Raw genomic sequence first — 57,671 nt, forward strand, 5'->3', positions numbered from 1 at the left:
GAGGCGATGACACGCGCATTCGGCGACACCTCGTACCGGCAATATTTCGCCGTGAAGGCGTTGCCGAACCTGAATATCCTGGCATTGCTGCGCGCCGCCGGAAGTGGTTTCGACTGCTCGTCGGCGGTGGAAGTGCGGCTGGCCGGGACGGTCGGCGCCCAGGCCGGTGACATCGTGTTCACCTCCAACAACACCACGCTGTCCGAATATCGCGCGGCCCGCGCCGCCGGAGCACTGATAACGTTCGACGACAGGTCGTTCGCGGAAAAAGTCGGTGAACTTCCCGATACCGTCGCCTTCCGCATCTCCCCCACCGGGCTGGCCGCCGGTTGCGCGCTCATGGGCGACGCGGCGCACAGCAAGTTCGGCGTGCCCGTGCGGGAGCTCGCCGGCGCGTACGCCGACGCCGTCGCCCGTGGCGCGCGGCGGTTCGGCATCCACGGCATGACGTGCGCCAACGAGCTCGACACCGGCCGCGCCGCGCGGGCGGCCGCCGACGTCATCCGGCACGGCGCGCGGGTCGCCGAGGCCGTCGGGATCGAGCTCGAGTACGTGAACGTCGGCGGCGGGCTCGGCATCCCCTACCACGAGGACGACAAACCCATCGACTTCACCGCGTACGCGGACGAGATCCTCGCGGCCCGGGAGGAGTTCTTCGGCCCCGGCGGGCCGCGCATCCTCACCGAGATCGGCCGGTACGTCACCGGCCCGCACGGCGTCCTCGTCACCCGCGTCATCAACCGCTGCCGCAAGGGCCACGAGATCGTCGGCCTGGACGCCTCGATGTCGTCGCTGATGCGGCCCGCCATGTACGGCGCGTACCACCACATCTCCCTGCCTTTCGCCGAGGGCAGGGAGCTCGGCCGATTCGACGTCGTCGGCGCGCTCTGCGAGAACCTGGACAAGTTCGCCATCGACCGCGAGCTGCCCGAGCCCCGCGACGGCGACATCGCGCTCATCCACGACACCGGAGCCCACGGCCACGCCATGGGCTTCACCTACAACGGCCGCCTGCGCCCCGCCGAGCTGATGCTCACCGACGGCGGCGACGTGGTGGAGATCCGGCGGGCCGAAACCTACGACGACTACATCGCGACCGTCCGCTGGGGAGTGTGACCTTGAACAGGAGCCTGGTCGAGAGCGCCTTCGAGCGGCGGGAGTCGTTGTCCGGGGAGGAGCTGGCGGCCCTCGCGCCGCACGTCACCGCCGGGCTCGCGGCCCTCGACCGCGGAGAGCTGCGCGCGGCGCGGCCGCAGGGGCCGGAGTGGGTGGTCGACACGTTCGTGAAGAAGCTCATCCTGCTGTCGTTCCTGATCGGCCGGAACGAGGTCGGGTCCGGCGGCCCGCGGCAGCCGAAGAGCTTCGACAAGATCGCGCTCAAGTTCGAGACCTGGGACGAGGCCGTCTTCGGCGACGCGCGCCTGCGCGTGGTCCCCGGCGGGGTCGTCCGCCACGGCGCGTACGTGGCGCCCGGGGCGGTGCTGATGCCGTGTTTCGTCAACGTGGGCGCCTACATCGGCCCGGGAACGATGATCGACACCTGGGCCACCGTCGGCTCCTGCGCGCAGATCGGCGCACGCTGCCACATCTCCGGCGGAGCCGGCATCGGCGGCGTCCTCGAACCCCTCGGTGAGCAGCCCGTCATCGTCGAGGACGACGTCTTCGTGGGCGCGCGCTCGGAGATCGCCGAGGGCGTGGTCGTGCGGCGGGGCGCCGTGATCGGCATGGGGGTCTTCCTCGGGAGATCCACGCCCATCGTCGACCGCGCCACGGGAAAGGTCACGTACGGGGAGGTCCCCGAGAACGCGGTCGTCGTCCCGGGCTCCCGCATCGACGCCAGCAATCCCGATATATCGGTTTATGCGGCGATCATCGTCAAGCACGCCGACGACCGCACCCGCGGCAAGACGGCCCTCAACGACCTCGTCCGCGACTGAGCCCCTCCGTCGATGCCATCACCGACCCCATCACCGACTTCGACGCCGAGCGCCTTCGACCGGCTGCGCGCGCTCCTGGCGGGGATCCCGGCACCCGCCGGCGTCACCCCGATCCCCCTCCACCTCGGCGAGGCCCGCCTCGTCACGCCGCCGGTGGACGGCCGTCTCCTGGGTGACGTGACCGGCTGGACGCGATATCCCCCGCTCGGCGGCACCCCCGAACTCCGCGCCGCCTACACCGGCTGGCTCGAACGCCGCTTCGGCGCCCACCTCGGCGCCGCCGTACGCGGGGGATCGCTCGCGATCGAGCCGTCCCCCGGCACGAAACAGGCCGTCGCGGCCGCCATCGCCCTCGCCGTCTCAGCCGGCGGCCGGGTGTCCGCTCCGGCGGTCGTCCTGCCCAATCCGTTCTATCCCACGTACCACGCGGCGGTGCGGGCGGCCGGCGGCCGGGCGATCTTCTACGGCCACGCGCCGGAGGCCGCCGCCGCCGTGGCCGCCCGGCGGGACGTCGCGGCGGTCGTCGTCTGCTCACCGGGCAATCCGCGCGGCGAGACGCATGCCCCCGGCACGGTACGCGCGATCGGCGCGGCGGCGCGGGCGGCCGGCGCGCTGCTCATCGTCGACGAGTGCTACATCGACCTCGTCCACGGCTCGTCCACAGGCGGTTTCCTGACCTCCGGCCTGGCGGGCGGAGCGGGACGCTTCCTGGTGCTCCACAGCCTGTCCAAGCGGTCCGGGATGCCGGGCCTGCGGTCCGGGTTCGTGATCGGGGATCCGGGGAGCGTGGCGGCGTACGCGGACCACAACCGCACCTGCGGGGTCTCGCTCGCGGCGCCGGTGTGCGCGGTGGCGGCGCGGTTGTGGGCGGATGACGCGCACGTCGCGCGCCTGCGGTCGGCCGTGAGCGCGAACTGGGACATCGCGGACGAACTGCTCGGCAATCTCGCCGGTTATCAGCGGGCCGAGGCGGGATTCTTCCTCTGGTTCCCCGTACGGGACGACGAGGAGGCCGCACGCCGGCTGTGGCGGGCGGAGGCGGTGACGGCGATGCCGGGACGCTACCTCGGCGCGGCCACCGGCCGCGGGCCCAACCCCGGCGCGGGCCACCTGCGCATCGCGCTCGTCCACGAGCCGGACCGCACCCGCGAGGCGCTGACCCGAGTGCGGCGGGTGCTCACGGAGCTGGACCAACTGACTACTGCAGGGGAGCTGACCGGATGAGCGGCGGTCTCATCGGATGGATCGATTTCGAACGCGACCTCACGCGACGGGCGGACGTCGTGCGCGCCATGACGGACACGATGTGCGACCGCGGGCCCGAGGGAGGCGCGGTCCACGTCACCCGGCACGCGGCGCTGGGCCATCGCCGCCGCACGATCCCGAGTCCTGGCGAAGGCCGCCAACCGGCGCTGTTCGCGACGGGCCGCGGCCCCGCGCCGGAGGACGGGACCGTCGTGCTCGTGTACGACGGCGCGATCTACAACCTGGCCGCTCTCCGCCGGTCCCTCGGCCTGCCCCCCGTGGCCACCGACATCGATGTGCTGCTCCACGCCTACCTGAGGCACGGCGCGGACCTCGTCGGCCGCCTCGTCGGCGCGTTCGCGATGGCGATCTGGGACGGGCGGGACCGGCGGCTGCTGCTGGCGCGCGACCACCTGGGCCTGAAGCCGCTCTACTACCACCCCTACCCGGGCGGGATCCTGTTCGCCTCCCTCCCCAGGGGCATCATGGCGAATCCGCTGTTCACGCCGCGTCTCGACCGGTCGCTGATGGCGATCGCGCTGCAGCCGCGCCTCACGCTCGCCGGTGAGACGCCGCTCGCCGGCGTGCACGAGGTCAAACCCGCGCACGTCATCACGTACACGGCCGAGCACGGGCCGGTTTCGCGGGCGTACTGGCGGCTGACGAGCGAGCCGCACCACCACACGCCCGCCGAGACCGCCGAGCGCGTGCGGGAGCTGCTCCATGACGCCGTGGCGGGCCAGTTGCCCGCGTCGGGACCGTGCGGCGCGATGCTCTCCGGCGGCGTGGACTCGACCTCGGTGGCGGCGCTGGCGGCGCGGCTGCTGCCGCACGCGCTCGACACGTACTGCGTCGAGTTCGACAGCGACAAGGCGCACTTCGCGCCGACCGAGCTGCGCCCGGACGTGGACGCGCCGTACGCCGCGGCGGCGGCGGAGCACATGGGGAGCAGGCACACCACGCTCACCGCGACGATGCCGGACCTGCTCGCCGCGATCCCGGCCACGCGCCGCGCGCGCGACCTGCCCGGGTGGGGGCAGTTCGACGCGTCGATGTACCTGCTGTTCCGGCGGATGCGGCGGGACACGACGGTGGCGCTGTCCGGCGAGGCGGCGGACGAGTTCTTCGGCGGCTATCCGTACCTCTTCAAGCCCGAGCTGATCCGGCGCGACACCTTCCCCTGGCTCGGGGACGGGCCGAAACTCGCCGACTTCCTCGTGCCGGAGCTGGCGCGGGACGGCGACGAGCGGGCGCGCTACGCGCAACTCCTCGGCGAGGTGCCGCGCCTGCCGGGTGAGACCGGGCTGGACGCGCGGATGCGGGAGGTGCTGTATCTCGGGATGGCGGGGCCGCTCGCCGTCGTGCTCGACCGCAAGGAGCGGATGAGCGCGGCGCAGGGGCTGCACGTGCGGCTGCCGTTCTGCGACCACCGGCTCGTCCAGTACGTCTGGAACGTCCCCTGGTCGATGAAGTGCGCGGGCGGGTTGAAGAGCCTGCTCAAGGACGCGATGGCCGACCTCCTCCCGCCGTCGACGCTGACCCGGGAGAAGAGCGCGTACCCGCACGTCCAGAACCCGGCTCACGATCAGGCGCTGGTGCGCGAGGCGACGTGGATCGTGAACGCGAGCGAGTCGCCGCTGCGCGCCATGTTCGACGCGCCGCGACTCAACGACCTGCTGAAACAGATCGGCGCCAACGAGCTGCGCGCGCAGCTTCCGGGCGGGGCGAGCGCCGCCCAGCTGCTGGTGCAGCTCGTCGAGCTGAACGCGTGGGTGCGTGAATACCGCGTGTCCGTGTCGTGAGAGCCCACAGGGTCACCCGCCAGAGCGCCTCGAAGAGGACACCGCCGCTCATCTTGCTCGCCCCGCTCGTACGGTCGACGAAGGTGATCGGCACCTCCGCCACCGCGCATCCGTGACGTACTGCTCGCAGCGTGAGGTCCACCTGGAAGCAGTAACCGCGCGACTCCACGCCTTCCAGGAGGATCTTCTCGAGCGCGGCGGCCCGGTAGACGCGGAACCCGCCGGTGGCGTCGGCGACAGGGAGCCGGAGCGCCGCCCGTACATAACGGTTCGCGAGTCGTGAGAGCAGCTCCCGTCTCCGCGGCCAGTTCGCCACGCGGCCGCCGGGCACCCAGCGGGAGCCGATGACGAGGTCGGCCCGCTCGGCCGCGTCCAGCAGGGCGGGGAGCCGCTCGGGAGGGTGCGAGCCGTCGGCGTCGATCTCCACCAGCGCGTCGAAGCCCCGCGCGAGTCCCCAGCGGAAGCCCGCCACGTACGCGGCGCCCAGCCCTTCCTTGCGCTGCCGGTGCAGGACGTGCACGCCGTCGAGCTCGGCCGCGAGCTCGTCCGCGACCAGGCCCGTCCCGTCGGGGCTGTTGTCGTCGACGACGAGGATGTGGGCGGCGGGTACGACCGCGCGGATCCTGCCGACGATGCCGGGCAGGGTGTCTCGTTCGTTGTAGGTCGGCGTGACGACCAGGACGGTGTTCATGATCGCTCCTCAGCTCGCGTGCTTGAAGTCGGGCCAGGCGGTCTGCCACGAGGCGCGCGGTCCTGAGCAGACCGTGACGGGCAGGCCCTGCTCCTCGTTCGTGACTCCGGTGCCGTGGTCGATGACGCCGGCGGATTCGCAGCGCTCGAAGCGCAGCCGCAACCGCTCCGGCGGCAGCCCCACGGCGACCACCGTCCGCGCCGTCTCCGGCGGCGGCCCCTGGTACCACAGCTCGTTGTGGCCGCTGTAGACGGGAATGTCCGGCGCGAACCGGTCCAGTGCGCCGGCCTCGCCGTAGTTGGCGGTGAGCACGACCGTCCCGGACGGCTGCGTTCGATACACCCCGGCCACCTGGGCGGCGAAGCGCGGCCAGCCCACCGACTCCCTGGACACCTCGTTGGGCGAGTCGCTGAGCGCCGCAAGCGGGAGCAGCGGCAGCGCCACGACGATCCCGATGACCGAGGTGCCGAGCAGCCCCCACCAGACCGCGCGACGCCGGGCGACGCGGCTGTCCATCCACGCGGCGGCGGGCACGCAGCCGGCCACGAAGGCGAAGAGCAGGCTCCCGGCGACATAGTCGGCCCTTCCTCCCGACGCCCAGCCGAGCAGGATCGTCACCAGGGACGCGATGGCCAGGGGCCGGGTCTCCGGCCGCCCGCGCAGCCAGAGCCACCCGACGACGGCGATCGCGAAGGCTCCGATGCTGAGCAGCACCACCAGCATGGGCACGAACATGATCCGGTTCACGGGTTCGCTGAGCGTGGCGGCCATGGTGAGCTGCGGCCAGCCGTTGGTGACCTGGTAGAGAAGGTTCGGAGAGGCGATGACCGCCGCCACTGACGCCCCCGACCAGAACCACCTGTCGCTGAAGACGGCACGCGGCCCCTTCACCGCCATGCCGACGGTGATGAGCAGGCCGGTGGCCAGGCCCGTGATCAGCAGGACGATGAGGTGCTTGTTGAACGTGGCGGCTCCGGCGACGGCGCCGGCCGCCACCCACCATCGCCCGTCGCCGCGTAGCAGGGCTCGCAGCACGCACAGGATGCAGGCCGTCCAGAAGACGAAGTCGGCCGACTGGGTCAGCAGGGTGTGCCCCGCGAGCAGGGGGAACATGCCGGTGCCGAGGCCGGCGGCGGCGAGCGTCTGCGCGTTCGCTCGACCGCCGAGCTCCCGCGTGATCGCGGCGCCGAGGAGGATCAGCAGTCCCGTGCACAGCGCGGGGACGACCCGCAGCCCGACGATGGTGTCCCCGAACAGTCCCGTGGACAGCCGGGCGAGGAGCGGGGTCAGCGGCGGCTGGTCGAAGTACCCCCAGGCGGGGGTCTGGCCGAGCATGCGGAAGTAGAGCTCGTCGCGGTGGTAGCCGTACCACGGGCTCATCATCAGCAGGGTGACCACGACGACGCCCGCGATGGGACCGATGGTCCGCCAGGCGATCGCCGGGAGCGAGGGAGCGGTGTCGCGGGGGCTGGGGGCTTGGAGAAGCATGCCTCCACGGTTTCCGATGGCCCGCCGCCTGTCGTCTGGCCGGGAACAGAACCCGGAGTCAGACCCCAGGCATAGGCGGCGGCTCCCCGGGGTGGACCACGCCGTGGTCGAACGCGAAGACGACCGCGGCGGCCCGGTCGCGCACCGCCAGCTTCGTGAAGATCCGGCCGACGTGGGTCTTGATCGTGCCCTCGCCGATCACGAGCTGCCGGGCGATCTCGGCGTTCGTGAGCCCCCGGCCGATGAGCTTGAGCACGTCGAGCTCGCGGGCGGTGAGGTCACCGAGCCGCCGCACCGCGTCGGGGTCGGTCACCGGATCGGCGCGGTAACGCCGCAGGACCCGCCCGCAGACGGCGGGATCCAGCCAGCCGTCGCCGGCCGCCACCGCCCGTACGGCACGCTGGATGTCCTCGGCCGGGGCGTCCTTGAGGCAGAATCCCGACGCGCCGGCCCGCAGCGCGGCCGCGAGCACGTTGTCCTCGCCGAACGTGGTCAGCACCAGGATGCGGGACGCCGGATCCGCGGCCAGCAGCGCACGCGTGGCCTCGACCCCGTCCATCCGCGGCATGCGGATGTCCATGACGACGGCGTCGGGCCGGACGCGCGCGACCTCCGCCAGCGCGGCCTGGCCGTCGGCCGCCTCGCCGACCACGTCGAACCCGTACGGCTGGCGCAGGATCGTCCGCAGTCCCGCCCTGGCCAGCTCCTGGTCGTCGACGAGCACCACCGAGATCATGCCGGCAGCTCCGTCCGCACGACCCACCGGTCGTCCTCGATGCCGGCGGTGACGTGGCCGCCGACCATGCGCACCCTGTCGGCCATCGCGCGAAGTCCCATGCCGCCATTGTGCCGAGGCGGGCTGTCCGGCAAGGAATTGGTGACCGTGGCCCGCACGACGCCGTCCTCCGAGACGCGCACCCGTACCTCGACCGAACTCCGCGGAGCGTGGCGGCTCGCGTTGGCCAGTGCCTCCTGCATCAGTCGGTAGAGCACCATCCCGGTCGTCGGGCTCACCGCCGCCAGCTCGCCGTCGACGCTCGACTCCAGCTCCAGGCCCGCCGTCCGGTACTCCTCGAAGAGCTCGGGCAGCCGGGACGCGGTGGGCTGGGGGGCGACCACGGCCGGGTCGGAGCCTTCCTCGGCGAGAACGCGGACCGCCTTCCGCAGCTCCGCCATGCTCTGCCGGGCGAGGCGTTCGGCCTCGGCGATCCCCGCCGCCGCCTCCCCGGGATCGTGCTCGAGCGCCAGCCGCGCACCCCCCAGATGCAGCACCGTCACGGCGAGCGTGTGCGCGACGATGTCGTGCAGGTCGGCGGCCAGCCGCTGCCGCTCGGCCAGGGCCTCGGCGGCGGTGGCGGCGCTCTCCGCGCGGTGCAGCCGCTCGCCCACCTCGATGCGGTAACGCGCGGCCCAGCCGCTCCAGAAGACCAGCGTCACGGCGGCCAGCCAGTTGGGCCACCCGGGGTCCGGCGTGGTGAACGCCGCGGCGACCACCACGGAGAGCGAGGCGAGCCACATGGCGATGCCCGGCCAGAGCCGCAGGTTGAGCGCGACGAAGGCGATGTAGACCACGAGGACGAACCAGCCGATGCTGTTGACCGCGAGCCCCGTGAGCGCCGCTATGGCCGCGGGAGCCAGGAGCCCGGCCACCTCGGCGAGCCGGCCCGGCGCCGCACGCACGATGACGAGACAGAGCACGATGAAGGCGCCCCCTCCGGCGAACGGGCCCGCGCAGCCGCAGCCACGCGTGATCGTCTGCGCCCACGAGAGCCCGACCACCAGCATCAGCAGCCCGAGACCGGCCGGTAACAGCCAGCGAGGAGTCACCACCACCCGCCCATCGTAGGAACCGGCGGTTCCCCAGACATCCACCCGGAGTGGTACCCGCCATCTGCCCACGGTCAGAGTGGTGTCCTTGTCAAAGGCGTTCGAGCTCTTCGGCGCGGCGCAGGTCCTTGGGGCGTCCCAGGGCCCGGCGCATCAGGATGAGGTCGTCCCGGCGCAGGTAGCGCACCCGCAGACCGTCCGTGTCGACGGCGGTCAGTGCCCGGTCGAGCAAGGGGCGCACCGGCAGCGTTCCCCATGGCAGGTCGGGGGTGCAGCAGTCGCCGCTCACCTGGGGGGAGTCGAACTGCGCCTTGGGACGCAGGAACGCCTGCGGCCCGGGCGGGATGGGGCGATGTTCGTCGTCCAGCACCGTGCAGCCGGCGGCGGCGAAGGCGCGTGCCAGGGTGCCGGCCTGCTCCGGCGCTCCGTCCCACAGCAGGTCGAGGTCCCCCGTCAGCTCCGTCGATCCGTGCAGGATCCCGGCGACCTGGCCGATCACCACGGCCCGCGCTCCGGCCGCGTCCAGAGCCCGCAGCAGCGGGAAGGGGTCGAAGCGCCGGGCGCTGTCGGTCGCGAGGCTGCCGGCGACGGGATCGGCGTCATCGTGGGTACGGCCGGTGGCGGGGCGGTCGCGGGTCAGCGCCCTGGTGCGGTCGACGGCCTCGTGCAGCAACTCCAGTGGTCCACGGTTCACCGCTTCATCCAACACCACGCGTGATCAGAAGGGGTTCCAGTAGGGCGTGGGCAGGCCGCGCACGCCGACCTTGGCGGTGAACAGGCGGCCGTCGCCGGGGCCGGCGGCGGGGAGGTCGAGGGTGGAGGTGGTGATGACCAGGGTGTCGAGGTCGGGGCCGGCGAAGGCGGCGCTGGAGGTGTGCGGGGCGCCGGTCTCCACGGTGGCCAGCAACTCGCCGGCCGGGGTGCGGCACTCGACCCGGCCGAGGCCCCAGTTGGCGATCCACAGATTGCCGTCGGCGTCGGCGCACATGCCGTCGGGCATGCCGTCGCCGATCGTGAACGCCTCGCGGCGCGGCCCGGTCTTGCCGGTGGCGGTGTCGTAGTCGCGTACCCAGACGATGCCCGGCAGGGTGTCCACGCTGTAGAGCAGATCGCCCTCGGGGCTCCAGGCCAGGCCGTTGGACAGCACCAGATCGGTGTCGAGGTAGGTCAGCCCGCTCTCGTCCAGGCGGGCCAGGACCTCCTGGCCGTGACGGCCGTCCAGGGCGAGGCTGCCGATCAGGAACCGGCCGGCCGGGTCCACGGCCCCGTCGTTCAGCCTGCTGTGGACGCCGGGCGCCAGCACCCGGGCCAGCTCCGTGCGGCGCCCGTCGAGATCCACGCGGGTCAGCGTCTGCTGCTCGGCCACGAGCAGCCGGCCGTCCTCGGAGACGGCGACCGCTCCCACCATGCCGTCGAAGACCTGCCGGCCGGTGACGGTGATCAGGCCGTCGTCGAGCAGACCCTCATGTACGGCGCCGGCGACGATGTCCACCCACAGCAGGCGCTCGCGGGCGGCGTCCCAGACGGGGCCCTCGCCGAGGGCGTAGACGTCGGCCGAGGCCGGGGTCGCGGTGATCTTCATATTTCCGGATGTTAGACCATCGTTCCCATTAGCGGAAGAGAGGGATCGGTGTGGCGCAGGGCGGCCAGCGAGGCCGCCCCCGGCTCGATCGTCGCCCGGACCTCGGCCAGGTCGCGCAGGACCTCCAGGGAAACCTGGCGAAGATCGCCGGCTACCGTTCCCGCAGCCGGGACTCCCGCCGCAACCCCTGAACACCACGCCGGCACATTCCCCGCTATCTTTGGTTGAAATAAAGGGTTAAAGGGGGATCTGCATGCCTCTGTCCTCGCGGCCGCTGCGGAAACTGGGCTTCTTGACGATCGGGTTGTTCGACGCGGCCGACCCGCGGCGGGGCCACGAGTCGACGCTCGAGATCATCGAGCTGGGCGAGCGGCTGGGGTTCGACAGCGCGTGGGTGCGCCACCGCCACCTGCAGTACGGCATCTCCTCCCCGGTCGCCGTCCTGGCGGCGGCCTCACAGCGCACCAGCCGCATCGAGCTGGGCACGGCGGTCATCCCCCTGGGCTGGGAGAACCCGCTGCGGCTCGCCGAGGACCTGGCCACGGTGGACGTCCTGTCCGGGGGCCGCCTCAATCCGGGCGTCAGCGTCGGCCCGCCGTTCCACTACGACCAGGTCAAGGACGCCCTCTATCCCGGCACGGCCGAGGCCGAGGACTTCAGCCACGAACGCGTGCGCCGGCTCCTGGGCTTCGTCCGCGGCGAGCCGGCCACCGGCTTCCAGGGGATCGAGGGGTTCGAGGTCTTCTCCGACCGCGTCCAGCCGCACTCCCCCGGGCTCGGCAGCCGCATGTGGTACGGCGGCGGGAGCCTGCGCTCGGCCCGGTGGGCGGGCGAGAACGCCATGAACTTCCTGACCAGCAGCGTCGTGAAGGCGGAGGAGTCGGAGGAGTTCGCCGAGATCCAGCTCTCCCACGTACGGGAGTTCCGCGCCCACCACCCCGACGGCGACCGTGCCCGGGTCTCCCAGGGCCTGGTCGTCATCCCCACCGACTCGGCCTCGGCCGGGCAGCGGGCCAAGTACAAGGAGTACGCCGACCAGCGCACGCCCCGGACCACCACGCCTCAGGGACCGGCGCGGATGATGTTCGCGCCCGACCTCGTCGGCAGCTCCGCCGAGATCGCCGAACGGCTCCACGACCACGCCGTCTTCCGGGAGATCGACGAGGTCGCGTTCGCGCTGCCGTTCACCTTCGAGCACGAGGACTACGTGCAGATCCTCACCGACATCGCCACCAGGCTGGGCCCCGAGCTCGGCTGGCGGCCCCGGCCCTAGAGGGCCGCCGGTCAGACCAGCCGTGCGCCGGCTCGGGTCCGGACCACCGTTCCGCTGACCGGCTGCGGGTTGCGGATCAGGTTGAGTATGGGGCAGACCCGCTCGACCTCGGCGTGCAGGTGCGCCAGCTCCTCGTCCGAGGCGGGCGAGTCGATCAGCACCTCGTAGGTGAAGTTGTGCGGGTAGACGGGAATGTCGCCGTCGCCCGGCTGCTGGGCTCTGGGGTCGTATTCGGCTTGGACGTCCACTTCCAGCGCGTCGATGGGCACCGCCAGCTCGGCCGCCTTGATCAGGAAGATGTGCGTGACGCAGCTGCCCAGCACGCCGGCCTGCAGCTCGGGCGAGGTGGGGCCGAGGTCGTAGCCGGCGAAGTCGGAACCGCTGTCGCTGATGATCTGGAAGTCCCTGATCCTGATGCGCCGGATCCCGCTGCGGCCTTCGGCGGTGACGTGGGCGTGCAACGGGACCGGCCCGGAGGCAGGCGCCTCCCGGCGGGCCAGCAGGGCGGAGCGTTTGTGTGACAGATACTCGCGTAGGGTGCTCATGGTCTTTCTCGTCTGATCAGCGCAGGTCACGGGGTCGGGCGGGGTGTCGATCGATGAGGGCGCCAGGGCGGCCAGGTCGCGCCGCAGCGCGTCATGGCGGCGAGGTCGCGGCAGGGCGCGTCCGGGCGGCCCGCTGTCATCGGTCCCGCCCGTGCGGCGAGTCCCAGGCGGCGGGCAGCCCCTCGGTCGTCTCCCTGAAGGCCGGCCGCTGGTAGAGGTCGCGGGCGTACGGCCACAGGTGCTCGAAGTCGGCCAGCGTCCGCTCGCTGATAAGGTCGCCGCGGTTGTACTCGGAGTCGAACCTGGCCAGCGTCACCCACAGCCGCACGTCCGCCTCGGTGATCGTCTCGCCGGCCAGGAACCGCTGCCCGGCCAGGCGCTCGTCCAGCCGTTCCAGGGCCGCGACGACGCGGTGGCGCTCGTTCTCGCGGTCGTCCTCGGTGGCGGCGCGGGCCACGCGGGAGACGCCGGCGTTGATGTCGTAGTAGATCCAGCCGTTGAGTTTGTTGATCTCCGGGCGGAGGGCGTCCGGGTAGAGGTCGACGGAGGTGTCGGCCCACTGCTCGAACTGGGTGGCCAGGTCGATGGTGATGTCGGGGAAGTTGTTGCTGACGATCCGGCCCGTCCGCCGGTCCCAGAGCACGGGGACCGAGATGTGGCCGCCGTACCCGTGCTCGGTGGCTTCGTAGGCCTGCTCCAGCAGGGTGAAGCCGTTGACCGGGTCGGGGCCGCGGCGCTCCCGGAACGCCCAGCCGCGGCCGTCGCGCGCGTCGTCGACGTACGACAGCGAGACCACGTCCTCCAGGCCCTTGAGCCTGCGGACGATGGCGGCGCGCTGGGCGTACGGGCAGACCCAGGCGACGTAGAGGTGGTAGCGGCCGGGCTCGGCGCGGAACCCGCTGGAGCCGTCGGCGGTGACGCGGCCCTGGAAGGGGTAGATCGGGCGGTTCCAGTCGGGCGAGAGGTGCAGACGGCCGGGGCCGTAATGACCGTACGCGGTGTGGTCGACGGGGCTTGCGTAGACCGGCGTCTGGGTGATGGACACGGGTTCTCCGGGTTTCGGGAGTCGGGATCATTTCCTACTCGGTTCATAGGGTACTTGATATCCCATACTTCTGGTAGGAAAATAGGGCTACCTTGACGAGCGCCAGGAGGAACACGGTGTCCCTGCCTGATTTCCTGATCGCCGGTGTGCCCAAGGCGGGGACGACGGCCCTGCACAGCGCGCTGCAGCAGCATCCCGAGCTCTATCTGTCCACCGTCAAGGAGCCGAAGTTCTTCCTGACCGACGGCCCGCCGCCCACCAGGGGCGGTCCCGGCGACGCCGCGACCTACCAGGAGCACGTCTGGCGGCGCGCGGACTACGAGGCGCTGTTCGCGCAGGCGCCCCCGGGCGCCCTGACCGGCGAGTCCACGCCCTTCTACCTCTACGACCTGGCCGCCCAGCGGCGCATCCACGCCGCCGTCCCCGGCGTCAGGCTCATCGTGACGCTGCGCGACCCGGTCGAGCGGGCCCACTCCAACTGGACGCATCTGTGGTCGGCCGGGCTGGAGCCGATCGGTGACCTGGTGCGCGCGTGCGAGGCCGAGCAGCGGCGGATCGCCGACGGGTGGGCGCACTTCTGGCACTATGTCGGGCTCGGCCGGTACGGCGAACAGCTGGAGCACCTGTTCGACCTCTTCCCCCGCGACCAGGTGCTGATCTTCCGCTACCGGGACCTCGTCGACCGGCCCGCCGCCACGCTGGATCGGATCTGCGCCTTCCTCGGCGTACGCCAGGGGGTGCTCACCGAGGTCCCCCGGGAGAACGTGACGGCGCACCCGGCCGCCGGGGCCCGGCACCTCATGCTGTCCACGCTGCGCCGGTGCCTGCCCGCTGCCCTGACCGAGCCGGTCGAGGCCCTGCTCCAGCGCCGCGGCGCGGCCCGGCGGCCCCTGTCCTGGGAGCAGCGCCAGCGGCTCATCCCCTACTTCGCCGACGACATCCGGCTGCTGCAGCGCGTCACCGGCGAGGACTTCAGCGACTGGCTCCGCCCCCGCGAGCGCTCCGGCGGCCTGGTCGGCGCCCGGCCCCCCGGCCAGCGGCAGTCACGTAACGGCCGCCGGTCCTGATCTCACCGCAGCTCGGTACGCAGCTCGTGGGCGCCGTCCGGGCGGGTGAACTCGTAGTACAGCCGGACCCCGCCACCCGGCAGGTCCACGAACTCCAGGTAGCGCAGGCCCCGGCCGCGATGCGGCGACTCGGCCGCGGGCGCCTCGCCCACCGCGGTCAGCACGGCCGGGTCCGTGCCGGCGGCGACGCCGGTGCGCTCCTCGTAGTTCTCCGCCGCGCTCGCCCGCCCGTCGTAGAACGCCACCACGCGCTCGCCGTCGAAGCGCACCGCGCTGACCCGCACGCCGCGCGCGTCCCACAGCCCGGGCCGGCCGCTCAGCGCCGTGCCGTGCCAGGTCCACTCCAGGCCGTCGGCGCTGGTGGCGTAGTCCGTGACCATCTGGTCGGCCTCGTCGGGGTCGGCGAGCGGGTGGCAGGAGGCCCACAGGTGCCAGACGCCGTCGCGCCGTACGATCACCGTGTCCTTCACCCCGGTCTTCGGGTCGCCCGGCAGGACGGTGACGCGCGAGCGCGCGTCGAAGGCCGCCGGGTCGGCCGCCTCCAGCACCTCCACCCGCCAGTGCTTGGTGCCGGCGGTGGCGCAGCTCAGGTAGAGCCGCCAGCGCCCGTCCGGCAGGCGTACCAGCGCGGGCCGTTCCAGGGATTCGGCGTCCATCTGTTCACGGGTGACGGTGGTCAGCGTCTCGAAGCACTCGCCGTCGGCCGAGCGGGCGACCACGACGGCGTACCCGCGCCCCTCCCCGACCGGGCGGCGCAGCCGGTAGGCGAGGTAGATCAGCCCGTCCGCGGCCACCGCGCTGGGCGCGCCCGCCCAGTGCCCCTCCCCCGCGGCCGGCGGCTCGATCGCGACCACGGCGCGATCGAGGTCGGGGAGCAGGGCGGCGTTCTCGTCGATCGACATGTTCGCGAGACTAGGCGACGGGTCGGGGCTGGGCACGGACGATGACCTTCCTTTGAACGTTTCCGTCACGCCTCGGCGGCGTCAGTGAGCGCCGGGGTCGCCGACCGGCGCCACCAGGGCCACCGCGACGCGGAGGGCCGCTCCTCCAGCTCGAGCTCGGCCTCGTCGTCCGGGAGGTCGTACCAGTGCAGGTCCCCCGGGAGGTCCGTGCGGACGGCCACGTCGCGGTCCTCGTTCATGCCGGTAATGTACGGCCGCACGCCGCGGATAGTCAATTTTTCCTACTTACTTTACCGGAAATTACTCGACGAACGCGAGCGGGGCGGTGAGCCCGCTCACGACTCCTGCCGCGGCAGGCCCGGCGGGTTGATCTGCGACTTGGGGATCGCCTCGTTGCCCAGACCCCACCGGTCGAGCACCTCCTTGTACCTGCCGTTCCCGATCACGGTGTTGAGCGCCTCGTTGAGCGGCTTGACCAGGCCGTTGTCCTTCTTGGTCATCGCCGCGATGAGTCCCTGCAGGTCCGGCCCCGCGCCGGAGAAGGTGCCGACGATCCTGGAACCGCCGCTGACGGCGATGTTGTAGGCGATGGTCGGGTTGGGGCCGAAGTACGCCTGGACGCGGCCGGACTTGAGCCCCAGCAGCACGTCGCTGTACTTCTCGTAGTAGAGGATCTCGACCGGCTTCAGCCCGGCGGCCTTGTTCTGCTTGTCCCAGTCGAGCAGGATCTTCTCCTGGTTCGTGCCGGAGCCGACCGAGACGCGCAGCCCGGCGATGTCGGCAGGCTTGGCGATCTGCTTGATCGGGCTGCTGTCGGGGACCTGCCAGCCGAGCTGGTCGACCCGGTACGTCGCGAAGTCGTAGGTGTCCTTGCGCTCCTCGGTGACCGTGACGTTGTTGAAGACCACCTCGTCCTTGCCGGACTTGGCGGCCAGGAAGAGGTTCTCCCACGAGCTGATCCGCGGGGAGACCTCCAGGCCCAGCACGTCGGCCACGAGCTGGGCGAGGTCGGTCTCCACGCCGATCAGCGTGGTGTCGTCGTCGGCGCGGAACACCAGGGGCGCCGCGCCCTGGCCGCTGAAGCCCACCGCGAGCTTGCCGTCGGCGGCGATGTCCTTGGGCACCTGGGCGGCGATGGCCTCGACCTTGTCGGCCCGTACCCGGTTCTGGTCGGGGCTGAGGTTGATCTTCTTGCCGGCGACCACGGGGGCGGTGGTGGCCGACGGGGCGGTGACGGCGGGCTCGGCGCCGCAGGCGGCGGTCAGGAGGAGGAGCGCGGGCACGGCGAGGGCCCGCGCGAGCGAAGCGCGCATGTCATGGTGTCCTTAGGGATCAGAGAACCTTGCTCAGGAAGGTGCGGGTACGTTCGTGGGCGGGGGCGTCCAGGAGCTGGGCGGGCGGTCCGAGCTCGACGATGCGGCCGGCGTCCATGAAGGCCACGGTGTCGGCCACCTCCCGGGCGAACCCGATCTCGTGGGTGACCACGATCATCGTGGTGCCGCCGCGGGCGAGGTCCTTGATGACGTCCAGCACCTCGCCCACCAGTTCGGGGTCCAGCGCCGAGGTCGGCTCGTCGAACAGCAGCAGCTTGGGCTCGAGCGCGAGCGCCCTGGCGATGGCGACCCGCTGCTGCTGGCCGCCCGACAGCGTGCGCGGGTAGGCGTCGGCCTTGTCCGCCAGCCCCACCCGGGCCAGCAGCCGCTCGGCCAGCGGCGCCACCTCGGCCCGCGGCCGGCGCTGGGCAGAAAGCGGCGCCTCCATGAGGTTCTGCCTGACGGTGAGGTGCGGGAACAGGTTGAACGACTGGAAGACGAACCCGATCTGGGTGCGCTGCCGCAGCACCTCGCGTTCCGGCAGCTCGTACAGCCGGGTGCCGGCCTGCCGGTAGCCGAGCAGCTGCCCGTCGACGCGGACCGAGCCGCGGTCCACCTTCTCCAGGTGGTTGATCGTCCGCAGGAGCGTGGACTTCCCAGACCCCGAGGGGCCCAGGATCACCAGCACCTGCCCCTTCCGGACGTCCAGGTCCACTCCGCGCAGCACGTGCAGGGCGCCGAAGCTCTTGTGCACGCCGCGCAACCTCACCATGGCGCTCATCCGCGCCCCCTGCCGTAGTGCCGCTCCACGTAGTACTGCACGATCGCCAGCGCGGTGGTCAGGATGAGGTACCAGATGGCCGCGACCAGCAGCAGCGCCATGACCCTGCCGTTGCGGTTGTAGATCACCTGCACCTGGTAGAACAGCTCGGGCAGCGCCATGATGTAGACGACCGACGTGCCCTTGACCAGGCCGATGATCTCGTTGCCCGCGGTGGGCACGATGGTCCGCATGGCCTGCGGCAGGATGATCCTGAACAGCCGCCGCGCCGGCGGCAACCCCAGGGCGGCCGCCGCCTCCCGCTGCCCGTGGTCCACCGACAGCAGCCCGCTGCGGACGATCTCGGCGGCGTACGCGGCCTGGTGCAGCGCCAGCCCGAGCGCCGCCGCGGTCAGCGGCCCGATCAGGTCCATCGTCCCGAAGTCGAAGAACGCCGGCCCGAACGGCACGCCCACCGACAACCTCGGGTAGAGCAGCGCGAGGTTGTACCAGAACAGCAGTTGCAGGATGAGCGGCACCGACCGGAACAGCCACACGTACGCCCAGGCCACCGACGACAGCAGCCGGTTGGGCGAGAGCCGCATCAGCGCCAGCACCGTGCCCAGCACGAACCCGAGCCCGATGCCCAGCGCGGTCAGCTCCAGCGTGAGCAGCACCGAGCGCACCACCGACGGCGCGAACAGGTACTGCCCGACGATGGGCCACTCCCAGGCGGGGTTGGTGATCAGCGCGCTGGCGACCATGGCGAGCAGGACGAGTACGCCGGCCGCGGCCAGCCACCGCAGCGGGTGCCGGGCCGTGACCACCTCCAGGGGCCGCTCGGCGTCCTGCCGGGAGACCTCCTGCACCTCGGGCAGCGTCACGAGCCGCCTCCACTTCTGATCACGGATCGCTCCATCTGGAGAGGGGGGTGGACGGGTGAGATCTCGTGATCAGCGACACTGCGCGCTGGCGACGTGGCCGTGGTCCACGTGCGCGCGCCGGGTCAGGTTCGCGGCCTGGCTCATGTCCATGAAGCTACGAGCCAGATCACCTGAAGTCAACATTTCCTACTGGATATACATAGTTATCCGGTCGTCCGCCGACCGCCAGGGTCGTGCTCTTCGACCTTGCCCCCGAGCTTCCTGCTCAGTTCCTGCATGAAGGACTTGGACTCGGCCGACAGCGCCCATCGATCGCCGACGAGGTAGAGGCCGCCGTACATCTGGGCGTAGTCGAGCCACTCACGCTGGCCCTCAGCCGTGACGAAGTCGAGGAACACGTACGGAATCCCGTCGCTGGTGCATTCCCCTTGCCGGTAGTCCAGTGCCTTGAGGGTGATCTCGGCGGTGCAGCCGACAGCGGCCGCCAGTTGCTCGACGGTGTAGGTGCGGGGTGCTTTCCCTCCGGAGGCGGCGGTGCTCGCAGCCGACCTCGGCCCGCTGTCCGCCTCGGCCTGGACACCGCATCCGGTGAGCGTGAGCGCCGAGGCGACGACCAGCGACACGGCGACGCCGCGATGCCGGGAGAAGCCAGCCATGATGTTGCCCTTTCTCGCGCCTGATGTGCGGCGTGGCCGGTCGCCCGGCCACGCCGCACCTCTCTTTGATTCAGGGTCAGCGGCAGCGTCTGCCGCTGTTGATGCAGTCGACGACCCGCCCCATCTGCTGCTCATTCATCAGGTTGATAAAGTCGCTGTGGTCAGTGACCGGCTTGTGCAGTTCTTCGGGAAAGGTGTCGACGGCGAAATTGGGGCCCTGCGGCACGTTGTAGACGAGCCGGTGTTCCAGCGCGGGAATGGGCTGGAAGCCCTGCGGGCAGCTACCGTCGGCCTGGGGAAAGGTGACATGGGTGCGGTGGTTGGCGCTGTCGACATTCTGGCCGTCCCAGCAACTCTGGAAATCGAAGACCCGCACCAGCCTGCTACCCCGCGGGCAGAGCGGGTACTTGTCCGTCAATTGACGGTTCTCGAATCCGGTGCAGGTCCACCCGGCGTTGGCTTCGGCTCCACCGACCCGGGCGTTACCGGTGATGATGCGCAGGAACTGCGGAGCCGCCACCACCTTGCCGGTCGGGTTGCCCTTGAAGGTGATCTGCACCGCGACCGGGGTGAGGATTTTGCCGACGTTCAGATCGAGCCCGCCGCCCCGCTGATTGGCGTCGAATTCCTCCTGTCCCAGAGCCCTCAGCACGGGCCAGTAGTGTGTGGACTTGTCGCCGTTGCGGCAGGTCGTACTGGCCGCCAGCAGGCTTTCGTTGGTGGACTGGTTGTTGGTGGACTCGTTTCCCACGTAGTCGTGCGTGTGCTGCGCACCGTTGGACACGCCGGGCGCGACGATCACGTTGTCAGAGTTGAAGATCCGGCCCTCGTTGCGTCCGCAGTCCACGCTGAACGTTCCCCTGGAGCCGTTCTGCTGGGTGCGGGGCGTTCTCACATTCGGTCGCACGGAACGGATGTCGACGAAGTCGGCCGGAACGGGCCCCCGGGCCTGGCCTCCGCCATTCCCGTTGTTCCCGTTGTTCCCGTTGTTCCCGTTGTTTTCGCCGTCCCCGCCGTTGCCGTTCCCGCCGTCGCCGTTGTTTTCGCCGCCTCCGTTGTTTCCGTTGTTTCCGCCGTTTCCGTTGCCCGGATTGCCATTCCGGAGCTCACATGTCGCCAGAGTTCGGAGGCTGGCCGGCGCCTGGGCTCCGGCGCGCTGGAAGGCGATCTGGATCCGCTGAAGGGTCGCCGCCCGCTTGTCCCGCAGCGGCCCGAGAATCGCGTTCTGCACGAAATTCGGACCGCCCTGCCCCGCCGAACTCGCCAACCGCCGATTCGCCTCAGCGATCTGGCTCTCCAACAGCTGCAGATTCCGCTGAACCTCCGCCTGAGCGCGATCGGGGATCTGGCCCAGCCTGTCCGCCACATCGGGACAGGAGATCTGACCAGCGGCACCACCGTTGTCCTGGTCGCCATTGCCCTGGCCATCGTTGCCCTGGTCGCCGTCGCCCTGATCGCCGTTGTTCTGATCGCCGTTGTTCTGATCGCCGTCGCTCTGGTCGTCGTTGCCCTGGTCGCCGTTGTTGTTTCCGGTCTCATCGTCCCGCGCGGCGCAGCCGGCCAAGCCCTGGAGGCCGGTCGGCGCCTGGGCGCCGGCGCGCTGGAAGGCGATCTGGATCCGCTGAAGGGTCGCCGCCCGCTTGTCCCGCAGCGGCCCGAGAATCGCGTTCTGCACGAAATTCGGACCGCCCTGCCCCGCCGAACTCGCCAACCGCCGATTCGCCTCAGCGATCTGGCTCTCCAACAGCTGCAGATTCCGCTGAACCTCCGCCTGAGCGCGATCGGGGACTTGGCCCAGCCTGTCCGCCACAGGGGGCAGGAGATGGTCGGCGCGAAGGCCGTACCGGATGCCCCGCTTGCCGCCGCGTCCGCGGTGCCGGCCGTGAGACCGCTGCTCATGACAGCCAGAGCCGTGAGCATGCCCGCCGTCCTCCAGCGGACGCGGGAGCCAGGTTGATGTCTCATAAATCCCTCTCTCCGTCTGTGGATGCGGCCCGGCCTCGGGCTCGTCAGGCTGCATCCACAAAGGGGGTCGCGGCCGTCGTCAGAACGAGATACGCGCGCCCGGCTCCTAAAGTTCGACGTCACGTAGAAGCTGACGGCCCGGCCGGGCCTCAGACGGAGGGGTCCAGATGCTCAGCGAGGAACCGCAGGGTCGACTGGTGCAGCCGGGTGCGGTGGGGGACGGTGCTCCATCCGTGGTCGGCTCCGAGGACGACTTCCAGTTCGGCGTTGCCGCCGTAGTGGTCGAGATAGCGGCGGGCGTAGGCGATCGGGGCGATGTCGTCCTGGTCGCCATGGATGATGCGCACCGGCCCGGCATAACCGCAGGACCGGCCATAGACGTCGAGCCCGGCGAGGTCGTCGACGAGAGCGGGGCTCATGCGGTGGCTGTCGGCGTCGAAATAGCCCTTCTCCCTGATCTCGGCGGCCAGGTCGCGGCCCTTGAGGTAGCCCGAGCCCACTTCGAAGGGGGCCACGGCGGCCGGCGACCACAGGCACGCGGCCCGGATCCCGGGTTCCTCGGCGGCGACGATGCCCGCGACGACGCCGCCCATGCTCATCCCGACCAGGGCCACCCGCTCGGGGTCGGCGAAGTCGAAGGTGCGGACGGCCTGCACGACCGACCGGGTTTCGGCTATTTCGTTGGTGATGGTGACGTCGAAGAAATCGCCGTCGCTCTCCCCGTGCCCGGACAGGTCGAACCGGACCGACACGACGCCGATGCTCTCCAGCAGCCGCGCCATGAGGACGAAGGAGCGGTTCTCCATGCGGTTGTTGGAGAACCCGTGGACGAACACCACCGTGGGCCGGCGGGCGGTGGCGTGCCCCTCGGGAAGGTGCACAGTGGAGCGCAGGGTCAGCCCTTGGTGCTGGAAGTCGTGGTGGATCATGTCACCCCTTGACGGCGCCGGCGGTCATGCCGGCGACGATCCTGCGGTTGAAGAAGACGAAGAGCAGCAGTGGCGGGATCGTGATGAGCACGATGTCCATGAAGAGCAGGTTCCACTGGGTGTTGTACTGGCTCTGGAAGTTGTAGAGGGTCACCTGCACGGTGGCGTTGTCGTCGCCGGGGGTGAAGTACAGCGGGTTGACGAAGTCGTTGAAGATGGCCACCGAGCTGGTCAGGACCACGGTGATGGTGACCGGCCGCAGCAGCGGGAAGATCACCCGGAAGAAGAGCGTCAGCCCGGTGCAGCCGTCGATCTGGGCGGCCTCGTCCAGCTCGCGCGGGATGGCCGCGATGAACGCCCGGAAGAGCAGCACCGCGTACGACAGTCCGAACGCCACCTCCACCAGGATCAGCCCGGGCAGGGTCTTGAACAGTCCCAGCCCCTGCAACAGCCAGATCGTGGGCACGATCGCCGGCGGGATGACCAGCCCGGACAGCACCAGGAAGTCGGCCACCTTGCCGACCTTCCCCACCCTGCGCTGCAGCACGAACGCGGCCATCGCGGCGAACACCACGATCAGCGCGACCGAGGCGACGGTCAGGACGGTGGAGTTCACGTACGCGCGCAGCAGCACGTAGTCCCGCGCCTGGATGACCTCCAGGAAGTTGTGCACGATCCGCCACTCCGCCGGCCAGGAGAAGTCCAGGTCCGCGGCCTGGCTCTGGTCCTTGACCGCCGTCAGCAGCATCAACGAGAACGGGACCAGGAAGACCACGGCGGCCAGCCCCAGCGCGACCACCTCGGCGCCGGCCCTCTTCAGCGTTCTCATGCGGCGACCTGCCTTTTGCCGAGGAAGTAGTTGAGCGGGACGACGATGGCGGTGACGACGACGAACAGCAGCACGTTGCCGGCGGTGGACAGGCCGAAGAAGCCGGCCTGGTACTGCTTGTAGATGATCGAGGCGATGGTGTCGCTGGTGAAGCCGGGTCCGCCGCGGGTCATCGTCCAGATGAGGTCGAAGGAGCGCAGGCCGCCGATGAACGACAGGATGATCACGGAGTACGTGGCGGGCCAGGACAGCGGGAGGGTGACGTGGCGGAAGCGGTGCCAGGCCCCGCCGCCGTCCACGGCCACGGCCTGGTAGTAGTCGCGGGGGATGGACAGGATGCCGGCGATGTAGATGACGGTGGCGATGCCGACGCCCTTCCACACGTCGACCAGGGCGACCGACAGCAGCGCGGTGCCGGCGTCGCCGAGCCAGTCGGGGCCGTCGATGCCGACCACGGCCAGGGCCTTGTTGACCAGGCCGGTGTCGGGCCTGAGCAGGGCGCTGAAGGTGATGCCGACCGCGACCGTGGAGACCAGGACGGGGAAGAACACCACCGAGCGCAGGAATCCGCGCAGCCGCAGCTTGCTGGTGAGCAGCACGCCGAGGAGCAGGCCGAGGACCACCTTGAGACCGCTGGTGACGACGGCGTAGAACAGCGTGTTGGTGAAGCCGATGCGCAGGTTCTGCTCGGACAGGAAGTCGCGGAAGTTGTCCAGGCCGACGAAGGTGCTGTCGAACAGGGTCCAGCGGGTCAGCGCGAAGTAGAAGGCCATCACCGTCGGCACCAGGAAGATCACCAGGTAGACGACGGCGGCCGGCAGGTACAGCGCGTACGGGTAGGCCGACTTGCGCTTGGCCTGGCCGGCGGGCGGCCGCGTGAGTGCCGGGCCGGGCCCCGTGCGGGGCCCGGCGTCCTGCCTGGTCACCACCCCGCGAGCCCCAACTGCTTGGCCTGCTTCTCCACGTCCTTGTCGTACTGGGCGGCCCCCTCTGCGGCCGGCGTCAGCCCGGAGCCGACGGCGACGGTGATCTGCTCCAGCGACGGGCCCTTGACGGGGGAGAGGAACTCCAGCGCCGGCGAGGTGGCGCCCTTGTCGATGTAGGCCTGCACGTCCTTGGCGACCTGGATGGCGTCGTCGGGCAGCTTGGCGCCCTTCACCCGGTACGGCCCCGTCGGCTGCACCACCTTGCTGATGGCCTCGGCGGCGGCCGGCGAGGCGACGAAGGCCGCGAACTTCTTGGCCGCCTCCAGGTTCTTGGTGCTCTTGGGGATGTAGATGGCCGGCGGCTCCCACACGGTGGCGCCGTTCTTGGCGGCGTCGGTGCCGGGGATGCCGAAGAAGCCGATGTCCGTCGCCGCCCGCGGGCTCGTGGCCAGCACCGGCGGCAGGATCGCAGTGAGCATCGGATAGTGCGCGCCCTCGCCCTCGGCGAGCATCTTCAGCCCCTGGTCCAGGGTGGCCGAGCCGAAGCCCTTGTTGAGGTAGCCCTTGGCGTGCACCTCGGCCAGGTGCTGGAAGCTCGCCAGCGCGGCCGGGGTGGTGGCGAACTTGGCCTTGTTCACCGTGTAGTCCTGGGCGAAAGCCGGCACCGCGGCCTGGACGTTGTAGAAGTCGGCCAGGACGAACAGCTGCGAGGTCCAGGTGTCCTTGAACGTCGAGATCACCGGCGTGATCCCGGCCGCCTTGATCCTGTCGTTGTTGGCCATGAACTCCGCCCAGGTCGTCGGCACCTTCAGGCCGAGCTTGTCGTAGACCTTGCGGTTGTAGAGGATGCCGCCGCCGGACGCGGCCGTGGCCGGCACGCCGTACACGCGGTCCTTCTGGGTCACCACCCGCAGGTAGTCCGGCTGGACGTTGGCCACCACCGGGTCCCCGGTGAGGTCGACCAGGCTCTGGGCCGGGTTGAGCGCCTGGAGCAGCGACCCGGAGTTGTACCAGAACACGTCCGTCATCTCGCCGGTCGACAGGCGCGTCTTGACGATGTTGTCGCCCTCGCTGCCGCCCGGCTGGTTCTCGATCTTGATCTTGATCTTGGGGTTGGCCTGCATGAAGGCGTCGGCCAGCGCCTTGGACGTGTCCACGGTCGACTGGTCGCTGCCCGTCATGAAGGAGAGGGTGACGGTGCCGTCGGCGGCGGGCTCCGAGCCTGAGCCGCAGGAGGTCAGAGCCGCCAGCGCCAGGACGGCCGCGGCCGTCGCGAGCGTGCGGTGGGAGGTCTTCACACACCCCTCCAGGGTTATTGAATCGTTTTAAGCGACTCCCCGATGCGGTTAACGTAGGCGTTACATGAAAGAGTGTCAAGACTCATTTTGGGTAACGGTACCCGGCTTTTTCGCAGCTCTGATGGCTTCTATCGGGCTTTATTCGGTAACGGTTCCCATGCTGGGCAGCCGTATGGAAGGCGGCGCGGAGCCGTGAAGGACGAGCTCAGTCGCCGGACGATCCCGGCGCGGCCGTGGAGCCGCGGACGACCAGGCTCGGGGTGACCGAGAAGCGCACGGGCGTCATGCGGCCTTCGATGCGTTCCAGCAGGAGCTTGCCCGCGGCGCGGCCCATCTCGGCGCCGTCCTGGTCGACGCTGGTCAGCGCGATGTTGGGCAGCGCGGCCAGGTGGATGTTGTCGTAGCCGGCGACAGAGACGTCCCCGGGGACGGACAGGCCGGCCTCGTGGACCGCGGCGAGCGCGCCGAGCGCCGCCTGGTCGGCCCCGGCGAAGATCGCCGTCGGCGGGGTCGGACGGCTCAGCAGCTCGCGAGCCCCCTCGTAGCCGCCTTGCTCGTGATAGAAACTGGTCGCGATGGCGATCTCGTCGCCGAGCCCGTGCTCGCGCATGACGCGTTCGTAGGTCGCCGAGCGGATGTTGTGCAGCAGGTCGGCCGGCCGCGCCTGGCTGTCGTCCTGGTGCGTGATGTGCGCGATGCGGCGGTGCCCCAGCTCGACGAGGTGGTTGACGACGAGTTCGGCGCCCGCTTCGTCGTCGTCGAAGACCGAGTCGTAGTAGGACGAGCGCTCGTGCCGGGCGAGCACCACGGTCGGCTTCTCCTTGGCGACTTCCTCCAGGCGCGCTTTCGAGGCGAGCGGGGCGACCATGATGATGCCGTCGACCTGGCGGTCCATGAGGGCGTCGACCGCCCGGAGCTCGACCTTGCGGGTGGCGCCGCCCTGGATCATGAACGCCTGATAGTCGGTGTTCTCCAGATATTCGGTGAGGCCGTCGAGGATGTCGGCGAAGAACGGGTTCCTGATGTGCGGCAGGACGAGGCCGATGGTGAAGGTGCGCCCGCGCATGCCGCGGGCCACCGCCTGCGGCCGGTAGCCGAGCTCCTCGATGGCCGCCTTGACCCGGTCTTTCATGGCCGGGCTGACGCCATAGGCGTTGCGGATCACCTTGGACACCGCCGTGACGGAGACCTGGGCGTGCGTCGCCACATCGGCGATGGTCACTCGTCGTCGACCAGGCGCGGCCATGGAACTCCATTTCCCGAGACGTGGTCCGATTGTACGAGCTCAGCGCATCGCTCCAGGTGGGTGCCGACCGGGCCCCGCCCCGGCTGCGGGGCCGGACGGAGATCCGTCATCGCGGACCTCCTGTATCCTCGGTCCATGCCCACCGACTCGCCAGCGCCGATGGGCCATGACCTGTCGCAGTCCTACCGCGGGCTGCTGACCGAGCGCATAGCCCGGCAGCTGGAGCACGACATCCGCTCCGGGAAGATCCAGGTGGGGGCCAAGCTGCCCTCCGAGCGCGAACTCGCGGCCCAGTTCGGCGCGAGCCGCAACGTCGTCCGCGAGGTGCTGCGCCGGCTGGAGGCACAGGACCTGATCGAGGTCGCGCCGGGGCGGGGATCGTTCGTCAGCGAGCGGTCCCCCGTGCAGGCCCGCCACTACGACGCCCTCTACCGGGCGGAGAGGCCCACGGTCCGCCAGCTGATCGAGGCCCGCATCCCCCTGGAGGTCGAGATCGTCGGGCTGGCCACCGAGCGGGCCACCGAGGCGCAGCTCGCGGCGATCGGGCGGGCCAACGACGCGCTGCTCAAGGCGACCGACGTCGTCGACCAGGCCCACGCCGACCTCGACTTCCATGACGCGATCGCGCGGGCGTGCGGCAACCCGGTGCTGCGGATCATGCTGTCGTCGCTCAGCGGCATGATGTTCGAGATGATGCTCCGGTCGCACTCCGACCCGGCCATCGCCGAGCCGGGCGTTCCGCATCACCCCGAGATCTTCGAGGCGATCGCGGCCCGCGACGTCGAGCGGGCCCGCCGCTGCATGCTCGAGCACCTCACCCTCGGCCTGCGCACCTACGGGCAGGACCTCGACGTCAGCGTGGACGTGATGGCCAGGCAGCACATCGAGACGCTGCTGAGCCAGACCAAGGGCCACGGCTAACCACCTCGGGCTGGTCATGATGAAAAGGGACTGCTATGGTCCGACTGGTCCTACCAGTTGGACCAAGCTGCAGAGAGACCGAGCGAGACCATGTCCATCACCAGCAAGAACCCCACTCGCCGTACCTTCGGCAAGATCGCGGCCGGGATGGCAGTCACCATCGGAGGGGCGGCACTCGGAGGCTGCTCGACCGGCGGCGGTAAGCCCTCCCCCGACACGCCGCTACGCATCATGGCGATCAACCACGTCTGGTCGCAGGCGATCAGGAAGCACCTGCCGGAGTTCGAGGAGCGGATCGGCCGCCGCGTGTCGATGTCGCTGCTCACCTCGGACCAGCTCGCCAACAGCTACAACGTCAAGCTCAACGCCTCGGCCACCGACATCGACGTCATGATGGTCCGGGCGCTGCAGGAGCAGTTGCTCTTCGCCCACAACGGCTGGCTGGCCGACCTCACCGGCCTGGTGGAGGGTGACGCGGCCTACAACTGGGCCGACTTCCTGCAGGCGCCGCGCGAGCGCTCCGTCACCGCCCGCAAGGTCCTGAGCGTGCCGGTGGTGACCGAGCGCCCGGTCCTGTACTACCGCAAGGACCTGGTCAAGGCGCCCGCGACGCTCGACGAGCTCATGGAGACGGCGCTGCGGCTCGCCGACCGGCAGCGCAACTTCTTCGGGTACGTCGGCCGCGGCCAGCGCAGCGGCGCGGTGACCATGTGGTCGAGCTTCCTCTACTCCTTCGGCGGCGCGTTCACCCTCCAGGGGCGATCCGGCATCGGACGGCCTGAGGCGATCACCGCCTACGAGTACTACGGCCGGCTGCTGGAGCGGGCCGGGCCGCCCGGCGCCACCAACATGAGCCTGGAGCAGGCCATGCCGATCTTCGCCCAGGGCAAGGCGGCCTTCTACGTCGACGCCGACGCCATCTACACCAACTTCCTCGACCCGAAGATCTCGACCGTCCAGGACACCGTCGGCTTCGCGCCGTTCCCGGCCGGCCCCGCGGGCGCGCGGCCCTTCAACATCCCGTCCTGGAGCCTGGGCATCAGCGCGTTCTCGCGGCTGCGCGACGAGGCCTGGCAGTTCCTCCGCTGGGCGACGAGCCCGGAGATGGTCAGGCGGCTGCAGGCGGGCGGGATCCCGGGAGCCCGGCAGTCGGCGTGGTCGGACCCGGCCACCCTGGCCTCGTTCCCGGCCGACCTCGCCAGGAGCATGCAGGCGCAGGCGCGGACCGGGGTGGGGCTCGACCGCCCCGACGTCCTGCAGGTGGGCCGCGCCCGGGACATCATCGGCCGGCCGCTCGTGGCCGGCATCCTCGGACAGCCGGTGGGGCCGGTCGCGCGCGAGGCCGACGCCGAGTTCGCCGACTTCCTCATCCGCGACAACCGTCACAGGGAGGCCTGATGTCCGCCACCCGGACCGCGCCGCCGATCAGCCGCGCCGCCGACCGCGGCCGGCCACGCTCGTTCGAGCAGGCCAACAGGCGGCTGAAGTGGACGATGCTCGCCCCCGCGCTCGCGTTCGTCGGGCTGATGATCGTCTTTCCGCTGGCCTTCACGCTCAACCTCAGCCTCACCGACGCCTTCGGCGCGGTGAACGCCGGCAAGGGCTACGTCGGCCCGCAGAACTTCGCCGACGCGCTCACCGACTCGCGCCGCTTCTGGCCGGCCGTCGAGCGCACCGCCCTGTTCACGGTCGGCGCCGTGCTGATCGAGACCGTGCTGGGCCTGGCCCTGGCCATGCTCATGCGCAAGCCGTTCCGTGGCATCCGCTGGGTCCGCACCGTGCTCGTCATCCCCTTGCTGACCACCCCCGTGGCGGTCGGGATCCTCTGGCTGCTCATCCTCGACCCCACCAACGGCATCGCCAACCACCTGCTCTCCTCCGTCGGGATCCCGCCGCAGGAGTTCCTCGGCTCGGTGACCCAGTCGTTGCCGATCCTCATGCTCATCGACGTGTGGCAGTGGACGCCCATGATGACGCTGCTCCTGCTCGCCGGGCTGTCCACCCTGCCGGAGGAGCCCGAGGAGGCCGCGCACGTGGACGGGGCCGGCCTGTGGCAGCGCTTCCGGTACGTCGTCCTGCCGATGCTCGTGCCCACGCTGGCCACCGCCGTCGTCCTGCGCTCCATCGACGCGCTCAAGACCTTCGACATCCTGTACGCCACCAAAGGGCCGGGCGGCGGATCCTCCTTCGAGGTCGAGACCCTCAACGTCTACGCCTACGGCCTGACCTTCGACTACCAGGAGTACGGCCTCGCCTCCGCCGTCCTGGTCCTGTTCACCCTCGCCATCATCGGCGTCGTGGCCCTGCTCCGGCGCCGCCCCGGAAGGGGGTCCGCATGAGATCCACCCGCGTCCTGTCCTGGCTGCGCGGCGCCGCCATCACGATCGTGTGCCTGGGATTCGTCCTGCCGATCGTCTGGATGTTCGCCGCCGCGTTCAAGACCAACGTCCAGGTCACCGACCCCGGCGTGGGCCTGATCTTCTCTCCCACCCTGGACAACTTCCGCAACGTCCTGGCCGACGGCGAGGTCCTCCAGTCGCTGCGCAACTCCCTGATCGTCGGGGTCGTGTCCACCGTGCTCTCGGCGGTCATCGCCGTGCCCGCCGCGTGGGCGGTGGGACGGTTCAGGATGCACCGCACGGGATCCCTCGTCCTCGTGGCGCGCATCGTCCCGGCGATCTCCCTGCTCGTCCCCTGGTACTACCTGTTCGCCCAGGCCGGGCTGGTGGGCAGCTACACCGTGCTGATCCTCAGCCACATGTTCGTCTCCGTGCCGCTGATCCTGTGGATCATGATCGGGTTCTTCGAAGGGCTGCCGATCGAGCTGGAGGAGGCCGCCCGCACCGACGGGCTGACCGTCTTCGGCGCCTTCTGGCGCATCGCGCTCCCCCTGGCCGCGCCGGGCACCACGACCGCGTCCGTGCTGGCGTTCGTGGCGAGCTGGAACAACTTCATGTTCGCCCTGATCTTCTCCGACGAGACCACCCAGACCGCGCCGGTGACGCTGTTCAACTTCATCTCCTACGCCAGCACCGACTGGGGCGGCCTGATGGCCGCCGCCACGCTCATGACGGTGCCGGTCGTCATCGTCGCGGTCCTCGGCCAGAAGTACCTCGTGGCCGGACTGACCGCCGGCGCCACCAAGGGCTGAGCCCCTCCCCGAAAGGTTGTTATGAAGATCGTCGACGCCAGAGTGGTCGTGACCAGCCCGGGCCGCAACTTCGTCACGTTGAAGGTGGAAACCGACGAAGGCGTCACCGGCCTGGGTGACGCGACCCTCAACGGTCGCGAGCTCGCCGTGGTCGGCTACCTGCGTGATCATGTCGTCCCGCTGCTGCTGGGGACCGATCCCCACCGCATCGAGGACACCTGGCAGTCCCTCTACCGGGGCGCGTACTGGCGCCGCGGACCGGTGACCATGGCGGCGATCGCCGCCGTCGACGTCGCGCTCTGGGACATCAAGGCGAAGGTCGCGGGACTGCCGCTGTACCAGCTGCTGGGCGGCGCGAGCCGCGAGCGGGTCCGCACCTACGGGCACGCGAGCGGGCGGGACATCCCCGAGCTGTTCGACTCCATCCGCGCCCGGCTGGCCGAGGGGTACCCGGCGATCCGCGTGCAGACGGGCGTCCCGGGACTCGAGCGCGTGTACGGCGTCGGCCACGACGCCGCGTCCGACGCCGCCCGGCCCGTGGTCGAGGACTGGGACACCGCCGCCTACCTGCGCAGCCTGCCCGGGGTCTTCGACGCGGTACGCCAGGAGTTCGGGCCGGAGCTGGTGCTGCTCCACGACGCCCACCACCGTCTCACGCCGATCCAGGCGGCCCGGCTCGGCAAGGACCTGGAACCGTACGACCTGTTCTGGCTGGAGGACTGCACGCCCGCCGAGAACCAGGACGGGCTCCGCCTGGTCCGCCGGCACACGACCACCCCGCTGGCGATCGGCGAGGTCTTCAACACCGTCTTCGACTACCAGACGCTGGTGGGCGAGCAGCTGATCGACTACGTGCGCTCCGCCGTCACGCACTTCGGCGGCGTGTCACCGCTGCGCAAGCTCTTCGACTTCGCCGCGCAGCACCAGATCAAGAGCGCCATCCACGGGCCCGAGGACATCTCCCCCGTCGGCATGGCCGCCGCGATCCACCTCGATCTCGCGATCCACAACTTCGGCATCCAGGAGTACGCCGGGCACACCCCGCTGACCCACGAGGTGTTCCCGCACGCCTACACCTTCACCGACGGGTACCTGCACCCGGGCGAGGCGCCCGGGCTCGGCATCGAGCTCGACGAGGAGCTGGCGTCCGCGCACCCGTACGAGCCGGCGTACCTGCCGATCAACCGGCTGCAGGACGGAACGATCCACGACTGGTGAGGCGGCGAGCCGGTTCAGTCCGCGCGCCCGGCGGGTGGGGCGGTGCTCTCCCGGACCGTGAGGGTGGTGGCCAGCTCCAGCCCGGCCTGCGGCGTCTCCTCCCCGCGCCCCAGGGCTAGCGCCAGCTCGGTGGCGGCCGCGGCCATCTCGGTCAGCGGTTGACGGACGGTGGTCAGCGGCGGGTCGACCAGGGCGGCGATGGGCAGATCGTCGAAGCCGACGACGCTCAGGTCCGCCGGGATCCGCAGCCCCATCGTCCGCGCGGCCTGGTAGACGCCGATCGCCTGCAGGTCGTTGCAGGCGAAGATCGCCGTGGGGCGTTCAGGGCGGTTGAGCAGCTCCAGCGCGGCGGCGCGGCCGTGCTCGGTGGTGAGCGGGGTGCGTACGACGAGGCCGGCCTCCACCGGGAGGCCGGCGGCCTCGCGGGCGGAGCGGTAGCCGTCGAGCCTGGCCTGGCAGTAGAGGGTCCGGTCGGGGCCGCCGATCATCGCGATGCGGCGGTGTCCCAGCTCGATCAGGTGGCGGGTGGCCGACCGCCCGCCCGCCCAGTTCGTCGCTCCGACGAAGGGGACGTCGTCCGGCAGCTCGGTGGCGGGATCGAAGACCACGAACGGGATGCCCTTGGCGCGCAGCTGGTCACGCTGCTCCGCCGACAGCTGGGCCACCGTCACCACGCAGGCGGGGCGGCGGGCGAGGGTGTCCTCGCTCGGGAAGTGGACCGCGTTGCGCTCCGGGCCGAACTCCGTCAGCACGACGGCCACGCGGTGCTCGCGGGCCACCCGCTCCACCCCGCGGATGATCTCGGTCCCCCACATGTGCTCGAGCTCGTCGAAGACGAGCTCCATCAGGTTGCTGCGGTTGGTCCTGCGGTATCCGTACTCGTTGATCAGGGCCTCGACGCGGGCCCGCGTGCCCGCGGACACGCCGGAACGGCCGTTGATGACCTTGGAGACCGTGGGGATCGACACTCCGGCGGTCTCCGCGATGTAGGAGATCGTCACGGGTCTGGACGCATCGCCTCGCGGGCCTTCCCGGTCGGCCACCGGTTCGCCCGACTCGGCGTGTGACAACCTGGCTCCCCTCCTCGTCGGCCCCGTCCGGTCGCCCGTCGCGGGGCCGTTCACGGCGCAAGGATAACCTGCCCCGGCCGGACGCCGTGATCGAGAGGCTCGTAGTCGAACCAGTCGAACCGCACCGTGCCGGACGCGGCGTACATGCCGATCACCCGTCCGGTGAAGCCCCCTCCGTGTGTTGGTCGGACCCCGCACGGCGGCGGCTCGGAGACCACCGGGTGATCAGGTCAGCCGGCGGAGCAGGCGGACCCGTTGAGCGCGAAGCCGGTGGGGTTGGCGTCATTGCTGGTCCAGGTGCCCTGGAACCCGAACGACTGGGAGCCGCCCGCCGGTATGGCGCCGTTGTACGACGCGTTGGTGGCCGTCACCGCGGCGCCGCTCTGCGTCACGCTCGCGTTCCAGGCGGTGGTCACCTTGGTGTCGCCGGGGAAGGTGAAGGTCAGCCGCCATCCGTTGACCGCGCCGCCGCCGGTGTTCCTGATCGTCACGCTCGCGGTGAGCCCGCCCTGCCACTCGTTCTTGGTGTAGTCGACCCGGCAGGCGCCGGTCCCGCTGCCGCTTCCCGCGCGCAGCTGGACGACCACGATGGAGTAGGCGGGCACGGTCTGGGTGGCGGCGCTGCCGGTGGAGGCCGAGCCGATCGAGGAGGCGTTCTTCAGGTACGAGTACACGGTCGGCGTCGCCGAGGACGGGGTGAAGCCGCTGTAGGAGAGGTTGACCGTCGTGGCGTTGTTCGGGTCCTTGTTGATCAGCATGACGCTCACGTCGCCGTTGGCGCGCTTGACGGCGTGCGTGGACAGCATCGCGGTGGAGGAGGTCGTCCGCACCAGCGCGTCGCCGGGGGCGCCGAGATTGGTCATCATCTGGATGCCGTAGTACGGCGGGAACGGGGTGTTGGCGGCCGGTTCGCAGGACGCCCCGCTGGAGACCACGCCGCCGTCGTTGTAGTCCGTCGCGCCCTGGATGGTGGTGACCTTGCTGCAGTCGGTGCCGTTGCGCAGGTTCCACCAGTCGATGTTGAACGCGCCGTTCTCCATCCAGGTCAGGTAGACGTCCGGCGCGTACAGGCCGGACGGCGAGGTGTTCAGCGCGTAGTTGGAGCTGTCCTCGGTGACGGCGATGCCGACGTTGGGGGCGTTGCCGCCCGCGTACTGGTTGATCAGGGCGCGCAGCGCGCTCGTCATGCCCGGGACCTCGGCCTGCGGCTTGGTGACGAGCTCGGCCTCGTTGGCGCTGTTCGGGTAGTGGTGGACGATCACGAAGTCGATCCGCGAGCCGGCGATGGACATGACGGTGCGGTTCCAGTCCATCGTGTCGCCGGGGCCGACGACGCCGTCCGGCCAGTTGCCCGGCGTCGTCAGGACCGCGCCGATCTTGATCGTGGGGTCGACCGCCTTCATCGCGGTGACGTAGTCGAGCAGGTTGGTGGCGTACGTGGCGGGGCTCTTGCTGGCGTGCTTGTCCATCTCCCACTCGGCGCCGTAGTGGCCGTTGCCGTACACCTCGTTGCCGATCTCCCAGTACTTGATGCCGTAGCCCTTGGTGACGTTGGCGTACCGCACCCAGTCGGCGGCCTCCTGCGCCGTGCCCGAGCCGTAGTTCGCGGTGACGATCGGCTGCGCGCCGGCCGCACGGGAGGTGGCCACGTACGCGTCGAACCCGGTGTTGGGCGCCACGTACCCGCCGCCCTCGACCGTGTGCGTCTGCCAGTGGTAGCCGTCGGCGTAGCCGCCGCCCGGGTAACGGACGGCCTTGACCCCCGCGTCCTTCAGCAGCGTGGAGGTCACCGGATCGTTCATCCGCCCGTCCCACACCGCGACGTTCATGCCGACGCCGGCGGCGGGGATGGTGGCCAGCGTCTGACCGGCGTCGACCGAGACGGTGGCGGTCGCGGCGGCGGAGGCCGGCGGGGCGGGGATGGGGGACAACCCGGCGGCGACCGCGACCGTGGCTGCGGCCAGTGCGATGCGTCTCCTCAAGGACCCTCTCATGATGCCCTCCTGGGGCGAGAAAGTTTTCCGAGATCTGGCGAGATAGTTTCTCGCGGAGAGTAGGAAGCGTTAACAACAGCGTCAACGGGAGTCGGCCAGGGAGGGGGCGACAGCGGAAGGACCCCGAGGCAGGGGCGCTTCCGCTCGAAGAGCGCTCTTGAAACTTTCAAAGCCAATGCCTCGAAATGTTTCTTGCATGCCGGCCGCACTCGACCCGAGCCGACACAGGCCCGCGCGGTCGGCTCGAATCAAGGGACACAGCCCCGCATGATGTAACTTAGAGTAACTCGATCATCACTCTGAGTGAAGGCGGTGTTGTCATGAACGCCCTGGCGTCGCTTCTCCATGCACTCTTGCATTCGGTGCAGCAGCTCCTCGGGAGCCTGCACCTGGGCTGACGGAAAACGGCGATCGGCTCCAGCCGGGCACACGGCTGGAGCCGATCGCCACCGGGACCGCATGCTGTGAGCAGGCGAAACACCTCGTAGAGTGGATGGCGTGGGCAGGATCGCCAGCCCGCGCAGGCAGGGCGCACCCGAGCCGGGCACGCCGCGGATCGATTACGCGGCGCTGTTCGCCGCCACGCCGAGCCCGTGCCTCGTGCTGGATCCGGACCTGATGATCGTCGACGTCAACCGCGCCTACCTGCGCGCGACCGGCCGTACCGCCGAGGATCTGATCGGGCGCCACATCTTCGACGCTTTCCCCGACAACCCCGACGACCCCTGCGCGGACAGTGTGAAGAACCTGCGCGCCTCCCTGCACCGGGTGCTGGCCCACCGGGAGCCGGACACGATGGTGCTGCAGAAGTACGACATCCCGCTCGCCGACCGCCCCGGAGCGTTCGAGGAGCGCTGGTGGTCCCCGATCAACACCCCCGTCCTGGCGCCGGACGGGACGGTGTCGTGGATCCTCCACCGGGTGGAGGACGTGACGGAGTTCGTCCACACCTGCTCTGCCCGATCGCCCGACAGGCAGACGGAGACGATGGAGGCGGAGCTGTACGCGCGGGCGCAGGAGCTGCAGCGGCTGAACGAGGAGCTGCGCCATGCCCACGCCCGTGAACGCCAGGTCGCGCTCACGTTGCAGGAGGCCATGCTCTACTCCCCTGACCTGGACCTCCACCCCGAGATCGCGGTGCGCTACCTGCCCGCCGTCGGAACGCTGAACATCTGCGGCGACTGGTACGACGTCGTCGATCTGCCGGACAGCTGTTTCGCCGTCGCGGTCGGCGACGTCGTGGGCCAGGGCCTGGAGGCGGCGGCGGTCATGGGCATGCTTCGCAGCGCGCTCAGCGCGGCGATCCGCGCGCTCAAGCAGCCGGGCCCGGCGCTGGAGGTGGTCGGTCTGTACGCCCGTTCCCTCGAGGGCGCGCTGGCCACCACGGCGGTCCAGGCCGTGATCGACACCGCGGGCTGCCGCATCACCTACAGCAGCGCCGGGCACCTGCCGCCCGTCCTGCTCCACGCGGACGGCTCCTACGCGCTGCTGGACCAGGCCACCGACCCTCCCCTGGGCACCCGCGCCGACCACGTCAGCCGCCCCCAGGCCGAGCTCCCCTACACCGCGGGAGACACCCTCGTCCTGTACACCGACGGTCTCATCGAGCGCCGCGGCGAGGACATCGACGTCGGCCTGGCGCGGTTGACCGGCGCGCTCGCCCGGTGCAGCCGGCTGACCCCCGAGTGCCTCGCCGACGTCGCCCTGAGCTCCCAGGGCATCAGCGGCGGCGCGGGCGACGATGTCGCCCTGCTGGTCACCCGGCTGTAGAACCCGTCGAGCGAGGGACCGGTCAGGCCGAGGTGGCCCGGACCGCCTCGAGGATCAGGCCGGCCACGTCCTTGGGACGGGAGACCGCGACGGCGTGCGAGGCCCCCTCGACCTCGACGACGGTCGCGCCCGCCCGCTCGGCGCCGAACCGCTGGACCTCGGGGTTGATCGCCTGGTCGGCGGCGGCGACGAGGGCCCAGGAGGGCTTGGTCTTCCAGGCCGCCGTGGCCGCGGTCTCGGTGAACGCCCCGGCGGCCAGAGGCCGCTGCGCCACCGCGAGCACCTTGGTGACCTCGGCGGGGACGTCCGCGGCGAAGATCTCCGGGAACGCCTCGGGGGCGATCGTGACCTCGACCGCGGGGCCGGCGCCCTCGACCGGGTAGGCCGACTGCCGCAGGTTGGCGCCCAGCGGCGACTCCGGGAAGCGCCCCTGCAGCTCGCCGAGGCTCTCGCCGTCGTCGAGCACGTACGCGGCGACGTAGACGAGGCCGACGACGTTGGCGGTCGCGCCGGCCACGGTGATGATCGCGCCGCCGTAGGAGTGGCCGGCCAGCACGACGGGGCCGTCGATCTGGGCGGCCACCGAGGCGATGTACGCCGCGTCGGAGGCCAGGCCGCGCAGCGGGTTGGGCGGGGCCACCACGGGAACGCCGTGCTCCTGCAGTTCGGCGATGACGCCGCTCCAGCTGGCGGCGTCGGCGAACGCGCCGTGCACGAGAACGACCGTGGGAGTGGTGCTGTCCGTCATGGGGAGGGCTCCTTGATCAGGGGTGGGCTTGTCCGGGGCGCTCAAGGGCGCAGGGCGTCGCGGAGGAACTCGCCGCCCTGCCGGGTGGCCGCCTTCGCCGCGTGCGTGTCGCGCATCGCGTTGACCATGACGAAGTCGTGGATGATCCCCTGGTAGCGCACGGCCGTGGTCGGCACGCCGGCGGCGCGCAGCTTGGCGGCGTACGCCTCGCCCTCGTCGCGGAGCACGTCGGCCTCGGCCACGATGACCAGCGCCGGCGGCAGCCCGGCGAGCTCGTCCAGGCTCGCGCGCAGCGGCGAGGCGGTGATCTCCGCGCGCTGGGCGGGGTCGGTCGTGTACTGGTCCCAGAACCACTTCATGCCCTCGCGGCTGAGGAAGTAGCCGGTGGCGAACTGCTCGTAGGAGCCGGTGTCGAAGTTCGCGTCGGTGACCGGGTAGAACAGCAGCTGCGCGGCCAGCTTGGGCCCGTTGCGCCGCTTGGCGAGGATGGTGGTGGCCGCGGTCATGTTGCCGCCGACCGAGTCGCCGGCCACCGCGATGCGGGCCGGGTCGAGGTCGTGCTCGGCCCCGTGCTCGGAGATCCACTGGAGCGCGGCGTAGATCTCCTCGATCGCGGTGGGGTACTTCGCCTCCGGGGAGAGGCTGTAGTTCACGAAGACCGTCGCGGCCTGGGCCCGTACGGTGAGCTCGCGGACGAGCCGGTCATGGGTGTGGGCGTTGCCGAACACCCAGCCGGCGCCGTGGATGTAGAGGATCGCGGGAAGGGTGCCCTGGGCGCCGGCGGGCCGGAAGATCCGGATGGAGACCTCGCCCGACGGGCCGCCGGGGATGGTGAGGTCCTCGACGTCGGCGTCCGGCACGGGGACGTCGCCGTCCTGGACGCCGTCGACGGCCTTGCGGCCCTCGACCGGGCCGAGGTCGTAGAGGAACGGCGGGTTCTTGGTCGCCTCGGCGAACGCCTGTGCGGCCTCTTCGAGGACGGGCTTGATGTCGGACATGCTGCCTGATCTCTTTCCATGCGCATAGATGCCGCCGGTGGGCGGCTTACGCAGGTCAGCATCGCAACCGGCCGCCCCGGACGCATCAGTAAGTTGACTGACGTCAGCGACGGGCGGCCAGGGCGTCCTTGAGGAAGAGGCCGCCCTGCCGGACGGCGGCCAGCGCCGGCGGGCTGTCCCGCAGCGGGTTGAGCGACGCGAAGTCGTGGACGGTGCCCAGATATCGCACGGCGGTGACCGGTACACCCGCTGCCAGCAGCCGGCGCGCGTACTGCTCGCCCTCGTCCCGGACGACGTCGGCCTCCGCGGAGACGATCAGGGCGGGCGGCAGCCCCGCCAGGTCCGCCGCGCTCGCCCGTGCCGGCGCGGCGGTGGGTTCGGCGCGTTCGTGCTCGTCGCCGGTGTACTGCTGCCAGTACCACTCCAGCGCCGCGCGGGTCAGGAGGTAGCCGGAGGCGAAGCGCCGCTGCGAGGCGGTGTCGCAGCTCGGGTCGGTCATCGGGTAGTACAGCAGCTGGGCCCGGATGCGCGGCCCGCCGCGCCGCTTGGCCATCATGGTCAGCGCCGTCGCCATCGTGGCGCCCGCGCAGTCGCCGCCGACCGCCAGTCTCCGGCCGTCCAGCCGCAGGTCGGCGGCGTGCTCGGCCACCCAGGTCAGCACCGCGTACGACTCCTCGACGGCGACCGGGTAGCGCGCCTCGGGCGTGCGGCTGTACTCGGGGACCACGAACGCGGCGTCGCTGGCGGCGGCGAGCTCGCAGATCATCCGGGCGTGGGTCCGCGCGTCGCCGAGCATCCAGCGGCCCCCGTGGAGGTAGACGACCACCGGGAGGGGGCCGGTCGGCCGGAGCGGCCGGAACACCCAGAAGCCGGCGAGCCCGGACGGCCCCACCGGCGCCACCTGGAACTCGGCCGCCACGTCGAAGTCGTCGCGCTGGTGGTCCTGGGTCTCCAGCAGCGCCTCCCGGCCGTCGACCGGGCCGAGCTGGTGCAGGTACGGCGGTGCCGCCGAGGCGTCGACGAGCCTCTGGACCAGGGGATCGAGGACGACGGCCGGCCCCTCGCGGGCGCCGCCGTCCGTGGCGGGATCAGTTCCCACGTCCCTCACCTTTCGCTCGCCGGGTGTGCCGATCGTACGCGCGGGTGGTCACAGGTCATCGAAGAGGTCGCGGAGCTGGTGACGGCTGCTGACGCCCAGCTTCGGATAGACGTTGTAGAGGTGGGAGCCGATCGTGCGGGGAGACAACATGAGCTGCTCGGCGATCTCCCGGTTGCGCAGTCCCCGTGCCGCCAGCCGGACGATCTGGCGCTGCTGGGCGGTCAGCTCCGCCAGCGGGTCCGCCGGGGCGGGCGCCGCGGCGACGCCGCTGGCCCGCAGCTCCACGCGCGCCTCGTCGGCCAGGCCGCGGGCGCCGAGCCGGGTGAACGACTCCAGCGCCGTGGCCAGGAGCGGGCGGGCGTCCAGAGGCCGCCGTTTCCTGCGCAGCCACTGCGCGTAGTGCAGCCGGGCCTGTGCCCGGGCCAGCGGCCACTGCTCCCCCGCCGGGTTCACCGTGGCGAGCCGGAAGTGGTGCTCGGCGTCCCTGGCTTCGCCGGTCAGCGCGGCGGCATGGTGCAGGAGCAGCGTCATCCGGGTGGTCGGGCGTGCGCCCAGCGCGGCGCGCACCGCCGCGACGACGCGCGCCCCCTCCTCCTGCCGGCCCGTCCGCTGGGCGGCCGCGGCCAGGTCGGCGATCGACCGGTGCGACAGGAAATAGTGCAGGGGTACGCCGTCCTCGCCGAACAGCAGCCGGAAGTGGCGGAAGGCCCCGTCGAAGTCGCCCGCCGCGGCGGCGGCCGTGCCGGCGGCGCGCAGCAGGCGGGCATGGGTGGCGCGGTTCTCCCGCAGGCCGACGGCCGTCCAGGCGGGATCGGCCGGCAGGTCGGCGGGCTGCCCGCGCAGGGCTCGCAGGGTCGTCCGCAGCGCCTCGACGTCGATCTCCAGATGCCTCAGCTTCTGCACGGCCGCCAGCGTCGCGGTCTCCTCCAGCTGCTCCTCGGCCTCGGCCCACCGTCCGGTGTCGATCAGCGCCGAGACCATCGCCGCGAGCGAGGGCGCGGCATTGCCCATCGAGCCGTACGCGGTGAGCAGGGCGAAAGCCTGCCGGAAGGACTCCACGCACAGGTCGGACTCGTCGGCGTACCAGGCGATCCCGCCGGCCGCGTGCAGGCGGGTCAGGTCCGCGATGCCGGTCGGCGGCTCCTGCGTGCCGGGCCGGCGGCGGATCCGCCGCAGCAGCTCGGGGGCCTGGACCGGGTCGGCCCCGGCCAGGGCCACGGCCCGGACCGCCTCGAAGGCCTCGGTCGTCGTCAGCTCGGCGTAGGGCGTCTCGCGGCCGCCGGCCTCGAGCCCGTCGAGCAGGGCCGCGATCGGCCGCCTCATCTCGGGCAGGCCGGACTGGAAGGCGACCGCCTGGAGCACGGCGGCCAGGGCGAGCACCGTCATGCCGTCCCCGGGCGGATCCGGCTCCAGCGCGCTCATCAACACCTGGAACCCCTGCCGCTGGTGGCCGGACAGCGACAGGGCGATGCCGGCGCCGCAGGCCGCGACGCCCAGCAGGTCCCGGTCCGCGGTCAGCGCGGTGACCTTGTCGTACAGCTCGCGCACCCACGAAGGGTCACCGGCGTTCTGGGCGGCCCGCAGCGCCTTGGCGTACCGCCGCGCCCGATCCGCGGCGCCCGGGCTGCACTCGGCGGCCCGTTCCAGCGCCCGCGCCGCCGCGAAGAAGCCGCCGCGGCGTCCGGCGAGCTCCGCGGTGTCCTCCAGCGCCGCCGCGACGGACTCGTCCTGCCACGGGCACGCGGCGGCCAGGTGCCAGGCCCGGCGCGCGGGGTCGGCGTCGAGGACGGCCGCGAGATCGGCGTGCGCCTGCTGGCGCAGGTGCGCCGGGGCTCCGTCGTAGGAAGCCGTACGCACGAGCGGATGCCGGAAGGCGGCCCGGCCGCCGGCGATGGTCATGAGACCGGCGTCCTCCGCGGGCGCCCACACCCCGAGATCCGGTCCGGCTCCCGCCGCGGCCATGATGGTCTCCAGGTCCTCGTGGTCCGACGAGGCGGCCGCGTAGAGGATCAGCCGCTGGGTGCCGGCCGGCAGGGCGCGCAGCTGGGCGGCGAACATCTCCTGGATGCGCAGGGTCTGCGGCAGCCCGCCGCCGGGCACCGCCTGCCCCGCCCGTACGGCGCGGGACAGCTCGATGATGGCCAGGGGGTTTCCGGCGGCCTGTTCGAGCAGGTCGATCCTGGCCCGGCCGGTGGGCGGCTGCGGCTGGGCGTCCAGCAGGCGCGCGGCCGCCCGGCGGCTCAGCGGGGCCAGGGACAGCACGGGCAGGTCCGGGTTGAGGCCGTCCGGAGGCGTGTGGCCCCGCGCCGCGAGCAGCGCCGTCACGTCGTGGCCCGCCAGGCGGCGCATCACGAACCCGAGGACGTCGCGCGTGTCGCGGTCGAAGTGCTGCACGTCGTCGGCGACCAGCAGGACGGGCCGGCTCCAAGAGACGCGGGCCAGGAGGTTCAGCACTCCGACGCGCAGCGGCATCGGGCCGTGCTGCCGGGTGGCGGCGACGATCCCGAACGCCGCTTTCAGCGCCTCCCGCTGGTGTTCGGGAAGTTCGTCCACCTCGGGCAGCAGGGGGAGAAGCAACTGGTGCAGGGCGGCGAACGACTGCTCCACCTCGGCCTCACAGCCGCGCGAGGCCAGCACCAGGCTTCCGGTCCCCCGCGCGTGGCCGGCCGCGGCCGCCAGCAGCGCCGTCTTGCCCGTGCCGGCCTCCCCGAGCAGCAGCATCGCCCGCGGCCCGCTCCTGTCCCCGTCGATCACGTCCACGATCCGGGCGAGCTCGCTCTCCCGGCCCATCAGCGTCGTGGTGAGGCCGGGCGGAGTCCCGCGTTCCTCGCTCGCGCCGTCGATGCGCACCCCCCGCTCATCCATGGTGTGTCCCCCGTCGTACCGATGCCTCTCAGGCGGCTGCGCAGGCAGGCGGCCTTATTCTGCCAGTTAATGCCAGTTTGGGCGATTTCCAGAAGACAGCAAACGTTTACGGTCCCGCGAAGAGGCGAGGACGGCGCCGCCCACCGAGATCCCGGACGGCGACGTCCAGCGGCCCTTCGCCATCGCGACCGACCCCGACCGTACGCTGGTCGCGACCGTCAGCGAGACCGGCATCGGCATCGGCCTGCCGGAGGCCGACGGCGCCGGCAGCCAGCCGCTGCCCGGCCTGGTCACCTACGCCGCCAAGCAGCCCAGCGTGGCCTACGCCCACCAGCGCACCGGTCAGATCGCCCGCGCGCTGACCATCATCAAGGACGCCCCGGCGCCGACCGAGTTCCGCTTCCCGATCTCCGCCCCCGAGGGCAGCATGCTGGAGGTCGAGGAGGACGACGGCACGGTCCTGATCGACGACAACGACTTCTACCTCGCCGAGATCGACCTGCCCTGGGCCAAGGACGCCAACGGCAACCCTCGGCTGCCGGATCCGTTTCGCTGTTCACCCGCACGGATGCTACCTGAGGGTCCTCCTGCGGCTCGGGACCGCAGGAGGACGCGGGGAGGCCGGTGTCGAGGGCCTCCCCCCACGTCACTGGAACGAGAGGGAGTCGATGGTGATGGTGCTGTTCCCGCCGTACCAGAAGCCCATCGCGAGCTGCCCGGGGGACGCCCGGTCGATCCCGTTGGCCGCCAGCGGGATCCTGATGTCCTGGTACGCCGTGGTGACGGCCGGATGGCCCCCTCCGTCGAGCGTGAAGTCGCCGAAGACCTTGCTCGCCCCGCCGAGGCCGAGGTTGAAGTGGGCCTGCTCGCCCCCCGCCGCGCCCTTGATCCGCACGACGAGATGGGTGTACGCGGACAGATCGGTGTTGACGTCGCTGCCGAACCAGCCGCAGTTGTCGTAGCGCAGGCCGAGTGCCCCGCCGGACACGGCGCCGGAGCCGCCGCCGTTGAGGAAGCAGTTGCCGCCGGTCCACCGGCCGAGGTCGTTGCGCGCGGCGGACGGGTACGCCGGATCGCCGTCGAAGTCGTCCAGGACCAGCCCCCCGGCCGGCGATGGCAGGGTGACGACGGTGACGGGGGCCGACGCGGCGGAGGTGTTGCCCGCGGCGTCGTACGCCTTCACGGTGTAGGTGTAGGAGGTCGCGGGGCTCAGCCCGGTGTCGGTGTAGGAGGTCGTCGCCGAGGTCCCGACCTGGGCGGCGCCGCGGTAGATCCGGTATCCGGCCACTCCGACGTCGTCGGTGGACGCCGTCCAGGACAGGGCGGCCGAGGTCGTGGTGCGCGACGGGGAGGTCAGCCCGGTGGGCGCGGTGGGCGCCGTGGTGTCCGTGCCGCCGCCGGCGCCGACGGTGACCGGGCCGAGGCCGAGCCAGCCGTCGGCGCCCTGGGTTGCGTTGGCGAAACGGAGCCTCTTGGCGTTCGCGGACACGGTTTCCAGGGGGTTCTTCACCCGCAGGACCCATTGGTAGCCGCCGGCGGGCACGCCGGAGAGGTTCACGCCGGTCTGGAAGTACTGCGGGTAGCCGTAGTCGAGGTAGGCGGGGTCCGGTCCCGCGCCCCAGTCGGGGAACGCGCGGATCTTCAGCGGCATGACCGTGCGCAGGTCCCAGGGCGTGTCGAAGGTCCTGACCACGGTCCCGGAGCCGTTCCGCAGGCCGAGGGTGACCGTCCACGGGTAGTAGAACGGGGCCACGCCGTTGTTGCGGATCCGCACGCCCACGTTCGTGGTGCCGTTCGCGGTGTTCTTGAAGTAGGCGTTGTCGACGGTGAGGTCGTAACCCATGAGCCGGACGGCGGCCGCGACGTTGGGGTCTCCCGGCGCGTAGCTCTGGCTCTGCTCGTTGATCTTCCAGGTGGTGTGCTCCAGCTCGATGCACGCCTTCATGTTGTCGACCTGCCCCGAGCCGCCGGGCCAGGACGCGAACGCCGAGGACTGGATCTCGGGCCGGACCTCCCCGCCCATCGACGCGGTGATCCACTTGTTCTCCGCGCCCGCGTCGAGGGCCCGCTGGAGCTGGGCGTAGCCGGCCCCGCCGAGCGAGCGCGGCAGCGTGACGCCGGCCGGCGGCGAGCCTTCCCGGTAGCAGAAGGAATCGTCGTGGTAGCCGATGTCCCGGTTCGTCCCCGCGCCGGCGGCCGAGTCGGGGTAGCGCATCTCCAGCTTGGTCCTGTCGAAGGCGTCGTCGTACGCCTGGAGGAGTTGCGCGGCGTGCGCGTCGGTCGGCATGAAGTTCGGATAGGTGTCGCCGCTGGTGTCGGTGTCGAACGGCCAGGTGTGCCACTCGCCCCACAGCCCGACCAGCCCCAGGTGGATGAACCCGATGCGCGGGTCGCCGTCGTAGCGGGCGCCGAACGCCGCGATGAAGTCGCTCAGCGCGCCGAGCAGGTAGGGGCTGTCGTAGTCCGGGCTGGTGGTGCCCCAGTAGGTGTTGGTCCGGTACGTGACGTGCCCGTCGAAGCAGCGCGGGATGGCGTTGCCCGGGTGGGTCCCGGAGCCGCCGGGATACTCCAGGTAGAAGCGCACGGCCGCCTGGTTGCCGTACGAGGCGGTCTCGTTCAGCGCGTCGTCCAGGATCGACCAGTCGTAGGTGGAGCAGTCGGCCGGATCGGTCATCACCTCTGACAGGCCGAAATAGCTCCATGTGAGGGAGTGCGGGTAGCCGGTGCTCTGGTCGCTCCCGGGCCAGTAGAAGCGGGCGAACCCCTTGAGCGGGTTGTCCAGCGGCGCGGGCGCGGACGCCAGCGGATGCGCCTGGAGCGACGGATCGGGCGTGGCGGGGGCCGGCGGCCGGGGCGGCACCCCGCCCGGGACCGGCGCGAGCGCCCACGCCGGGGCGGCCGGGAACAGGGCCAGCGCGACGGCGGCGAGGGCCGCGAGGACGGCGCGGCGACGCCGCCGGGGTGGCGGCACAAGGGCAGGCATGGCTGAGGAACCTCCGAAATACGCGGGCGGCGGGAGCCTGCGGCAGGCCGCGAAGAGCCCGCCGCATGGGGGTTGACGTGGGACGGAAGGGCTCGGAAAGGTTGCCGTACGCTCGCCGAGTTATGAGGAGCTATTGACAAACTTCCGATGGCTCACATCATTATTCGGAAGTCACCGTGTGACAAGAGGTCAATTTCACCGAGCGCCGAGGACGATGATGAGAACGATGCGGACCGCGGAACGGTCGCAGGTCGCCGAGCCGGGCGACGATGCCGGCGCCGATGCCCACCGGCGAAGACGGGCCCGGCCGCGCGACGACCGCCGGGCGGCGTGGCTCTTCCTGATCCCCGCGCTCGCCGGCTTCGTGATCTTCTACGGCTACCCGACCGTCCGCGGGATCTGGTACTCCCTGACCGACTACAACCTGCTCAGCGCCCCCGCCTTCGTCGGCGGGGACAACTACGCCCGGCTCGTGCGGGACCCCCAGTTCTGGCACTCGCTCGCGGTCACCGTCTACTACGTCGTCGTCAACATCGGCTCGCAGCTGCTGCTCGGGCTGCTCCTGGCCGCGCTCATGCACCGCCTCACCCGGTCGGTGGCGCTGCGCGCGATGCTGCTGCTGCCGTGGCTGGTGCCGAACGTCACCGTCGGCCTGATCTGGATCTGGCTGCTCGACGCCGACCTCGGCTTCGTCAACCACCTGCTCAAGGCGCTCGACCTCGGCACGGTCGGCTTCTTCGTCTCACCCGAGTGGGCCATGCCGACGATCGGGATGGTCAACACCTGGGCGTACACCGGCTACACCGCGCTCCTGCTCTACGCCGGCATGCTGCAGATCCCGCCCCACCTGTACGAGAGCGCCGCCCTCGACGGCGCCGGCGAGCTGCGCATGTTCCGCTCGGTCACGCTGCCGATGCTGCGGCCCGTCCTCGCCCTGGTGCTGGTGGTGTCGCTGATCGGCTCGTTCCAGATCTTCGACACGGTCGCGGTGGCGGCGCGCGGCGGCGGCGCGAGCAGCGCGATCAGGGTCATCTACTACTTCATCTACCAGCACGCCTTCCAGTACTTCCACATGGGCTACGCCTCGGCGGCGGCACTCCTGCTCGCGCTCGTCCTCGGCGTGCTCACGGTCGTGCAGATGCGGCTGCTGCGGGCGTCCCGCTCGGACCTGGCCTGAGGAGAGAAACACGTTGCGGCGCATCGCGAACATCGGCCGGCTGCCGGCCTGGGCCGTCCTGGCCGTGGCCCTCGTGCTCACCCTGTTCCCCTTCTACTGGATGGTCCGTACGGCGCTCACCCCGGCCGCCGACCTCTACACCGACAGCGGCGCCCTGTTCCCGCGGCACCCGACGACGGTGAACTTCCTGCGCATCCTCGGGCTCACCAGTCAGGAGGAGGCCCGCGCGGCGGGCGGGTCGGGCGCGCGGATCGACTTCGCCCGCTACCTGCTGAACTCGGTCGTCTACACCGGCCTCATCGCGACGGCGCAGACGTTCTTCTGCGCGATGGCCGGGTACGCGTTCGCCCGGCTGCGCTTCCCCGGGCGCGAGCTCGTCTTCGGCGTCGTGATCGCCGCGCTCCTGGTGCCGCCGGTCTTCACCCTGCTGCCCAACTTCGTGCTGGTGAAGAACCTCGGCCTGGTCGGCACGTTCGCCGGGATGGTGGCCCCGACGCTCCTGATGACCCCGTTCGCGGTCTTCTTCCTGCGGCAGTTCTTCCTGTCCATCCCGCGCGACGTGGAGGAGGCGGCCCGGCTGGACGGCAACGGCCCGTGGGGCGTGTTCTGGCGCATCGTGCTGCCGATGAGCCGCGGGCCGCTGATCACCATCGGGCTCACCACGACGGTGTGGGCGTGGAAGGACTACCTGTGGCCGCTGCTGGTCGGGCGCGAGGAGCAGACCCGCGTCCTCACCGTCGCCCTCGGGGTCTTCCTGCAGCAGTCGCCCAACACCCGCCCCGACTGGACCGGGCTCATGGCCGGCTCGACCCTCTCGGTGCTGCCGGTCCTGCTGCTGCTGATCTTCCTCGGCCGGCGGCTGGTCCAGTCCCTCAACTTCTCCGGAATCAAATAACCCCCCGCAAGAGAGGCACCGACCTATGAACACCACCAAGCGGGCAGGACTGGCGCTGCTGTCGCTGGCGCTCGCGGGCGCGCTGACCGCCTGCGGGTCCGGCGGCGGCCAGGCGCAGGACGCCGCGGCCGGCGGCAAGGTCACGATCGACTACTGGCTCTGGGACGACAACCAGCTCGCGTCGTACCAGGCCTGCGCCGCCGCCTTCCACGCGGCCAACCCGAACATCACCGTCAAGATCACCCAGACGGCGTGGGCCCAGTACTGGCAGAGCCTCACCACCCAGCTCGCCGCCGGCCAGGCCCCGGACGTGTGGACCGACCACGGCTCCTACTACCCGCAGTTCGTCGGCAGCGGGCAGATCCTCGACATCCAGCCGTTCGTCGACCGGGACAAGGTGGACCTGACCCAGTACCAGGAGGGCCTGGCCGACCTGTGGGTGAAGGACGGCAAGCGGTTCGGCCTGCCCAAGGACTGGGACACCATGGCGCTCGTCTACAACGGCACGATGCTCGCCGAGCAGAAGATCAAGCCCGAGGAGATGGCGAACCTCACCTGGAACCCCACCGACGGCGGAACGCTCCAGCAGGTCATCGCCAAGCTCACGGTCGACGAGAACGGGCGCGACGGCCTCGACCCGGCCTTCGACAAGAACCGCGTCAAGGTGTACGGCTTCCTGCCGGAGTGGGCCGACGGGTCCCAGGGCCAGAACGGCTGGGGCGACCTGGCCGTGGCCAACGGGTGGACGTACCTGGACAAGAACCCCTGGGGAACGCGCTACCGGTACGACGACCCCAAGCTCGCCCAGACCATCGACTGGTACAGGCGGCTCATCGACAAGGGGTACGCGCCGAAGTTCGACAAGCAGTCCACCCTGGGCAGGGACGCGGTACTCAACGCCGGCAAGGGCGCGATGACCTTCGCCGGATCGTGGACGATCAACTCCTACCTGGGCCCGGACGCCAAGCAGAAGTTCGCGCTCGCCCCGATGCCCCTGGGCCCGGCCGGCGTGCGCAAGACCGCCATCAACGGCCTGTCCGACGCGATCTTCGCCGGCACTCCGCACCAGGAGGAGGCCTGGAAGTGGGTGAAGTTCCTCGGCTCGGCCGGCTGCCAGGACCTCGTCGCCGGCAACGCCGTCGTGTTCCCCGCGATCAAGGCGGCCGGCGACAAGGCCGCGGCCGCCCACCAGGCCAAGGGCCGCGACGTGCGCGCCTACCTCGACCCGACGAAGACGGCCGGCGGCACGTTCCTGCTGCCCATCACCGACCACGGCAATGAGGTGAGCCAGATCGTGCAGGACGCCATCCAGTCGATCGTCCTCGGCCAGGTCGGCACCGCCGAGGGCCTGAAGAAGGCCAACGACCAGGTCAACGCGCTCTTCACCTGAGCCCCGAACGTACAGAAGAAGGAGCATCATGCCGCTGCTCGTCGAGCTGGCAGGCCGTACCGTAGCCGTTGAGCCGACCGGCTCCGAGCCACTTCGCAGGACGGAGGGCGGCGTCGTGCTGCCGCCCGGCCGGGTGGCCGTGCTGCACGGCCTCGGCGACGCGCTGTTCTACCGGCACGGGCAGAACTCGTGGAGCCCGTGCGGCTGGCGGCGGCTGTCCGAGCCGCCGCTGCGCATCGCCGACCCGCGCCGCCGCACCACCGCGGACGACCCCGTCTGGGACGACCCGTCCCGCCACCATTCCTCGGCCGTCGCCGCCCTCCAGGGCGGCGACGGGCGGGTCCTGCTGCTCGGCGCGCTCGGCCTCGGCACCCCGCGCCTGGCCGCCGACCGCGACACGCTCGCCGGCTGGTACGAGGACGACGGGGCGCCGTGGTTCCTCGCCTACGGCGAAGAGGAGGAGGTCTTCGGCGCCTACACCCGCGCGCTCGCCACCAGCCTCGGCAGCCGCGAGCGGCGCGCCGGGAACGTCTGGTGCAGCTGGTACGCCTACTACGAGGGCATCACCGAGGCGGGGCTCGCCGAGGACATCGCCGCGCTGAAGGGGCTGCCCTTCGACGTGCTGCAGGTCGACGACGGCTGGGAGGAGGCCGTCGGCGACTGGGAGCCGAACGCCAAGTTCCCGTCCGGGATGCGCGCGCTCGCCGGGCGGATCGCCGACGCCGGGCTGACGCCGGGGCTGTGGCTGGCGCCGTTCATCGTGCTGCCGGGCTCGCGCACCGCCCGCGAGCGGCCCGAGCTGCTGCTGCGGGACGGACGGGGCGAGCCCGTGGTCGCCGGCCACAACTGGGGCACCGGCTACTGGGCGCTGGACCTGTCCCGGGCCGACGCCCTCGACCACGTGGCGCGGCTCATCGGGAAGGTCGTGCACGAGTGGGGCTTCGGCTACCTCAAGCTCGACTTCGTCAACGCGGGCGCCGCCCCCGGCGTACGGCAGGGCGGGATCGGCCGCGAGCAGTCCTACCGGCAGGCGCTGGAGCTGATCCGGCGGACGGCGGGTGAGGAGGTGTACCTGCTGGGCAGCGGCGCGATCCTGCTGCCCTCGCTCGGCCTGCTCGACGGGCTGCGCAGCGGGCCGGACGTGGCGCCGATGTGGCAGAACCACGCCAGCGACGACCCCTCCGACGCGATGGCGCGCAACGCCGTGGTCAACACCCTGCACCGGCTCTGGCACGCGCCGCTGGCCGAGGTCGATCCGGACGTCGTCTACTTCCGCAGCCGCCTCAACCTGCTCACCGGCCGGCAGCTCGGCTGGCTGCGCGACCTGGCGAACGTGTGCGGCTTCCGCGCGGTGTCCGACCCGCCGGGGTGGCTGAGCGCGGAGGAGCTCACGGACCTGACGGCGTACCTGTCGGCCCAGCCCGCCGTCGTGCGGAAGGGCCGGTACGTGTTCGCCGTCGACGGCCGCGAGGTGGACTTCGGCCCGGCCGTCGCCCCCGGCGGGCAGTTGTATCCGATCACCTGACCACGCACTACCCTTTTGTAAAGAGCGCAGCGTTATCCAGGGGATCGGGGGCGACGGTGACGGAGCAGGTCACGACCGGGACGCTGGTCACGACCGGGACGGACGTGACCAGGATGCGGGAGCTCAACGCGCTCTCCATCGTCCGGGCGCTGCGGGGCAACCCGCCGTCCACCGTCACGGAGCTGGCCACCCGCGCCGGGCTGTCGCGGCCCGGGACGGACGTCATCGTGCAGGGCCTGGTCGCCGACGGCTGGCTCACCGTCGTCGAGCCCGACGGCAGCAGCGTCGTCGGGCGCCCCGCCCGGCGCTACCGGTTCAACGCCGGAGCGGGGCACGTGCTCGGCGTCGACGTCGGCGCGCACAAGGTGCTGGCCATGCTCGCCGACCTCGACGGCGCCGTCACGTGCACCACCCGGCTGCCGGTCGATCCCGACGCCGACCCGGCGGCGCGGCTCACCGTCGTCGACGCCGCCGTCGAGGAGTGCCTGGCCGAGTCCGGCCTGCGCCCGGAGGACATCTGGGCGATCACCGTCGGCGTGACCGGGCCGGTCGACGCCAGCGGCCGTACGACGCTGTTCACGCCGCTGCCCGGGTGGGAGACGGTGAACCCGGCCGAGCACCTGGCCGCCCGCTTCTCCTGCCCGATCCAGGTGGAGAACGACTGCAAGCTCGCCGCGCTCGCCGAGCGCTGGCAGGGGGCGGCCCGCGACGCCGACGACATCGTCTACCTGCTGGCGGGCATGCGCACCGGCGCCGGCCTGATCATCGACGGCACGCTGCGCCGCGGCTACGGCGGCGCGGCCGGCGAGATCGGCGCGCTGCGCGCCGTCCGCTGGCTCGCCGCGCCCTCCCACCTGGAGAACTGCGCCAGCCTGCCCAAGGGCATCGACACCGACGACGCGGCCGCGTGGGTGTTCAACGCCGCCCGCTCCGGGGACAAGGCGGCCAGGACCGCCGTCCGCCGCTACACCCGCGACCTCGCCGTCGGCACCGCCGCGCTGGTCCTCACCCTCGACCCGCAGGTCGTCGTCTTCGGCGGCGGCTTCTCCCGCTCCGCCGACCTCATCCTCGACCAGCTGGCCCGCGAGCTGCGCCGCACCTGCCTGCGCGTCCCGGAGATCCGCGCCTCCACCCTCGGCGACGAGAGCGTCGCGCTGGGCGCGCTGCGCCTGGCCCTCAACGAGGTGGACGCCCGCCTCTTCGGCGCGGGCCTGCTCGCGCCGGTCGCTCCGCGCGCCTGATCCCGCGCGGATTCCGAACTGCCGGCTGATTGTCCTGCACTACTACTGCACACGTCTGACTGGCCGATTGACACGGTTTGCCAGGACTACTTAAGGTCGCGTTGTCGAGGCGACGTGAAACGTTTTTATCCAGGTCAAGCGCGCCCGGCGGCAAAGCGCGGCCGCCATCTCCCCCGCCCCCGTCAACGGGAGAAAAATGCGTACCAGAAAAGCACCTAAGGGACTACGTCGTCGGTTCACCCGAATCGTCGCGGCGCTCGCCATCCTGTCGGCCGGCGCCGGGGCAGGCATCGTGCTCGGCCCGTCCGCGGCGTCCGCCGCCGCCTGCGGAGATGGCACCTTCCAGTCGCAGGTGACGGTCAGCGGCAGCACCTGGACCGCCCGCAACAGCGCCGGCGGCAGCGTCTACACCGGCACCGACTTCCGGGCCGCGGTCCAGGCCGGCATCGGCAGTCTCACGGCCGGGCGCACCTCGATCCAGCGGGTCGTGGTGCGCGGCAACGGCACGATGAGCGCCGGCAGCCGGATCTCGCTGCCGAGCTACACCTCCCTGTCGGTCTGCGGCACCATCAACGTGACCGGCTCCGGCTCCGGCGACTACGCGCCGGTCTATTCGCGCGGCACCTCGAACATCGAGGTCCCGTACCTCAACGTCACCGGCACCCCGATCTACGGCATCTTCCTGCGCAACGTCACGAACGTCTGGCTCGGCCAGATCGACATGCGGCTCGGCGCGGGCCTCGGCGTGCGCATCGACAACCGCGGCGACACCAGCCAGTGGACCCGCAACGTCCGGGTCGACAGCGTGTACGTGCAAGGAGCCAGTTCGCACGCGATGGAGACCTACGGCGTCGACGGCCTCACCGTCGGCACCGTGACAGCCCGCAACGTCGGCGAGTCCGGCCTGCTGCTCAACCAGACCATCAACGCGACGGTCGGCACCGTCGACGCCGACAACGCCGGCGCCGGCACCGGGTACGCGGCCTTCCGCATGGCCAACCGCAACGGCCGGGTCGGCAGCGCCTACCCGAACAACATCCGGGTGGGCACCGTCAAGGCGCGCGGCGGCGGCCGGGGCGTCTTCTGCGTCTCGGAGAGCGGCGGCGCCACCATCGACCGGGTCGACATCGCCAACACCGGAAACAACTCGGTCCTGGTGGAGAACTGCTACAACGTCGTCATCGCCGGAGTGTCGGGCACGATCAGCGGCGGTGGCGAGGTCCGCATCGCGGCCCGTACGGAGTTCGCTCCGTCGTCGGGCATCAGGTTCCAGAACCTGACGGTCTCCAACACCGGCATCAGGTGGAGCCCCTGCACCGGCAGCAACAACACGATCAGCAACGTGACCCGTAACAACTCGACGCTGACCTGGTGCTGACTGCTCCGCGCCGGCGGTCCGCCGCCGCGGCCGCCGGCGCGATTTCCTTCGCTCTCTGACTGGCAGGAGAGACCATGCGCAAGGTCCACTTATCGATCGTCTCTGCTCTGATGCTGTTCCTGTCCCTGTCGCTGGCCGCCCCGAACGCCGCTTCGGCCGCGTGCGGCGCCCGGCCCGGCGCGGCGGCCGCCGCCGCCGCGACGACGACCGTCTGGCTGGCCGGCGACTCGACCATGGCCAACCCCGGTGCCGCCTGCCCCGTGGGCTGGGGCACCGAGTTCGACTCGCTGTTCCACAGCAACATCGTGGTCAACAACCTCGCCGTCGCCGGGCGCAGCATCCAGACCTGGCTCTACGAGGGCAACGTGACCTCCACCATCGGCTCGAACGGCGAGTGCGTCCTCAGCTCGACCACCTACTCGTCCCGATGGCAGCAGGTGCTCACCGGCATGAAGGCCGGTGACTACCTGTTCATCCAGTTCGGCATCAACGACGGCTCGACGACCTGCCCGCGCCACGTCGGCACCGCGCGCTACCAGCAGCTGATGACGACGATGGCGCAGGCGGCGCTGGCCCGCGGCGCCCACCCGATCCTGCTCACCGCCGTCGCCGCCATCACCTGCTCGGGCGGCACCGCGGTGAAGAACCGCGGCTTCGTCAGCCAGACCTTCGCCGCCGGCGCCGCCACCGGCGCCCCCGTCATCGACCTGCAGACCCTCAGCGTCGACTACTACAACTCCCTGGGCCTGTGCCCCAACAACGGCGACTACACCTCCGGGCCGGTCGGGCAGTTCTTCTGCAACGACCACACCCACTTCGAGGCGTACGGCGCCCGGCGGATCGCCCGGCTGGTGACCGGCGCCCTGCGGACGCAGAACATCCCGCTCGCCGGATCCCTGCTGTAGGTCCCGGCCGGGTCCTTCAGGTCCACACTTCCGGAGGTGCCTCACGTCCCTTTCCGGGGCATCTCCGTGCTCTCCCGGAACGCCAGTCGATGCGGCACGCACACCTCGTGCGCCTTGTCCGTCCCGCCGCCCAGCCGCTCGGCCAGCAGGTCCACCGCCGACTGCGCGATCAGCGCCTTGTCGGGCGCCACGGTCGACAGTGTGGGCGTGGCGAACCGGCCGTCCTCGATGTCGTCGAACCCCATCACCATCACGTCGCCCGGCACCTCGTACCCCCGCGTGAGCAGCGTCCGCAGGGCGCCCAGCGCGAGCGTGTCGTTGAAGCAGAAGACCGCGTCCGGCGCGCCGGAGCCGAGCAGGCGGCTCATGGCCTCGGCGCCGTCGGCGCGCCCCCAGCGCGCGACCGGCGCGACCAGTGACGGGTCGGCGGGGAGGCCGGCCTCGGCGAGCGCCTGCTGGTAGCCCTTCAGCCGCAGGCGGCCGGTCGCGGCGGCGGCCGTGCGCTGCACGCCGATGGCGGCGATCCTGCGCCTGCCGCGCTCGGCCAGGTGCAGGGTGGCCGCCCGCGCGGCGGCCACGTTGTCGATGCCGACGTGATCGTACGGTGAGCGGCCCGTCCCGACGCGCTCCCCGAGCAGCACCATCGGCGTACGCTCGTCGCGCCCGGCCAGGTCCTTGCCCGTGAGCGCGAGCGGGCTGAACAGCAGCCCGTCGATGAGGTGGTCGCGGATCCCGGAGATCACCACGCGTTCCTTGGCCCGGTCGCCCTGGGTCTGGTCGATGAGCACGGTCCAGCCTCGCCGGTCGGCCGCCTCGATGACGTGTGTGGCCAGCTCGGCGAAGTAGGGGTTGTCCAGGTCGGGCACCGCCAGCGCGACCACGCCGGAGCGGCCCGCGCGCAGGCTGCGCGCCGACAGGTTCGGCCGGTAGGAGAGCTCGGCTATCGCCGCCTCCACCCGGGCGCGTGTCTCGCCGCTGACATGGGGATAGTCGTTGACCACGTTGGACACGGTCTTGATCGAAACCCCGGCCAGCTCGGCGACGTCCTTCAGCCTCGGCCGCACCATGCCCCCTTCGCCATCGGAACCCTACCTGGTTTACAACGATGTAACGAACTGGCGCCAGGCAATTTACAACGTTGGAACCAACGATGTAGAACGTCCGTAACCTCATGGGCAGGAGTGATCTGGCATGTCCCTCGACAACCTCTCCAGGCGGCGCGCACTGGGCCTCGGCTTCGGTGCGCTGGTCATCGGCGCCGCGGGCTGCGGCGGAGGCGGCGGCCCCAAGCAGGCGCAGGCGCCGGCCACCACGGCGGCGCCCACCGAATACACCGGCCCCTCGGTCTCGCTGTCGTTCTGGAACGGCTTCACCGGCGGCGACGGGCCGGTCATGAAGAAGCTGGTGGACCAGTTCAACGCCGAGCACCCGAACATCAAGGTGTCGATGAACGTCTACAAGTGGGAAGACTATTACGCGAAGGTCCCCGCGGCCGTCTCCGCGGGTCAAGGCCCCGACCTCGGCATCATGCACGTCGACAGCGTCGCCACCAACGCGGCCCGCCAGGTCGTCCTGCCCCTCGACGACGTGGCCAACGCGCTCGGCCTCACCGAGGCGGACTTCTCCCCGCCGGTCTGGAAGGCCGGCGTCTACAAGGGCGCGCGCTACTCGATCCCGCTCGACGTGCACCCGCTCGGCATGTTCTACAACAAGACGGTCATGAAGAAGGCCGGGCTCGACCCGGAGCAGCCGCCGAAGACCGGCGAGGAGTACATGGCGGCGCTGGAGGCGCTGAAGAAGGCGGGCATCCAGGGGCACTGGGCCACGCCGTTCCCGTTCACCGGAAGCATGCAGTTCGGGACGCTGCTCTACCAGAACGGCGGCCAGCTCTTCGCCGACGACGCCGGCGTCTCGCGCTTCGCCGAGGACCCCGGCGTGCAGGCCCTGACCTGGCTCGTCGACCTCGTCAACAAGGGCTACAGCCCCAAGAACGTCGGCCAGGACGCCGACTTCATCGCCCTGCAGAACGGCAAGGCCGCCTTCAACTGGAACGGCATCTGGTCCATCAACACGCTCAAGGAGATCAAGGACCTGGAGTGGGGCGTCGCTCCGCTCCCGCAGATCGGGTCGAAGCCGGCGGCGTGGGCGGGCTCGCACCAGTTCGTGGTGTTCAAGCAGCGCACGCCCGACCAGAACAAGCTGACCGCGGCCAAGGTGTTCATCAACTGGATCAGCGGCCACTCGCTGGAGTGGGCCAAGGGCGGCCAGGTGCCGGCGCGCAAGTCGATCCGCGAGGGCGCGGAGTTCGCGGCGCTGAAGGAACAGGCCACGATCGGCACCCAGATCGACTACCTGTACTTCCTGCCGTCGGTGGCGGGCATCGGGGACGCCTCCGCGGTCGTCGACCAGGCGATCAACGCGGCGATCCTGCTCAAGAAGAGCCCCAAGGACGCGCTCACGGAGGCCGCCGCCAAGGCCGACAAGATCCTTGAGGCCAACCGGAAGAAGTACGGCGCCTGATGGTCGCGATCTCGGCGAAGGCGAAAGCGAAGGCGAAGGCGGCGGCGGAGGGGCCGCCGGGGCGGGACGTGCGCGTTCCCCGCTCGGGCAAGGCGACGCCGTACCTGTTCCTGGCGCCGTACCTGATCTTGTTCTCCGTGTTCGTGCTGGCCCCGGCCCTGTTCGGGATCTGGGTGAGCCTGCACGACTGGGACTACATGCTCGAGGGCAAGCCGTTCGTCGGCCTGGACAACTACACGGCGCTCTTCGACGACCAGTCGCCCGTCTACGGCGACTTCTGGATGTCGATGCGGGCGACCGGCATCTTCACCGTGTTCAGCGTGCCGTTCCTGGTCGTGCTGCCGCTCGGGGTGGCGCTGCTGCTCAACCGGCCCTTCCGGGGCAGGACGCTGTTCCGGGGGCTGTTCTTCGCGCCGTTCGTGCTGGGCGTGGCGGTGGTGTGCCTGATGTGGCGGCTGCTGCTCGACCCGAACCTCGGCCTGGTCGACTGGATACTCGGCACGCCGATCCCCTGGACCACCGCGACGCCGTGGGCCTGGATCGCGCTGGTCGGGGTGACGGTCTGGTGGACGCTCGGGTTCAACGCGGTGATCTACCTGGCCGGGATGCAGGACATCCCGCGCGAGCTGTACGACGCGGCGAAGGTGGACGGCGCGGGGCGATGGGGCGAGTTCGTCCACGTCACGCTGCCGGGGCTGCGGCCCGTCGCGCTCTTCGTGGTGACGACGACGATCCTGGCCTCGGCGAACATGTTCGGGCAGTCGTACCTGCTGACCCAGGGGGCGCCGGGCGGGGAGACGCGGACCGCGATCATGTACCTGCTCCAGCAGGGGCTCAGGGAGTACAAGATGGGCAGCGCCTCGGCCATGAGCTACCTGCTCACGCTGCTGCTGATCCTGGTCAGCGTGGTCAACTTCCGGCTGTTCAGGAGCCGGCCATGAAGCGCTACACGGGCCTGCTGGCCCTCGCCGTGGTGTTCGTCGGGCCGCTGGTGTGGGCCTTGGGCGTGTCGTTCAAGACGCAGACCGAGGCCACCCGGGTGCCGCCCACGCTGCTGCCCGCCGAGCCGACGACGTCCGCTTACGGGACGGTGTTCCAGGGCACCACGGACACGCCGGTGCTGCGCTGGTTCGCCAACAGTCTCATCGCCGCCACGGGGCACATGCTGCTGGTGCTCGCGGTGGCGTCGCTGGCCGCGTACGCGCTGGCCAGGCTGGAGTTCCGCGGGAAGAAGCTGATGTTCGGGATGATCGTCGGCACGCTGCTGGTGCCGGGGTTCGTCTTCCTCATCCCGCAGTTCCTGATCGTCGACCGGCTCGGCTGGCTGGACAGCCTGACGGCGCTCATCGTGCCGGGGGCGGCGGGCGCGTTCGGGGTGTTCTTCCTGCGGCAGTTCTTCCTCGGGCTGCCGCGCGAGCTGGACGAGGCCGCGCTCATGGAGGGCGCCAACCACTGGCACATCTTCTGGCGGATCACGCTGCCGCTGTCGCGGCCCGCGCTGGCGACGCTGGCCGTGCTGAGCTTCCTGTCCAACTGGAACGACTTCATCTGGCCGATCTACGTGATCTTCAGTCCCGAGTACTTCACGCTGCCGCCGGGCCTGTCGATCCTGC

At 71.0% G+C, this 57,671-nt stretch carries 50 protein-coding genes and 1 pseudogene (2 of these 51 cut by a window edge); 22 read left to right on the forward strand and 29 right to left on the reverse strand.

Going from position 1 to position 57,671, the window contains the following annotated elements:
* From H4W80_RS10890 to asnB, 4 genes and pseudogenes are all read left to right on the forward strand, one after another.
* On the forward strand, positions 1 to 1,116 hold the 3' portion of the coding sequence (locus H4W80_RS10890; RefSeq protein WP_225963357.1) for a diaminopimelate decarboxylase. 108 nt of this gene lie to the left of the window's left edge; the window shows 1,116 of its 1,224 coding nt (coding positions 109–1,224); its start codon lies beyond the left edge, outside the window; it ends in the stop codon at positions 1,114 to 1,116.
* A gap of 2 nt (positions 1,117 to 1,118) precedes the next feature.
* Positions 1,119 to 1,937, forward strand: a complete 819-nt coding sequence (locus tag H4W80_RS10895; protein ID WP_225963358.1) for a 2,3,4,5-tetrahydropyridine-2,6-dicarboxylate N-succinyltransferase — start codon at positions 1,119 to 1,121, stop codon at positions 1,935 to 1,937.
* Positions 1,938 to 1,949: 12 nt separating this feature from the next.
* Entirely contained in the window at positions 1,950 to 3,161 is a 1,212-nt protein-coding gene (locus H4W80_RS10900) for an aminotransferase class I/II-fold pyridoxal phosphate-dependent enzyme (RefSeq protein ID WP_192784986.1), read from the forward strand.
* Positions 3,158 to 4,900 (forward strand): annotated as a pseudogene (gene asnB, locus H4W80_RS10905) (asparagine synthase (glutamine-hydrolyzing)); the annotation flags it as partial. The gene H4W80_RS10900 and the pseudogene asnB, both read left to right, overlap by 4 nt.
* On the opposite strand, the gene H4W80_RS10910 reads toward asnB, so the two are convergent.
* The 6 genes from H4W80_RS10910 to H4W80_RS10935 form a co-directional block, all read right to left on the reverse strand.
* The gene (locus H4W80_RS10910; protein WP_225963359.1) at positions 4,848 to 5,675 is read right to left on the reverse strand and encodes a polyprenol monophosphomannose synthase; all 828 of its coding nucleotides are present in this window, start codon (positions 5,673 to 5,675) and stop codon (positions 4,848 to 4,850) included. The pseudogene asnB and the gene H4W80_RS10910 overlap by 53 nt on opposite strands.
* Positions 5,676 to 5,684: 9 nt before the next feature.
* The gene (locus tag H4W80_RS10915; RefSeq protein WP_192784987.1) at positions 5,685 to 7,163 is read right to left on the reverse strand and encodes an ArnT family glycosyltransferase; all 1,479 of its coding nucleotides are present in this window, start codon (positions 7,161 to 7,163) and stop codon (positions 5,685 to 5,687) included.
* 58 nt (positions 7,164 to 7,221) lie between these two features.
* A complete protein-coding gene (locus tag H4W80_RS10920; protein ID WP_192784988.1) occupies positions 7,222 to 7,899 on the reverse strand; it encodes a response regulator in 678 nt (225 codons plus the stop codon).
* Positions 7,896 to 8,996, reverse strand: coding sequence for a sensor histidine kinase (locus tag H4W80_RS10925; protein ID WP_192784989.1), 1,101 nt, complete (start codon positions 8,994 to 8,996; stop codon positions 7,896 to 7,898). Before H4W80_RS10925 ends, H4W80_RS10920 begins: the two co-directional genes overlap by 4 nt.
* A gap of 85 nt (positions 8,997 to 9,081) precedes the next feature.
* On the reverse strand, positions 9,082 to 9,684 hold the full coding sequence (locus H4W80_RS10930; RefSeq protein WP_192784990.1) for a hypothetical protein: 603 nt from the start codon (positions 9,682 to 9,684) through the stop codon (positions 9,082 to 9,084).
* Positions 9,685 to 9,708: 24 nt separating this feature from the next.
* Positions 9,709 to 10,572 carry an SMP-30/gluconolactonase/LRE family protein gene (locus tag H4W80_RS10935; protein WP_192784991.1) on the reverse strand — a complete coding sequence of 288 codons (864 nt, stop codon included), beginning with the start codon at positions 10,570 to 10,572 and terminating at the stop codon, positions 9,709 to 9,711.
* Between the two features lie 253 nt (positions 10,573 to 10,825).
* On the opposite strand from H4W80_RS10935, the gene H4W80_RS10940 reads away from it, so the two are divergent.
* The gene (locus tag H4W80_RS10940) at positions 10,826 to 11,845 is read left to right on the forward strand and encodes an LLM class flavin-dependent oxidoreductase (protein ID WP_192784992.1); all 1,020 of its coding nucleotides are present in this window, start codon (positions 10,826 to 10,828) and stop codon (positions 11,843 to 11,845) included.
* Between the two features lie 11 nt (positions 11,846 to 11,856).
* On the opposite strand, the gene H4W80_RS10945 is transcribed toward H4W80_RS10940, so the two are convergent.
* Positions 11,857 to 12,390, reverse strand: coding sequence for an OsmC family protein (locus tag H4W80_RS10945; RefSeq protein WP_192784993.1), 534 nt, complete (start codon positions 12,388 to 12,390; stop codon positions 11,857 to 11,859).
* Between the two features lie 136 nt (positions 12,391 to 12,526).
* Complete coding sequence (locus H4W80_RS10950; protein WP_192784994.1) at positions 12,527 to 13,435, reverse strand: glutathione S-transferase C-terminal domain-containing protein; 909 nt, start codon at positions 13,433 to 13,435, stop codon at positions 12,527 to 12,529.
* Between the two features lie 116 nt (positions 13,436 to 13,551).
* Between H4W80_RS10950 and H4W80_RS10955 the strand changes: the two genes are divergently transcribed.
* A complete protein-coding gene (locus tag H4W80_RS10955; RefSeq protein ID WP_192784995.1) occupies positions 13,552 to 14,502 on the forward strand; it encodes a sulfotransferase family protein in 951 nt (316 codons plus the stop codon).
* 2 nt (positions 14,503 to 14,504) lie between these two features.
* On the opposite strand, the gene H4W80_RS10960 is transcribed toward H4W80_RS10955, so the two are convergent.
* The 12 genes from H4W80_RS10960 to H4W80_RS11015 all read right to left on the reverse strand — a co-directional run bounded on the left by H4W80_RS10960 (position 14,505) and on the right by H4W80_RS11015 (position 26,171).
* Complete coding sequence (locus H4W80_RS10960; protein WP_192784996.1) at positions 14,505 to 15,404, reverse strand: glycoside hydrolase family protein; 900 nt, start codon at positions 15,402 to 15,404, stop codon at positions 14,505 to 14,507.
* Between the two features lie 65 nt (positions 15,405 to 15,469).
* A complete protein-coding gene (locus tag H4W80_RS10965; protein WP_192784997.1) occupies positions 15,470 to 15,643 on the reverse strand; it encodes a hypothetical protein in 174 nt (57 codons plus the stop codon).
* A 96-nt stretch (positions 15,644 to 15,739) separates the two neighbouring features.
* A complete protein-coding gene (locus tag H4W80_RS10970; protein ID WP_192784998.1) occupies positions 15,740 to 16,717 on the reverse strand; it encodes an ABC transporter substrate-binding protein in 978 nt (325 codons plus the stop codon).
* A 19-nt stretch (positions 16,718 to 16,736) separates the two neighbouring features.
* Positions 16,737 to 17,498 carry an amino acid ABC transporter ATP-binding protein gene (locus H4W80_RS10975; RefSeq protein WP_318786801.1) on the reverse strand — a complete coding sequence of 254 codons (762 nt, stop codon included), beginning with the start codon at positions 17,496 to 17,498 and terminating at the stop codon, positions 16,737 to 16,739.
* Positions 17,495 to 18,361 carry an amino acid ABC transporter permease gene (locus H4W80_RS10980; protein WP_318786802.1) on the reverse strand — a complete coding sequence of 289 codons (867 nt, stop codon included), beginning with the start codon at positions 18,359 to 18,361 and terminating at the stop codon, positions 17,495 to 17,497. The genes H4W80_RS10975 and H4W80_RS10980 overlap by 4 nt, the downstream gene beginning before the upstream one ends.
* A gap of 203 nt (positions 18,362 to 18,564) precedes the next feature.
* Entirely contained in the window at positions 18,565 to 19,017 is a 453-nt protein-coding gene (locus H4W80_RS10985; protein WP_192784999.1) for a hypothetical protein, read from the reverse strand.
* A gap of 76 nt (positions 19,018 to 19,093) precedes the next feature.
* Complete coding sequence (locus tag H4W80_RS10990) at positions 19,094 to 20,827, reverse strand: DUF1996 domain-containing protein (RefSeq protein ID WP_318786803.1); 1,734 nt, start codon at positions 20,825 to 20,827, stop codon at positions 19,094 to 19,096.
* Between the two features lie 304 nt (positions 20,828 to 21,131).
* Entirely contained in the window at positions 21,132 to 21,911 is a 780-nt protein-coding gene (locus tag H4W80_RS10995) for an alpha/beta hydrolase family protein (RefSeq protein WP_192785000.1), read from the reverse strand.
* A gap of 1 nt (position 21,912) precedes the next feature.
* Positions 21,913 to 22,740 (reverse strand): carbohydrate ABC transporter permease, encoded by an 828-nt coding sequence (locus H4W80_RS11000; RefSeq protein WP_192785001.1) that lies wholly within the window; start codon positions 22,738 to 22,740, stop codon positions 21,913 to 21,915.
* A complete protein-coding gene (locus H4W80_RS11005; RefSeq protein ID WP_318786804.1) occupies positions 22,737 to 23,666 on the reverse strand; it encodes a carbohydrate ABC transporter permease in 930 nt (309 codons plus the stop codon). Before H4W80_RS11005 ends, H4W80_RS11000 begins: the two co-directional genes overlap by 4 nt.
* A complete protein-coding gene (locus H4W80_RS11010) occupies positions 23,663 to 24,964 on the reverse strand; it encodes an ABC transporter substrate-binding protein (RefSeq protein WP_318786805.1) in 1,302 nt (433 codons plus the stop codon). The genes H4W80_RS11005 and H4W80_RS11010 overlap by 4 nt, the downstream gene beginning before the upstream one ends.
* Positions 24,965 to 25,169: 205 nt before the next feature.
* Entirely contained in the window at positions 25,170 to 26,171 is a 1,002-nt protein-coding gene (locus H4W80_RS11015; RefSeq protein ID WP_318786806.1) for a LacI family DNA-binding transcriptional regulator, read from the reverse strand.
* Between the two features lie 174 nt (positions 26,172 to 26,345).
* On the opposite strand from H4W80_RS11015, the gene H4W80_RS11020 reads away from it, so the two are divergent.
* The 5 genes from H4W80_RS11020 to manD all read left to right on the forward strand — a co-directional run bounded on the left by H4W80_RS11020 (position 26,346) and on the right by manD (position 31,500).
* Positions 26,346 to 27,131 (forward strand): FadR/GntR family transcriptional regulator, encoded by a 786-nt coding sequence (locus tag H4W80_RS11020; protein WP_225963360.1) that lies wholly within the window; start codon positions 26,346 to 26,348, stop codon positions 27,129 to 27,131.
* A 90-nt stretch (positions 27,132 to 27,221) separates the two neighbouring features.
* Positions 27,222 to 28,529: an ABC transporter substrate-binding protein gene (locus tag H4W80_RS11025; RefSeq protein ID WP_192785003.1), complete on the forward strand. Its 1,308-nt coding sequence runs from the start codon at positions 27,222 to 27,224 to the stop codon at positions 28,527 to 28,529.
* A complete protein-coding gene (locus tag H4W80_RS11030; RefSeq protein ID WP_192785004.1) occupies positions 28,529 to 29,470 on the forward strand; it encodes a carbohydrate ABC transporter permease in 942 nt (313 codons plus the stop codon). Before H4W80_RS11025 ends, H4W80_RS11030 begins: the two co-directional genes overlap by 1 nt.
* On the forward strand, positions 29,467 to 30,282 hold the full coding sequence (locus H4W80_RS11035; protein ID WP_192785005.1) for a carbohydrate ABC transporter permease: 816 nt from the start codon (positions 29,467 to 29,469) through the stop codon (positions 30,280 to 30,282). The genes H4W80_RS11030 and H4W80_RS11035 overlap by 4 nt, the downstream gene beginning before the upstream one ends.
* Before the next feature lie 21 nt (positions 30,283 to 30,303).
* Positions 30,304 to 31,500: a D-mannonate dehydratase ManD gene (manD, locus tag H4W80_RS11040; RefSeq protein WP_192785006.1), complete on the forward strand. Its 1,197-nt coding sequence runs from the start codon at positions 30,304 to 30,306 to the stop codon at positions 31,498 to 31,500.
* Positions 31,501 to 31,514: 14 nt separating this feature from the next.
* On the opposite strand, the gene H4W80_RS11045 is transcribed toward manD, so the two are convergent.
* Positions 31,515 to 32,624 (reverse strand): LacI family DNA-binding transcriptional regulator, encoded by a 1,110-nt coding sequence (locus H4W80_RS11045; RefSeq protein ID WP_318786807.1) that lies wholly within the window; start codon positions 32,622 to 32,624, stop codon positions 31,515 to 31,517.
* A 176-nt stretch (positions 32,625 to 32,800) separates the two neighbouring features.
* A complete protein-coding gene (locus tag H4W80_RS11050; protein WP_192785007.1) occupies positions 32,801 to 34,564 on the reverse strand; it encodes a cellulose binding domain-containing protein in 1,764 nt (587 codons plus the stop codon).
* 498 nt (positions 34,565 to 35,062) lie between these two features.
* On the opposite strand from H4W80_RS11050, the gene H4W80_RS11055 reads away from it, so the two are divergent.
* Positions 35,063 to 36,334, forward strand: a complete 1,272-nt coding sequence (locus tag H4W80_RS11055) for a PP2C family protein-serine/threonine phosphatase (protein WP_318786808.1) — start codon at positions 35,063 to 35,065, stop codon at positions 36,332 to 36,334.
* 22 nt (positions 36,335 to 36,356) lie between these two features.
* Here H4W80_RS11055 and H4W80_RS11060 read toward each other — a convergent pair whose 3' ends face one another.
* The 6 genes from H4W80_RS11060 to H4W80_RS11080 form a co-directional block, all read right to left on the reverse strand.
* On the reverse strand, positions 36,357 to 37,082 hold the full coding sequence (locus H4W80_RS11060) for an alpha/beta fold hydrolase (protein ID WP_192785008.1): 726 nt from the start codon (positions 37,080 to 37,082) through the stop codon (positions 36,357 to 36,359).
* Between the two features lie 41 nt (positions 37,083 to 37,123).
* Entirely contained in the window at positions 37,124 to 38,080 is a 957-nt protein-coding gene (locus tag H4W80_RS11065) for an alpha/beta hydrolase (RefSeq protein ID WP_192785009.1), read from the reverse strand.
* Positions 38,081 to 38,183: 103 nt separating this feature from the next.
* Positions 38,184 to 39,179 (reverse strand): alpha/beta hydrolase, encoded by a 996-nt coding sequence (locus H4W80_RS11070; protein ID WP_192785010.1) that lies wholly within the window; start codon positions 39,177 to 39,179, stop codon positions 38,184 to 38,186.
* Between the two features lie 48 nt (positions 39,180 to 39,227).
* A complete protein-coding gene (locus H4W80_RS62610; protein WP_264085975.1) occupies positions 39,228 to 42,044 on the reverse strand; it encodes an AAA family ATPase in 2,817 nt (938 codons plus the stop codon).
* 342 nt (positions 42,045 to 42,386) lie between these two features.
* Positions 42,387 to 42,518: a hypothetical protein gene (locus tag H4W80_RS62615; RefSeq protein WP_264085976.1), complete on the reverse strand. Its 132-nt coding sequence runs from the start codon at positions 42,516 to 42,518 to the stop codon at positions 42,387 to 42,389.
* 172 nt (positions 42,519 to 42,690) lie between these two features.
* Entirely contained in the window at positions 42,691 to 45,027 is a 2,337-nt protein-coding gene (locus H4W80_RS11080) for a fibronectin type III domain-containing protein (protein ID WP_192785011.1), read from the reverse strand.
* A gap of 226 nt (positions 45,028 to 45,253) precedes the next feature.
* Between H4W80_RS11080 and H4W80_RS11085 the strand changes: the two genes are divergently transcribed.
* From H4W80_RS11085 to H4W80_RS11115, 7 genes are all read left to right on the forward strand, one after another.
* Entirely contained in the window at positions 45,254 to 46,204 is a 951-nt protein-coding gene (locus tag H4W80_RS11085; protein ID WP_192785012.1) for a carbohydrate ABC transporter permease, read from the forward strand.
* Between the two features lie 13 nt (positions 46,205 to 46,217).
* On the forward strand, positions 46,218 to 47,099 hold the full coding sequence (locus tag H4W80_RS11090; protein WP_192785013.1) for a carbohydrate ABC transporter permease: 882 nt from the start codon (positions 46,218 to 46,220) through the stop codon (positions 47,097 to 47,099).
* Between the two features lie 25 nt (positions 47,100 to 47,124).
* Complete coding sequence (locus H4W80_RS11095) at positions 47,125 to 48,489, forward strand: ABC transporter substrate-binding protein (protein WP_192785014.1); 1,365 nt, start codon at positions 47,125 to 47,127, stop codon at positions 48,487 to 48,489.
* Between the two features lie 28 nt (positions 48,490 to 48,517).
* Positions 48,518 to 50,014, forward strand: a complete 1,497-nt coding sequence (locus tag H4W80_RS11100) for a glycoside hydrolase family 36 protein (RefSeq protein ID WP_192785015.1) — start codon at positions 48,518 to 48,520, stop codon at positions 50,012 to 50,014.
* Between the two features lie 56 nt (positions 50,015 to 50,070).
* A complete protein-coding gene (locus H4W80_RS11105; protein ID WP_318786809.1) occupies positions 50,071 to 51,255 on the forward strand; it encodes an ROK family transcriptional regulator in 1,185 nt (394 codons plus the stop codon).
* A gap of 196 nt (positions 51,256 to 51,451) precedes the next feature.
* A complete protein-coding gene (locus tag H4W80_RS11110) occupies positions 51,452 to 52,633 on the forward strand; it encodes a hypothetical protein (protein ID WP_192785016.1) in 1,182 nt (393 codons plus the stop codon).
* 74 nt (positions 52,634 to 52,707) lie between these two features.
* Positions 52,708 to 53,538, forward strand: a complete 831-nt coding sequence (locus H4W80_RS11115; RefSeq protein WP_192785017.1) for an SGNH/GDSL hydrolase family protein — start codon at positions 52,708 to 52,710, stop codon at positions 53,536 to 53,538.
* A gap of 41 nt (positions 53,539 to 53,579) precedes the next feature.
* Here the strand turns inward: H4W80_RS11115 and H4W80_RS11120 are convergent, their stop codons facing one another.
* Positions 53,580 to 54,605 carry a LacI family DNA-binding transcriptional regulator gene (locus H4W80_RS11120; protein ID WP_225963361.1) on the reverse strand — a complete coding sequence of 342 codons (1,026 nt, stop codon included), beginning with the start codon at positions 54,603 to 54,605 and terminating at the stop codon, positions 53,580 to 53,582.
* 124 nt (positions 54,606 to 54,729) lie between these two features.
* On the opposite strand from H4W80_RS11120, the gene H4W80_RS11125 reads away from it, so the two are divergent.
* The 3 genes in view from H4W80_RS11125 to H4W80_RS11135 are tightly spaced (each overlapping or abutting the next) and all read left to right on the forward strand, a layout consistent with a single transcriptional unit that may run on beyond the window.
* The gene (locus H4W80_RS11125; protein ID WP_192785018.1) at positions 54,730 to 56,058 is read left to right on the forward strand and encodes an ABC transporter substrate-binding protein; all 1,329 of its coding nucleotides are present in this window, start codon (positions 54,730 to 54,732) and stop codon (positions 56,056 to 56,058) included.
* Positions 56,058 to 56,999, forward strand: a complete 942-nt coding sequence (locus H4W80_RS11130) for a carbohydrate ABC transporter permease (RefSeq protein WP_192785019.1) — start codon at positions 56,058 to 56,060, stop codon at positions 56,997 to 56,999. The genes H4W80_RS11125 and H4W80_RS11130 overlap by 1 nt, the downstream gene beginning before the upstream one ends.
* On the forward strand, positions 56,996 to 57,671 hold the 5' portion of the coding sequence (locus H4W80_RS11135) for a carbohydrate ABC transporter permease (protein ID WP_192785020.1). The gene runs 134 nt beyond the window's last position; 676 of the gene's 810 nt are visible here — the first part of the coding sequence; its start codon is at positions 56,996 to 56,998; its stop codon lies beyond the right edge, outside the window. The genes H4W80_RS11130 and H4W80_RS11135 overlap by 4 nt, the downstream gene beginning before the upstream one ends.

It is taken from the genome of Nonomuraea angiospora, from assembly GCF_014873145.1.
Classification (GTDB): Bacteria; Actinomycetota; Actinomycetes; order Streptosporangiales; family Streptosporangiaceae; genus Nonomuraea; species Nonomuraea angiospora.

Coding starts and splice junctions, on each gene's coding strand:
- H4W80_RS10900 (WP_192784986.1), top strand. CDS start 1,950: ATGCCATCACCGACCCCATCACCGACTTCGACGCCGAGCGCCTTCGAC.
- H4W80_RS10910 (WP_225963359.1), bottom strand. CDS start 5,675: ATGAACACCGTCCTGGTCGTCACGCCGACCTACAACGAACGAGACACC.
- H4W80_RS10915 (WP_192784987.1), bottom strand. CDS start 7,163: ATGCTTCTCCAAGCCCCCAGCCCCCGCGACACCGCTCCCTCGCTCCCG.
- H4W80_RS10920 (WP_192784988.1), bottom strand. CDS start 7,899: ATGATCTCGGTGGTGCTCGTCGACGACCAGGAGCTGGCCAGGGCGGGA.
- H4W80_RS10935 (WP_192784991.1), bottom strand. CDS start 10,572: ATGAAGATCACCGCGACCCCGGCCTCGGCCGACGTCTACGCCCTCGGC.
- H4W80_RS10940 (WP_192784992.1), top strand. CDS start 10,826: ATGCCTCTGTCCTCGCGGCCGCTGCGGAAACTGGGCTTCTTGACGATC.
- H4W80_RS10945 (WP_192784993.1), bottom strand. CDS start 12,390: ATGAGCACCCTACGCGAGTATCTGTCACACAAACGCTCCGCCCTGCTG.
- H4W80_RS10960 (WP_192784996.1), bottom strand. CDS start 15,404: ATGTCGATCGACGAGAACGCCGCCCTGCTCCCCGACCTCGATCGCGCC.
- H4W80_RS10965 (WP_192784997.1), bottom strand. CDS start 15,643: ATGAACGAGGACCGCGACGTGGCCGTCCGCACGGACCTCCCGGGGGAC.
- H4W80_RS10970 (WP_192784998.1), bottom strand. CDS start 16,717: ATGCGCGCTTCGCTCGCGCGGGCCCTCGCCGTGCCCGCGCTCCTCCTC.
- H4W80_RS10975 (WP_318786801.1), bottom strand. CDS start 17,498: ATGAGCGCCATGGTGAGGTTGCGCGGCGTGCACAAGAGCTTCGGCGCC.
- H4W80_RS10985 (WP_192784999.1), bottom strand. CDS start 19,017: ATGGCTGGCTTCTCCCGGCATCGCGGCGTCGCCGTGTCGCTGGTCGTC.
- H4W80_RS10995 (WP_192785000.1), bottom strand. CDS start 21,911: ATGATCCACCACGACTTCCAGCACCAAGGGCTGACCCTGCGCTCCACT.
- H4W80_RS11000 (WP_192785001.1), bottom strand. CDS start 22,740: ATGAGAACGCTGAAGAGGGCCGGCGCCGAGGTGGTCGCGCTGGGGCTG.
- H4W80_RS11020 (WP_225963360.1), top strand. CDS start 26,346: ATGCCCACCGACTCGCCAGCGCCGATGGGCCATGACCTGTCGCAGTCC.
- H4W80_RS11025 (WP_192785003.1), top strand. CDS start 27,222: ATGTCCATCACCAGCAAGAACCCCACTCGCCGTACCTTCGGCAAGATC.
- H4W80_RS11030 (WP_192785004.1), top strand. CDS start 28,529: ATGTCCGCCACCCGGACCGCGCCGCCGATCAGCCGCGCCGCCGACCGC.
- H4W80_RS11035 (WP_192785005.1), top strand. CDS start 29,467: ATGAGATCCACCCGCGTCCTGTCCTGGCTGCGCGGCGCCGCCATCACG.
- manD (WP_192785006.1), top strand. CDS start 30,304: ATGAAGATCGTCGACGCCAGAGTGGTCGTGACCAGCCCGGGCCGCAAC.
- H4W80_RS11050 (WP_192785007.1), bottom strand. CDS start 34,564: ATGAGAGGGTCCTTGAGGAGACGCATCGCACTGGCCGCAGCCACGGTC.
- H4W80_RS11060 (WP_192785008.1), bottom strand. CDS start 37,082: ATGACGGACAGCACCACTCCCACGGTCGTTCTCGTGCACGGCGCGTTC.
- H4W80_RS11065 (WP_192785009.1), bottom strand. CDS start 38,080: ATGTCCGACATCAAGCCCGTCCTCGAAGAGGCCGCACAGGCGTTCGCC.
- H4W80_RS62610 (WP_264085975.1), bottom strand. CDS start 42,044: ATGGATGAGCGGGGGGTGCGCATCGACGGCGCGAGCGAGGAACGCGGG.
- H4W80_RS11080 (WP_192785011.1), bottom strand. CDS start 45,027: ATGCCTGCCCTTGTGCCGCCACCCCGGCGGCGTCGCCGCGCCGTCCTC.
- H4W80_RS11085 (WP_192785012.1), top strand. CDS start 45,254: ATGCGGACCGCGGAACGGTCGCAGGTCGCCGAGCCGGGCGACGATGCC.
- H4W80_RS11095 (WP_192785014.1), top strand. CDS start 47,125: ATGAACACCACCAAGCGGGCAGGACTGGCGCTGCTGTCGCTGGCGCTC.
- H4W80_RS11100 (WP_192785015.1), top strand. CDS start 48,518: ATGCCGCTGCTCGTCGAGCTGGCAGGCCGTACCGTAGCCGTTGAGCCG.
- H4W80_RS11110 (WP_192785016.1), top strand. CDS start 51,452: ATGCGTACCAGAAAAGCACCTAAGGGACTACGTCGTCGGTTCACCCGA.
- H4W80_RS11115 (WP_192785017.1), top strand. CDS start 52,708: ATGCGCAAGGTCCACTTATCGATCGTCTCTGCTCTGATGCTGTTCCTG.
- H4W80_RS11120 (WP_225963361.1), bottom strand. CDS start 54,605: ATGGTGCGGCCGAGGCTGAAGGACGTCGCCGAGCTGGCCGGGGTTTCG.
- H4W80_RS11125 (WP_192785018.1), top strand. CDS start 54,730: ATGTCCCTCGACAACCTCTCCAGGCGGCGCGCACTGGGCCTCGGCTTC.
- H4W80_RS11130 (WP_192785019.1), top strand. CDS start 56,058: ATGGTCGCGATCTCGGCGAAGGCGAAAGCGAAGGCGAAGGCGGCGGCG.